Consider the following 55,146-nt stretch of genomic DNA (forward strand, 5'->3'; position numbering starts at 1 on the left):
CGTTGTCGGGTGCGGGCCGGTTCCCGCGGCCTGCGGGCCGGTGGGGGTTTTCATCGCACCTTCGGTGCGATCCGGCCGTGCGCCGCAGTCGTCGGCCCTGGGGGGCCTCCTTATTGCGGCCCTCCGGTCGCTGCGCTCCCTGCGGGCTGCGTCGCTTCGCTCCTTGCGCGAAGCCCCGGGGGGCTCCTCCGGACGCCCGCCCCCCGGGGACCGGGGGACGAGCTGAGCTGAGTGGTGGGCCGGGGCGAGGAGAGCGGTTTCGTCGTTGTCCGCCGACACCGTCGTGGCCGGGGCGAGGGGCTGAGGTCGAAGAGGGAGAGAGGGGAGCTGCGCGACGTCGAGGGGTGCGGGCCGGCCCGGGGCCGGGGGAGGGAAAAGCGGCTGGCAGCGAGGGGGGTCGGCCGGGCCCGGACGCCCTCTAAAAGATCATGGAACTTCCGGGAAAAACCCTGGTCAGACCCCCTTTTCGGCTAGGCGATCCGGCCCAATACTGGTAATATTGAGCTTGTTGGAAGGGGGTGGCACCCCGGACAACGAGAACCCCTCGAAACCCGTTGAAAGGTGCTGGACATGACCGTCAAGACCCGCAACTCTCGCCCCGCCGCCAAGAAGGCCACCGAGACCCCGCAGCCGGTCGTCACCGTCGTTGACACCCGTCACCCGAAGTCCGGCCTGTCGGTCAGCTACCGCGTCACGGTGGACACCGTGGAGCGCGCCGAGGTGATCAGTGAGGCGGGAGTCTCGGCCGGGCTGGTCGCCCGCCTCACGATCCAGGCGGGCCCGCGACAGCGCCCCGTGACCATCATGGCCAGCCGCCTTATCGGCGAGGGTGAGTGGTACGCCGACGCCATGACCGAGCGCGGCGGCCGCGTCCACCACTCCCGTGGATTCGGGAACCGGCGCGGGGTTCCCCGTCGCCTCCTGTCCGACCTGGGCGACGTGCTCACTCTCTGCGCGTACGACGTTCGCGGACTGGTCGAGGACGCCGAGCCCGGCCGCCCGCTGAAGCTGCGCAAGGTCAAGGCCAAGCGCAAGGCGAAGGCCGCCACCGAGGCGTAACCCGCAGGGCCGGGGCGCGGCGAGCGCCCCGGCCGCAAAGGGGGGCCGGATGAGAAAAACCCTGGTCAGGCCCCCCTTTTCGCTTCCAAATCCGGCCCAACACTGGTAATATTGAGCTTGTTGGAAGGGGGTGGCACCCCGACCGGCACCGCTCGAAACCCGCACCACTTCAACGAGAGGCACCACCGAGATGGCTACCAAGACGACGCGCCGCCGCTCCACCAAGCCCACCAAGACCCCCGAGGAGCGCGCGGCAGAGGTAGACGCCCTCCACGAGCAGCTCAACACCGCGATTGCTTCCCTGGTCTCCGCCGACGGATGGAAGGCGATGCTTCGCGCGACCGTCGCGAACCTCGGCCGCTACTCCGCCAACAACATGCTGCTGATCCTGGCCCAGTGCCCGCACGCCACCCAGGTGCGCAGCTTCAAGCAGTGGAAGGAAAACGGCCGCTCCGTCCGCAAGGGGGAAAAGGGACTGCGGATCTTCGCCCCCATGACGGTGAAGAAGAAGGACGAGACCGGCGCGCCGGTCCTGGACGAGAACGGCCAGGAGCAGAAGAGGACCCTCTTCAAGACCGTTGCCGTGTTCGACATCAGCCAGACCGACCCCATCGAGGGCGAGGCCGCCCCCGAAGAGCCCACGGAGCCCGCCTACGCGCTCGGCGGGAAGGTGGAAGGTGACGCCCCAGCCGAACTCTGGAACGGCCTTACGGCCCACGTCGAGGGCCACGGGTACACGGTGCGGCTGGAGTCCACCGGCCGCGCGGACGGGTACACCGACCCCGCGACCCGCGTAGTCGGCATCCAGGCCAGCGACCCCGAGGCGCACCGCGTGATCACGCTCGCCCACGAAGGCGCGCACATCGAGTGCGGTCACGTCGCGGACATGGACGAGTACCGCCGCCACCGGGGCCGCATGGAGTGCGAAGCCGAATCCGTCGCGTACATCGTCGCCGGGGTGGCCGGACTGGACGCCGCCCTTACGTCCGTCCCGTACATCGCGGATTGGGCAGGCCGGACCGCCGAAGAAGTCCGCGAGACGCTTGCAGCCGCAAGCGCGACGGTCGTCCGCGCCGCCCGCGCGATCCTGGCCACCACCACCGCCACGCCGGACGAGGCGACGGAGACGGACGAGGTGGAGCGCGCGGCGGAGGAGGCCGCCCACGCCGCCTACCAGGAGGTACACGCCGAGATGATCGAGACCGCCCAGCAGCGCGAGCAGCGCCAGCCGCTCAGCACCGCCACGGAGGTCACAGCCCCCGCCCAGGGGTGACGCAGGGCCGGGGGAGGGGGGAAGCCCCTCCCTCCGGTGCGGCGGGAGCGCGCCGAACGGCCGCCGTGGCGCGGCAGCCGACGACGGCCCCGCCCGCACCTACCGTCGGGCGACGGCCGCGCCGCCGGTCCAGCGGCCCGGTGCGCCCGCCGTGGGCGCACCAGAACTACCCCGCCGGGGCGGCGGATGGCACCGCCTCCCCGGCCCCCTCGAAACCCCCACCACCATGCCGCGCGGAGGACAGACCAATGAACGTGCTCACCATGACCACCTGGGTTGCCGTCTACGGATGGGGGCCCGAGACCGACGCACCCGCACTCGTCGTCTACTCAACGGCCACCAACGAGCAGACAGCCCGCGAGCTCGCCGACACTGCCGCCGAGAAGTTCGGCCGCGAGAACGTGTGCCACTGCACGGACCAGGAACCGCAGCTCTGGACCGTTCTGCGCGTTCCCTTCGGTCAACTCCCGCCGCAGCCCGACGAAACCAGCGCGAGCCTGTACGTCGGAGAACGCGGATAGCCGTCCGCGCCCGTACGGCGGAATCCCCGCCGTACGGGCCGCCGGACCGTGGTCGTGTGCGCGGTGGGCGGCGGCCGGCCGGGGGTGGCCGGGCCGGGCGCGGAGCGCCGTGGTGGTGGCGGCCGCGTGGGCGCCGGCCCCGCCGCCGGGGTACGGCCGGTGCGCAGCGCCGTGGTGCGGCACCCGTCCTTCGGCCGGGTACTGGTGGCTCCTCGCCCCCAGACCCCTCGCCAGCGCCCAGGGCGCGCTGGACCGCCCAGGTGGAAAGACGACAGGCCCCGGGCATCGCGGGGCTGTCCCGCGGCGTGCGGCGCCGTTGTCGGGTGCGGGCCGGTTCCCGCGGCCTGCGGGCCGGTGGGGGGTCTCATCGCACCTTCGGTGCGATCCGGCCGTGCGCCGCAGTCGTCGGGCCCGGGGGGCCCTCCTTATTGCGGCCCTCCGGTCGCTTCGCTCCCTGCGGGCTGCGGTCGCAAGCTCCCTTGCGCGAAGCCCCGGGGGGCTCCTCCGGACGCCCGCCCCCCGGGGACCGGGGGACGGGCTGGACTGAGTGGTGGGCCGGGGTGATTCCTCCGCGCCGTTGTCGTCCGCCGGCGACGTCGTGGTGACCGTTCGGGGCTGAGGTCGAGGAGGGCCAGGAGGAGCTGGAGCCGGTGGAGGAGGTGCGGGCCGGCCCGGGGCCGGGGGAGGGAAAAGCGGCTGGCAAGGAGGGGGGCGGCGGGGCCCGGACGCTCCCTAAAAGATCATGGAACTTCCGCAAAAACCCTGGTCAGACCCCCTTTTCGGCTATGCGATCCGGTCCAACACTGGTAATATTGAGTTTGTTGGAAGGGGGTGGCACCCCGGACAACGAGAACCCCTCGAAACCCGCACCACACGGAGGCAGCCGACATGACCATGACCGCGACCCGCGCCCCCCAGCTCTTCACCTGCACGTGCAGCGCGAAGCCGGAGCCCCACCTGGCCCCCGTTCAGCGAATCCTGGTCGCGGGGGCCCCGGAGGTTGACCCGCAGTTGGTGCGCCGGGCCCTGGAGGATGTCCGTTACGACCTCTCGCTGTTCTACGGCTCCGACGTGTTCATGGTCGTCACGTTCCAGGAGGGGGAGGAGACTGGCACGGTCGCCGCCGCCCGAGCCTGGGCCGTCGCGAACGGCATTGCCGAGGAGTCGCGCGGCGAGGAGACCGTCAGTGCGAACCTGATCTTCACCGACCCGGCCGACCGGCCCGCGTGGGGCGAGCGCCCCCAGGTCGACCGGCCGACTTTCTTCTACGACGCAGCCTGACGAAAAGCAGGGCGGGGGCCTGAAAAATACCTGGTCAGGCCCCTTCCCCGCTTCCGAATCAGGCTCAACACTGGTAATATTGAGCTTGTTGGAAGGGGGTGGCACCCCGGACAACGAGAACCCCTCGAAACCCGGCAACCGCAGGAGGACACCATGTCCCGCACCGATCACCACCGCCGTCCCCGCCCGGTCCGCAAGGGCAACCCCACCCGCGTACTCGGGGTTAACGACCAGGCCGCCGCCCGCGCCGGAATCCTGACGACGGCCGTACGGCTCGACGACGGGAACCCGCAGTACAGCCGGAGCGCGAGCGTGTGGGCGACCAAGCCCGGCACGCGGAAGGCGTACCAGACCGCCACCCACCGCGCGGACCGCGCCGCCGTTCGCGCGGCGCTCTCCACCACCGCGTACCGCCGCGACCCGGCCCGCCGCCAGGCCCTCCGCATGGAGCGCGCCCTTACCCCGGTCACGCGCCGCCGCGTGGACTGGGACATGAGCTGACACCCCCGGCCGGGGCGGCGGATGGCACCGCCGCCCCGGCCCCTCGAAACCCGCCCCGTTCAGCCAGAGAGAGGCCCTAATGACCACCGCGACCGTCACCCCCACCATTCACGTCCGCGCCGTCGCCACGACGCCGCTGTACGGGGCCACCTGTGACGAGTGCCCCGCATGGGCCGGGGAGGTCACGGACGACCGCGACGCCCACATGTGGGACGTACGGATGCACGCGGCAAAGCACCCGGACCCGACCGCCGGAGCCCGGTGGACGCCCGGCAGGGTCGCGCCCCGCCCCGCGACGCGCGGCCACGAGGTCGGAGAGGTGCCGATCTACCGCGTGATCTGCGACGAGTGCCCGCGATACGTGGGACGTGGAGGCACCGACCGCGACCGGGTGACCGCGTACGCCGAGCTGCACCGGAACGTGCACACGGCCTACCAGCGGATGCGCGCCGAATCCTTCAGCTCCCAGGCCATTGCCGCCCACCGGGCCGCCGTCCAGGCCGACCCCGGCCGGTGGGCCCACCGCACGTGGTGAGCGCGGCGGCCGCCGAGCGGTAACCGGCGGCGGCCGCGCCGACCACTCCCCGACCGACCCCACCGCGCGCCCGTCCGTCCGCCAGCCGTCCGCCGGGCGACGGCCGCACGTCTTCAGCGCCCCCCCCGGCGCGCATCCCGCACTCGGTACCTCCCGGGCCCCGCCCGTGGGCACCTTCTCCACGACAAGGAACCTGATGAACACCACCATGTCCGAAGCCAGTTCCACCAGCCTGCGCATGGCCGTCGAGGCCGCCCGCGCGGCCGCCAAGGCCGCCGCGCACACCGCCGCCCTGATCCTGATCGAGGCGGACGGCGGCGGGGGCAACATCCACCGCGCGTGGCGAGGCGAAGGCCCCGCCGACGCCTGGTGCGTGGTCACCTCCGCGCACTTCACCGCGCACCTCCTCTCCGAGTCGCACGGCGACCGCGCGCACGTCACGCTGACCGGCATCACCCCGGCCGCCTACGAGCAGATGCGGACATGGGCCGAGGACCGCGACGACTGCCGCCACGATCACGGCTGCGTCTGCCTTGACGACCCGTGGCCCACGCTCGCCTTCCTCTCCGAGTCCACCGAGGAATGCCGGATCGACTACCGCCGCGCCGACGAGGACGAACGCGGCAGCGCCCGCCTGGCGTTCAACCGCATCACCGTCACGCTCTTCGACGAGCCGGTGACCGTGGTGGACACCCTGCTCCGCATCGCCCGCGCGGCCGCCTGACGGGCGGCAACGACCGCAGCGCCCCGCATTCCCGGGGCGCTGCGGCCCGCTCCGAACTGACCATCGCGGAGCGCGACCGCGCCGACAGGCCCCAGGCCCCCGGCGCGGCCGCGCCCCACGGTGGTCACTGACCACCACGGGCGACGGACCGTCGCCCGTGGCCGGCACCGTGCGCCGCCACGTCCCAGCACCACCTACAGGTGGCTGCCCCACCCTGCGAGAGGAACCCCATGACCGACCTGACCAAGCTGCCCCACACCGGGCTGCACGTCCCCCACGACCGCTACACCCTCGCCGACTTCCAGCAGATGACGACGCGCTGCGGCATCGCCTACAACGCCACCGTCCACGAGGGGGAGCGCTGCGTGGGCGTCATCGAGAACCAGGGCAACGGCGGAGGCACCTGGTTCTTCCCGGCCACCGCCGCCGACCACCGGGCCGTCCACGAGTTCGCCGCCGCCTGCCGCATGGACGGGGAACCGCTGTCCGAGGAGGAGGTGCTGGACCACCTCATCACCGAGCACGAGACCGCACAGGAAGTCGCGAAGTGCGCGCGTCGGCGCGCAAGCCTGATCCGCGGATTCGAGGAGGACGGGCTGCCCGCAGTCACCATCGCCATCGGCACCCCGCCCGTCTGGCTCGACCGCGCCGACTCCCCGTTCCTGCCCCGGCTCGCCCGCGACCTGAAGGCCAGCGACCCCGACGTAGCAGTCTGGGAATTCTGGACCGGCGACCAGTGGAAGCCGCTCAACCTCCCCACCGCCACCGACTGAAAACCCCTGCTCAGGGCCCCCTTTTTGCTAGGCGATCAGGTCCAAGACTGGTAATATTGAACTTGTTGGAAGGGGGTGGCACCCCGGCCAACGCCACCACTCGAAACCCGAACCGGAAGGCACCTGATGCCTGCATACATCGACGACCTCGAAGAGCCCTGCATCGACTGCGGCGCGGACGAGGGGGAGCCCTGCGACCCCGAGTGCGAGCACTACGACGAGGAGCTCCACGGCGGGTACACCCGCGAGATCGAAGCCCCCTCGCAGTACGAGGAGCCCGTCCCGCCCGGCTGGTAGAAGACGGCCCCCACTGGGGCGGCGGATGGCACCGCCGCCCCGGCCCCTCGAAACCCACACGACGGAGGAACCGTGAAGTTCACGCTGGTCCACATCTTTCCCAACGGCACCGAGCAGCCCGTATCCGTGCCGATGCCCACGATCGGCAAGGCCGCCGCCCTGGCCGCCCAGTCGCTTCTCGACAACCGGCGCGCGACCAAGGACGAGGCGGCCGCGTTCGCGGACCACCTGGCGAAGCACATGCACGTCGGCAAGACCCTGATGCACTGGCCGTCCCGGTACGCCGCCCGCATCGAGTGCGCCGAGACGATCGCGGAGCCCGATCCGAGCTCGCTGCGCATCACCAAGCCCCAGAAGCGCACTTACCTCGGTGTCGAGGCGGAGACCTGGGAAGTCCGCACCGGCGGCCCGCTCTCCCTCCGGACGATCTACCTCCGGTGGACCACTGACGATCGGCACTGGGTCACCGAAGACCCCGTCATGCTCGAAAACGGGAGCTTCTTCACCGGTGGCGGCCCGCAGCCGCACAAGGCCGGAGACCTCTCCGCCTGGACCATGCGAGGAGACGGCCGCAGGGGTTCCTCCTGCCACATCCTCGTTCCGGATCGACAGCTTCCCCAGGACGCACCCACGGACCGGCTCCTTCTGCCCGCCAGGTAATCGGCGGGCACACCCCGGCGGCCCGCCGGAAGAGACCCCCTGACCGAAGTCCGGTCCGCCCTGCCGGGGCGGCGGTTGGCACCGCCGCCCCGGCCCCGCTCGAAACCCGCACCCAACGAGAGGAACACCCCTTGACCACGACCACCACGACCACCCCGAAGCGCTACGAACTCGGCGCACGCAACGCCAGCGGCCGCTACCCCGTCACCGTCGACGGCCGCCCCGCCGGTGACATCCACCGCTTCCACGGAGAGTGGTACGCCCGCCCCCACGGCCACGCCGAGGAGAGCCGCCACGACGACAAGGACACCGCCGCCTCCCACCTGGTCGACCTGGTCGACTCCGGCGCCACCGACCCCGCGGCCGCCCCGGCCAAGGCCCCGGCCGCCGCGGCGCAGGGCATCGTCCCGTGGCTGTCCCCGCGCCTGAAGCCGACCCGGCGCAACATCCTCAGCGCGGGCATCGCGCTCGCCCGCGTCACCGAACTCGCCTGGCTGCCGCAGGACGAGGACGGCAACGCCACCGGCTACCCGGGATCTGACAACCCGTGGGAGCTGACGTGCCGGTTGGACGGGAAGGTCGTCGTCCGCTGGTGGTCGCACCTGCGCGGCCGCAACGGCGACAACACCCCCCGGCCGGTGTACCGGCACGAGGGGTGCATCGACTTCGAGGACCAGGCCGGGAAGGTCGCCGCCCTGGTGGGCGAGCCCCCCACCAGCTGCCCCTGCCGGGAGATCACCCACCCGACCACGGCCGAGGACGTCGAGAAGCTGCTGGAGCGCGCCGAGCGCGCCCGCAAGGCCGACGACGTCGAGACCCTGCGGCCGCTGCTGACGCAGCTGCTCGGACCCTGCCCCGCCAGCAGCGCCCGCGCCGAGTCCATGAAGACCTTCCTGCCCAAGCCCAAGAACTGACCGACCCCGACCAGGTGGGGCGGCGGCGCGGCCGCCGCCCCACCGCCCAACCGAGAGGAGCGCGATGCCGCGCGTCACCCGCCAGCACACCGTCGCCCACCACCTGGTCCAGGGCGGCCTTATCGACCTGAAGCTCACCGAGGCCGCGCAGAAGAAGGACCGCCCCGGCCTCTACCGCGAGGACGGGTTTTCCGTCCGCAGCTACCACGCGCCGGACGGCACCCTGCTCACGGTGGCCGGCGCCTACGGGCCGGACTGGGTCATGACCCGGGCCGAGATCCGCAACCGGCTTCAGCAGCCCTACATCCGGTACACCGTCACCGACGACGCCCCCGGCCTGGCCGACCACGAGCAGCTCGTCCGCTGGGCCACCGGCGAGGAACTCCACGCCCGCAAGCGGACCGCGGCCGCGCGCCAGGCCCCGCTCGTCGCCCAACTGCGCCGCCAGCAGAACGAACAGGACGCCGAGGACGCCGGACAGTCGGCCCTGTTCTGACCCCCGGCCGGGTCCGCGCCACACCCGGCGCGGACCCTCCAGCTCCCAGGGCCGACGCTGGAATTCCGCGACCAAGGCGCAGTCGCATCTAAAACCGCTGCTCAAGGGCCCAATTCTGCTAGGTGATCAGGCTCAAGGCTGGTAATATTGAGCTTGTTGGAAGGGGGTGGCACCCCGACCAGCGCCACCACTCGAAACCCGTACGAACGAAAGGCAGTACCCCGTGACAGAAACCCCTGCGAAGGGCGTCATCACCATCACCCACACCCGGGCGGAGGGCACGATCCTCACCGGCTCCCGCAAGGGTGACGGCATCTTCGAGATCGTCCGCGGTCACAACTTCTGGTTCTCCAGGAACGTGGACGGCCTGTTCCTCAAGCGCTCCCGCGACAGGGAGGCCCAGACCTGGCGGATCAACGCGGCGGCCGAAGCCCTCCGGGCGGCGGGTCATGAGGTGACCGTCGAGATCGACGAGGACACCCGGCGCTCCTTCGCCGAGGCCGAGGCCGACCGCGAGGAACGCGCAGCGGAGAGGGCCGACCGGTTCAGCGACCGCGCGGGCCGGGCCGTCGCCTCGGCGGACGCCCGGCGAGCGGCCGCCGATCAGCTCTCGAAGCGGTTCGAGTTCGGACAGCCGATCCTGGTCGGCCACCACAGCGAGGGCCGCGCCCGCCGCGACGCCGCCCGGATCGACGCCAACATGAGGGCCTCGTTCGAGGACCGGGACCGTGCGGGGTACTGGTCCAACCGGGCCCAGGCATCGGAGAGCTACGCCCAGCACCGCAATGACCCGTACCGCACGCTGCGGCGCCTGGAGAAGCTGCGCGCCGACCTGCGCGCCCAGGAGCGCCACCTTGCGGCCGAGACCGCAGCGGGCCGGGACGGGGCGCGGCACGCCCGGCTCATCGAGGAGATGACCGAGGAGATCGCCCACTGGGAGGGCATCGTCGAGAAGGCCAAGGCCGAAGGCGTGAAGGTCTGGGGCCCGGAAGACTTCACCGCAGGCGACTTCGTCCGGACCGGCGGCTCCTGGCACGAGGTGATCCGCGTCAATCCCAAGACGCTGTCGATCGCGTGGAACTTGCGCCTTGCCCCGAAGCCGGTCATGACCCGGGAGGACGCCACCGTGCCCGGCTACCGCCTCGGCACCTTCACCGTGGACTACACGACCGTACGGGCCCGTTGTCCCGGCGAGGTGATGCGCGCCTTCCTCGCCGACGGGAAGGTCCCCGGCACCAAGACCGCGCACGAGGCTTCCGAGAAGCTGCCGGCGAGCGCGGTTCGGGCGGCCGAGGCCGCGAAGCCGAAGACGAAGAAGCGCAGCGACCCGAAGACCCCCAAGCGCGTCAGGGTCGAGTGCGCCCCGGACCGCACCGCGGCCACCCTGACGTTCCTGACCGGGCGCAGCCAGCCGCACAAGGACTTCGAGCCGGTGACCCTTACGCCCCCGGAGGGCGGGAAGTTCGCTGAGACCATCTGGGCGAACACGCTGCGGACCGCAGCGGTCGAGTACCTGGCCGGGCGCGGCTACCGGTTCCGAGAGGCGGGGTGGAGCGGCGAGTCGATCCAGGGCGCCAGCCGCGCCATCGAGGAGATCCCGGCGGCCGAGCCCGCGCCTGAAGCGGTCGAGGACGAGAAGCGGGGCGAGCAGGCCCCGGCCGCCGAAGAGCAGCCCGCCCCGGCGGAGACCTGCCCCATGTGCCACTCCGGCCAGTGGAACCCGCAGGCGCGGGTCTGCGGGCACTGCCACCACAACCCGACGGCGACACCGGCGCCCGCGCCGGCCCCCGCTGCGGGTGCGCAGGACTGGCAGGAGGCCATGGCCATGGTGTTCATCGTCTCGAAGAACACCCGCCGGGCCCGCAAGCGCGCCCTGTGGGCCATGACCCGCCGAGAGGCGCAAGCCGTGTGCGGCGACTCCCGCACGGCGGGCCGCTCGTACATGCTCACCTGGTCCGACCGGCCCGGCAACGAGGGGACCGACTGGGAATGGGTGCCGGACAACGGCAGCCTTGACCCGGTCCTCGCAGACCTGGGCATCACCCCGTGGCGCGAGTGGACCGCAGCCCGGGGCACCGCCACGGCGTAGTCGGCGCACACCCGGGGTTTCCGGCCGCCAGACCGGCGGCCGGAACCCCTTGGGAATCAGGTTCAAAGGTGGTAATATTGAACTTGTTGGAAGGGGGTGGCACCCCGACCAACGCCACCACTCGAAACCCATCACCGGAGGCACATCCGTGAGCACCTCAACCGAGCAGACGACCGCACGCCCTACCCGCATCACGCAGCGCTTCACCGAGGCCGTGATCAACCTGGTCCGCTTCCTCGGCCCCGACCCGGCCGCCATCGTCCGCAAGGTCCCCACGAAGAACTGACCCGTACACCCCGGGGGCGGCGGTTGGCACCGCCGCTCCCGGGCCCTGCTCGAAACCCCTCCGGTCCGCCGGAGGCGCTCCTCCACTACACCCTCCCTCTGGAAGAACTCCGCGTGTATCAGCGCAACTTCAGCGTTGCCCACCTTGCTGTGTGGGTCGCCATCGGTGCCGTTTTCGAGAGCTGCTGGCATCTCGTGACACACCAGCCGTCGCCCATGTGGGCGCGGATCGCCTTCGCGGGCGCGGCTTACCCGGCCGCGCGCCCGATCGCGGCCGCGCTGACGCGGCGATACGCCCGACGTGCGGCCAACCGCCCCTGACATCAGTTCCGGCCCGGGGGCGGCGGTTGGCACCGCCGCTCCCGGCCCCTCGAAACCCCACCCCGAACGAGGAGGACCCACCACCCATGACCCACCCCGCTCCGTACACCTTCGACCCCAGCAACCTGACCCAGGCCGTGGACGAGGCCCGCGACCGCGTCCACCGCGCCGAGGCGCGTATGGCCCGCGTCGCCTGCGCCCTCATCGCCGCGTCGGTCCGCGACATCCTCACCAAGTACGACCCCGACCCTGCCGCGCCGTTCGACGCCGTGGCCTTCCGGCTCACGGTGAACCAGCACCAGCGGGTGATCACCGATGGCACCTACTGGACCGCGTCCGGCGAGGAACGCCGCATCGCCGACCACCTCGACCTCTTCGGCCTGGCCGAGTGGACCGCCGAACTCGACCACTACAACCGCGCCGTGTGGGAGCCCCTGTGCCAGTACGAGGGCAGGGAAGGCGACTCGACGCACTACCGGCTCGACCTCGCCCAGGCTGCCGTCCTCCCCGCCGAGATCCAGAACAGCGCCCGGGTCGCCGAGATCCGTGACCGACTGGCCGTGTCGACCCGCGGGCCCTGGTCCAGCGAGGAGTTCGTCTACAACCGCGACGGCGGACTCGTCAGCGCCGGTGACCCCGACGCTGTGCACACCGACTTCGTTGTCTCGGACGCCGACGACATCAAGGTGGCCGAGATCGCCGTCAACCACGACGGGCCCGAGGACACGGAGACCCCCGAGGAGGACATCGCCGCCACCCGGGCCAACGCCGACCTGATCGCCCGCGCCCCCGAGGACCTGGCGTTCCTGGTCGCCTACCTGGCCCACGTCTGCGGAGGCGAGGACGCCGAGGCCGCCCACCTGCGCGGGTACTGCGGCCACTGCGGCACCGCCCTCTACACCTCCGCCCTGGAGCAGACCCCGGCACCGCTGGACAGCACCGAGTGCCTGAGCCGCCGCCTCCCCGGCGGCCGCACCCTCCAGCTCTCGCACGTCCTGCGCCCCTGACCCGCACCGGGGGCGGCGGTTGGCACCGCCGCCCCCGGCCCGCTCGAAGCCCCGACCGCACGAGGAGGAACCGTGCCCGGCATCCGCTACGCGTCCGACAGCGTCCTGATCCCCACCACCCCCGGGGCCCTCCTGGAGTGGGCCGCTGCGCACATCGCGCGCGTGGGGATCTACCAGAGCCGACACAGCCTGTTCTCCGGCCCCGGCCGACTCATCAACCGGCGGTGCTCCGTCGGCGGCGCCGTCGATATCGCCGCCGGCCGCGACCGCATGACCCCTGACCGCACATACGACATGGACGTCATCGCCGCCGTCCTCGAAGAGGCGTACCGCGTTCTGGCGGACCACCTGAACGGCGCCCCCGTCCAGACCCCCGAGGGCACCGACCCGAAGAAGTGGCGCCGCGTGATCGTCCACCAGTGGAGCCTGGCGCCCCGCCGCACGGCGCAGGAGGCGGCCGCCGCGCTGCGCGAGGCGGCCGAGCTCGCCGACGCCGCACACCGCCTCTTCTGAACGTCCCCTGTCCGGGGCGGCGGTTGGCACCGCCGCCCCGGCTCTCTCGAAACCCGAACCCACCCGAGGAGATACCGACCGTGCACGCCAGCACCCTTGCCGCCGCCCACCCGGCGGAGAAGGCCGACACCGTCCGCTGCACCTGCTGCGGACTCCACAAGCCCCTTGTCTCCGGTGCCGTCATCGACCACCGCCCTACCCGCGCCGCTACCACCGACTGCCCGGGTAGCGGCGCCCGCCGCCGCACCGGCGCCGAGCGTGCCAAGGACGCCCGTACCTGGGCGCAGGCCCTGGTCACCGGCGACTGGGGGCAGATCCTCGGAGCCCTCCAGACGAAGGTCGATGCCGACGCGCGACGCCCGCCGGCGCTGCCAGACCCCGCCCCGGTGAAGCCCGAACCCCTTGACATGGAGGAGTTCGCCGCCCGCAGCGTTGCCGCCGCCGTCGCGGCGCACGACCAGCAGCTCAGCCTGTTCGACCGTGCCGATGCCGTCCGGCCCGCGCGCCGAGCCCGGCGCCGTCGCCGCACCCCGGCGGAGATTCTGGGCACCGATGCGAAGTGGGCAATCCTGCACGTCCGGCACGCCTCCGGAATGTTCACGGTCCCCGACGACCTGCTACCCGGGTCGACTCCCGAGCAGACGGCCGCCGCGGAGGCCGAGGGCGCCGTCCACTTCGACCTGACCCAGCGCCGTGCCGAGGCCCGCGAGGACCTCGCGCCGCCCGCCGTCGGCCGCCCCGTGGTGGTCATCCCGTGCAGCGCCGGTAAAAGGCCCCTGCCCGACGGGGCCGACGAGCTCCCCGCCGCCCAGCTCTACACAGGCCCGTACTTCGCGAAATGCCTCGCCGCCGCCCAAGCCATTCCTGGCGGATGGGTCGTCATCGTCAGCGCCGAGTACGGGCTGATCACTCCGGGCACCCCGATCCGCCCGTACGAGAAGCGGCTGGACCCGCGGGCCGTCGACCACGGCAAGCACCGCGCCCAGGCGGCCGCCATGGGCCGGGCCCTGCTGCACGCGCCCGAGGTGATCGCGCTCGCCGGCAAGGACTACGCCGACGCCGCGGCGGCCGTCTGGCCCCACCTTCTGCGCCCCCTTGCCGGGGCCGGCATCGGCACCCAGCTCCAGCGGCTCACCCGCATCGCGGCGGCCCGCGACCCGCGGGCCGCCGCCCTGGCCTACGCCGCCCAGGCCGCCGGGCGGTAACCGGCGGCCGCGCCGACACCTGCGAGGTCGCTTCCCGCCGCGCGCCTGCCCGACGGGGAACGCGCCGCCAGCGACGGCCGCACCCGAAGTCCCTCACCCCGGCGCGCAGCAATCCCTCACCGCGCCGTCGTCCGCCAGCGAGCAAGGGGCCGCCCACGCAACCAACCGAACACCTCAACGACAAGGACCGAACGATGACCGAGACCGAGGCGGGGGAGCCGACCCCGCAGACCTGCCTTCAGGTCGCCCACGAGGCCGCCGAACTCGCCGTTGCTGCGGCCGACGAGGCGATGAACGCCGTGTGCCGCAGCCGCTCCGGCAATGCCGCCCGCCTGGAGCAGGTCATGCACGTGACGCACCGGGAGGCCACCGAGGCCGAGGGATACGCCGCGCGGGCACAGCAGTGGGCGACCGACCCGGAGATGCCGGACAGCGCGCTGAACTACTGCGCCCGCGGCGCCGTCGACCATGCCGTGCGAGCCCAGGCCGCGGCCGGGGTCGAGGTGACGGCCGTCGCGCTGCGAACCGCGCTGGAGCGCAAGCTCACGCCCCAGGAGCACGCCGAGCGGGAGAGCCAGCAGCGCCGCGAGGAGGCGGAGCAGGAGGCCACCGAGCGGGCCGCCACCGGCATGGACAGCGAGAACCGCCACCTGGCCGCGACGAACGTCTACCTCGCCAAGGGCATCGTCCCCGCGCTCGGTTGGACCGCCGGGCACGTGCGGGTGCTGGAGGCCGCAGAGACCGGCCGCCTGTACTGGCTCGACGGGAAGGCCCGGCAGGCTGCCGAGCACGGCGTGTGGAGCGGCGGGCGCCGGATTAGCCGGGAGCGGACGCAGGACCTGCGCGCCGCCGGCTTCCTCGTCGCCGTCGACGCGGCCGACGGCGTCAGCGTGCTCGCGCTCACCCCGATGGGCCAGGTCGCGCTGGAGCTCGCGCGGCTGTACCCGGCGGGCCTGCACGAGAGCGACAAGGCGGCGTACGAGGCCCGCTACGCCCGTGTCGCGAAGCGGTACAAGCGCATGGACGACAAGAAGGCCGCCGCCCGTCGCCTCCCGGCGCTGGCCGGCGGCACGGTGCGCCGATACCGGCGCCCGGTGACGCTCATCGAGCAGGAGGCCCGCGCCGCACGCGAGGCCGCCGAGCAGTGGGAAGACGAGGGCGGCTACTGCCCCGGCGTCGAGACGCCCCGCCCGGCACCCGGTACCTACACAGCGCCCGCCCGCGCAGCCGCAGTCACCGAGAACCTTCCTGCGGAGGAACCGCAGAACCAGGTGGTCCTGCGGTGGTCGTTCGCCCCGGACACCGACCGCAAGCCGTCGGCACCAGTGCGGGACGAAGCCGCTTCAGTGCAGGCGCGTTCGAGAGGCCGTCAGCGGACCAGAGCGACGGCAGGCGCCGCCCCCCGACGTACTCGCGGAACGAGTGCCGGCTGGGGGCAGGAGACCTTGTTCTGACCTGGAGCGGCCCCAGGGCCCGGGGCGCCTACTTCGGGCGCGGGGCATTCTCCTCGGCACCCGACTTCCCACGCATGGCCCAAGTACGGTATTTTTTTCAATGTTGGCTAGGGTGGCACCTGGCCGGCACCATCTGCTGCAACTCGAAGCCCATACCTACAGGAGCACCACACTCATGATTCCCCACGGCGTCACCCCTGCCGACGACCAGATTGCGGCTGACATTTTCGGCGTCAGCGTCGGCTACTGGCAGGACACCAAGCACTGGGAGGAGATCCGCGGCCTGAAGCTCCTCAACCGTGAGGGCAGCCGCCGGCGCCTCTACTCGAAGGAGCAGCTGCTGGCCGCACGCGCGGAGGAGGAGCGGGCCAAGGCCGTCAACGAGCAGCCCCGGTACGACCTCCCCCCGGTGCCGGCAGGCGAGCACCCCGACGACCTGCTCGACCTGGAGGAGTCCCTCTACGCCCTCCCCGAGGACAAGCGCGTCACGCTGCCCACGTGGAAGGGCTACCGGTACGGCACCAAGACGCGCCTCCCTGACCCCGACTTCAACCTCGGTGGCAAGGAGGTGGACGGCGAGGTCGTCGGCGGTGAGGACTTCTGGCGCCGGCAGACCATCCTCGACTGGGCTGCCGACCGCCGCGGCCGAGGCAACCCCAAGGGACGTCCGGCCGGCCGGAAGGAAACGCAGTCCCGCCCGCCGAACCCGCAGGCCGAGGAGCGCAAGGAGCGGGCCCGCCAGCTACTCGCCCAGCACCCCACCACCCTCACCGCGAAGATGCTGGGCGAGGACCTCGGAGTGCACCCGGTCCACGCCGAGCGACTCCTGCGGGCGGCTCGCCTGGACAAGGTCATCAGTCTGCTGAAGGACAACCCCGACCTGACCGCCGAGGACGTCCAGCAGGAGACCGGTCTGCACGTCACCTCGCACGCCCGCAAGCTGCTCGACGAGGCCCGCCAGGCCGTCACCGACGCGCAGTGAACCCCGCCCGTCCAGCCCTGGCAGGATGAAGATCGCCGGAGCAGGACGAGCGGGGGAGCGGCAGCGTGGGCAGGGACACCGAGCGAGCACTGGACTACGTCGCCGAGCGCAGCATCCTTGTGCCGCACGGCTGCCGACTGTGGACCAGGAGCCTCACCACGGACGGCTACGCGAAGGCCGTCATCACCGAGGCCGGACGCGAGCGGACCGTACGGGTGCACCGGTGGCTGATGGAGCAAGTGCATGGCCCGCTTCCCGCACGCGCGATCACCGCGCACAGCTGCAACGAATCGCTGTGCGTCCACATCGACCACCTGTCGAGCGCGACGCAGCGCACGAACATGAGGCAGATGTCCGACCAAGGCCGTGCAGCCGGCCGGGCTCACCTTGGCTACGCCGACACCCGCGGCTCCCTCGGGCGCGCACAGGCCCTCCAGGCCGCACTCCGCGAGGGGCTCGACCTGGACGCGCTGGCCGCCGCGATGCTGGAGGGCGAAGCACGTCCGCTCGTCCGCAAAGCACTGGCCGGAGGGTATGACGCGGAGGCATACCTCGCCGCTGTTCGTGCGTCCGACCCGAGTGCCGCGATGGTTCCGCTCTTCTCTGCGGACCACAGCGTGGCCGCTCCGGACGTCGAGGACGACGGACAGATGTCGCTGTTCTGACCGCTCCGCACGTGCAACGCGTAGGGCCCCGGCCGGGGATGGAAAACCATCCCCGGCCGGGGCCCTACGCGTTGGTGTGTCCTCAGCCTGCCGACCCTGGCGGAAGGGTCGCGTCCTGGAGGTTCTCCGGTGAGCCTTCCTGAGCCGGCACCACGGGCGATCCACCAGGAGGCGGGAAGTCGTACGACTCCGCTGCCGCGGCCGTCTCTGTCGCGGGGGCCGCAGCGTCTGGCTCGTCGGCGGACGGCGCCGACGGAGCGGCCGCATCGTTCGTCGTCGCGGGGGCGGCGGCCGTCGCGGTGACGTCGTCGGCGGGAGTCTCGGCGAGCGCCGCCACCGTCTGCTCGAACGACCTCTTCGCTGCCCGGACCTGACCGACCGACATGCCCAGCCGCTCGGAAACCTCCTGGGCGGGAATCTCGGTGTCGAGCATCTCCACCACGAGCGCGTCGAGCTTCTGCCGCTTCTCGCCCAGCTGGCTGTTCCGCTCCTCACGGAGCTTGGCGACGCGACGCTCGGTCTCCTCGTCGAAGTCGTCGATCTCTTCCTGAATCAGGATCGCTGACTCGGCGATGCGAAGACGCTCGTTCTCCAGCTCCCGGAACCGCGCCGCCTTTTCCCGCGCGGCCTCTCTCGCCAGCACTGCCTTCGACCTGCGTTGCGGCTTCTGCGTCATGTGCTGCTGCACCTCCGTGTCGTGTGACTGCTCGGCTCATTCTGCCTGCCGCGGTCCGCCTTCCCGTGGCCGCCCGCTCGGGCGCCCTCCGCGTGGCGGAGTCGAGAGCCGTTCTGGGGTGATGCGGCCGAAGGTGCACCTGCACCGCCGGTGACGGGACAGGCGAATGCCGGGGCGTGGGTGCGGAAGAGCCATCACGGCACCGCACGTGTCCGTGCGCCAATCCTGGCGGAAGGGTGCACGCCGCGCCGTAGGCGCGAGGCTTTCTGTCGCACCGGCCGCGCGGGCCGGTCCGGTGCAGCGGGGCCGTGCAGCGGCATCGCCCGTGACGAAACGGGGCGGTGATGCGGGGGAGTGCACGCGCCGCCGCACCGGCTCCGCCGGTGCGGCGGCGCCGGGGTGCGGCGGGCGGGTGCACCGGTGACGCTGGAGGTACCGCATGTGAAGGAGGGCGGGCCGATGCGGAGCAACTGCACCGCGGCCGCACCGACATCGTCGGTGCGGCCGCATCCACCTGCACGGAGCGAGCGCATGGGTCCGCACGCCGGTAGTGCACGTACGACGCACCGCCGCGAGAGCCGCGAGCGGCGAAGCGCTGCGGGAGCGATACGCCACGTCGTCTCGGCTCAGCACCTGACGCGTCCACAGGTGACGCTCCAGGTACGCCTTTCCACAGCCATGTCCGGAGGACCTGACTATGGAAAGCCGCCAGACGAAGTCTGTGACCGTCCTGCTCTTTCAGCACGTCGCCGTCCAGCCTCACCGTGATCGTCGCAAGCTCCTCCACGTCTCGTCTGGACGCGCAACGCGCTTCAAGATCATTACGGTCACACCTCTTGCATTATGAATGTCCCAGGTAAGATCCACCGCATGATGACCGTCCACAAGCTCAGCGCTGGGGACGGGTATGCCTACTACATCAGCGAGACCGTGAGCGCCGACCAGCAGCGCGAACGGGGTCAAGAGCTGGGTGATTACTACACCGCCAGCGGCAATCCGCCCGGCCTCTGGATGGGCTCCGGCATCGAGGCGCTGGGCGTCTCAGGCAACGTCAGCGAAGCGCAGATGAAGGCCCTTTACGGTGAGGGTCTCCACCCGGATGCGGACCGCATCATCGCCGAGCGCATCGCCGCCGGAGACACGAGGAAGCAGGCGATGCGGGCCGCGAAGCTCGGCCGCAAGTACATGACGTTCGTCGAGAAGGACACCCCGTTCGGGCGCAAGCTCAACGAGGAACTGGAGACCTTCGAGCGGCTGCACCGCCGCGAGCCGAACGCGAAGGAGCGGGCGGAGCTCCGGGGCAAGGCCGGGGCCGTGCACTTCCGTTCGGAGCACGGGCGCAGCCCTGCATCGAAGGAAGAACTGGGCCGGTTCATCAAGGAGCAGGAGGGCGGCAAGCAGCGCAATGCAGTCGCCGGATACGACCTGGTTTTCAGTGCACCGAAGAGCGTCAGCGTCCTCTGGGGGCTCGGGGATGACGGCGTGCGCAAGCTGGTCGAGCAGGCGCACGTGCAGGCCCTCACCGAGACCCTGGAGTGGCTGGAGCAGAAGGCCGCGATGACCCGCACGGGCACCAACGGCATCGCTCAGGAGGACATCGCCGGCGGGCTCATCGCGACGCGGTTCCGGCACTACAGCAACCGTCTCGGACAGGCCATGCTCCACGACCACCTCGTGGTCAGTAACAAGGTCCAGGGGCGTGACGGCAAGTGGCGAGCCCTGGACGGGCAACTGCTGTTCATGCAGGGCGTGGCCGCCAGCGAGCTCTACAACCAGCGCGTCGTCGAGGGCGTGTGCGAGCGTCTCGGCCTGCGCGCCGAAGCCCGCGAGGTGACCCCCGGAAAGCGTCCGGTCATGGAGATTGCAGGCATCGGCCTGGACCTGATGGAAGCTCACTCCGGCCGGGCCATCTCCATCAAGGAGCGCACCGCCGAGCTGGTCGAGGAGTACCGCGAGCGGCACGGCTACGAGCCGTCGTCCAAGGCCCTGCTCGCCATCACGCAGCAGGCAACGCTGGACACCAGGCCGGACAAGGAAGCGGCCAAGCCGCTGTCCGAGCTCCGCGACGAATGGCGCCAGCAGGCCATCGAAGCGTTCGGCTCCGCACGGATCGACGGCCTGCTCGAAACCGCCCGAGTGGCGGCCGCCCAGGCCCGGCCCAGTGCCGACGCCGTGCCGCATCTCGACATCGAAAAGGCTGCACAGGAGGTCCTGGAAACCGTCTCCGACCACCGCAGCGTGTGGGGCCGCAGGCAGGTGCTTGCCGAGGCCCGGCGGTGGGTCCTCCAGGCCACCACAGGCGCCGCACCCGGCGGCGACCTGGCCGACCGGATCACGGACCGGGTCCTGGGAACCCAGAGCATCGACATCACCCCGCCGGACCTGAACCCGACGTTCGCCCCCCTCACCCGGGACGACGGCAGCAGCATCTACCGGCGCCGCGAGAGCGAGCTCTACACGAGCGCCGCAGTCCTCGCGGCCGAGGACCGGATCGTCGCCGCCGCCCGCACGCGCGTGATCCCTGCCGTGTCCAGCGAGGTGTACGCGGCGGTCGAGGCGGCCTACCAGGAAGCCAACCCGAACCGCCGCCTGGACGCCGGACAGCGCGCCCTCGCGCGGACCTTCGCGACGTCCGAGCGTCTCGTCGCGGCGGGCATCGGGCCCGCCGGAGCGGGCAAGACGACCGCCATGAAGGTGGCCGCCGACGCGGTCCGTGCCAGCGGCGGCCGCGTCATCGGCATGGGCCCATCGGCCCGCGCCGCCGCAGAGCTTTCCGCCGGTCTTGATGCGCCCGCATTCGTGGTGCACGACTGGCTCGGTGCACGCGAGCGCGCCCAGGCAGGCAAGCGCATCGGACCCGAATACGCCCTCGGTTCCGGAGACGTCATCATCGTCGACGAGGCGGGCATGGCAGGCAGCAAGCGCCTGGCCGCCGTCATCGCGGAAGCCGAACGTGCGGGCGCGCTCGTGCGCCTGATCGGAGACCCCTTCCAGCTCTCCGCCGTGGAGAGCGGCGGCGCCCTGCGCCTCCTGGCGAACACCACCGACGTGGTCGAGCTGGAGAGCGTGCACCGCTTCCGCACGCCCGGCGAAGCCGCCGCATCTCTGACCCTGCGCAACGGGGAGCCCGACACCGCTTGGACCTGGTACCTGGACAACAGCCGTGTTGTAGCCGGCACCCGGGAACAGATGGTCCACCAAATTTTCGCGGACTGGCAGGGCGACATCGAGGCCGGTCGAACCGCCCTGATGATGGCCGACGACAACGCGAGCGTCGCCGAGCTGAACTCGCTCGCCCAGGCATACCGGATGGGTGCCGGACAGCTCGACACGAGCCGCACCGTGGCCGTCCGCGAGGGTGTCGAAGCCCACCGCGGCGACCTGATCGTCACCAGGAAGAACTCCCGCACCAACCTGCTCAGGAGCGGGAAGGACTTCGTCAAGAACGGTGATCAGTGGATGATCACCAGGGTCCTGGACAACGGGGACGTCGAGGTCCGCCACACCGACCACGGCGGCCGCACCGTGCTGCCCGCCGACTACGTCGGCAAGTACGTCGAGCTGGGCTACGCGAGCACCGGCCACCGCGGCCAGGGCGCCACCGTCGACACCGGCAGCGGCCTCCTCACCCGCCGCACCGCCCGCGAGTCGGCGTACGTCCAGACCACCCGAGGGCGCCAGGAGAACCGCCTCTACGTCGTGCTCGATGAGGGCATGACGATGCGCGACGTGCTGGACACCATCGCCCGGAACTCGCAGGCATCGGTCTCCGCCACCGAGGCGATCCGGGCCGAGCAGGACCGCGCTTGGGGCATCGGCCAGCTGTCCGCCGAGTACAACGATGCGCACGCCCGCGCCCTGTCCCTCCGCTACCAGGGCATGGCCCGCAACGTCCTCGGGTTCGGGGCCGAGTCGATCATTGCTGAAGACGCCTGGCCCGCTGTCGAGCGCGCCCTGCGCGACGCCGAGCGCGCCGGATTCGCGCCCGAGCGCATCCTGTCCACCGCCTTCTACGAGCGGGATTTCGCGGACGCCGAGGACAACGCCGCCGTACTGAGCTGGCGCATCGACAACCACGTGGCGGAGGCCCGCGACACCCTGCGCCGCCTGGAAGAGCAGGGCGTCAGCCGCCCGCTGAGGGACCTCACCGACGCACAGCTGGACAGCCTCGCGGAGCGCGCCGGTGAACGCCGTACCCAGGCCCTGGACGAGCTGCACCGCGCAGACGCCCGGGTGGGCAGCCAGCCCCGCCCGGTCGTCGTCGACGGTCTCCCGGCACCGGCCTGGCCCGGCCGGGAGCACGGCGATCTCACCCGCACCCAGCTCTCTCAGGCCATCGCCCAGGCGCGACGGGACGGCCGGATGGCGGGCCGGGAAGGCGACCGGGAGGAAGCCCGCGCGGCCGCGCTCCGGCTCGGTGCACTGAAGGAGGAGCAGCGCCTTCGCTCCTCGATGGACTGGCGCGACCGTGCCCGCGAAGAATGGCAGCGTGAGCCCGGCGTCGGCCACGCGCACACCGCCGGCCTGGACGGCGAAACCGTCGCCGCCGAGATGCGCGCCAACCTGCACGGCCAGGACGAGGCACGCCAGAAGCTGGAGCGCGCCGCAGTCGTCGACCAGCGCGTCCAGGCCGAACAGCGCCTGCGCCGACTCCTGCCCGACGGCCCCGCGCCAACGCCGGACAACACCGGTCCGCTGCCGGAGTGGCTGACCCCGCGCGAAGTCGAGCGCGACCAGCACACCCCGATGGCCTGGCTGGAGCATCTGGACGCCCGCCGCCAGGTCATCGACGCCCGCCTGGCGCAGACCGGCCAGGCCCTGGCCGCCGATCCGCCCGCCTGGGCCAAGGCCCTGGGACCGGTCCCGTCGCCCGGCACCGAACTGCGCGAGCAGTGGGAGAGGACCGCCGCTCTCGCGGACGCCTGGAGGACTCAGCGTCAGCTGCGCGACTCCGAGAACGGCATCGGTGGCCAGCCCGTCGGCGGCCGGGACGCGGACGCCTGGCAGGTCCTGCACGACCAGGTTGCCGAGATCGGACGCCGGGCCCGCGCCACCGAGGCCGCCGCCCGCCGAGGCGAAGCGCTCGCCGAGACCTCGCCCACCCCGGACGCCACGACCGCCCGAGACATGAGCACTGCGCCCGCGCCCGTCGCGGTCGCCGAGGAAAGCACCGAGCTGACGGAGACCGTCATGGAGGACGAGGAGGACCTGGCCCTCGCGCCCGAGCCGGAGCAGGCAAGCCAGCCGGAAGCCGAGCAGGCCGTTGAGGACCAGCAGCTCTCTGAGCCGTCCGCCGAGGCAGTCCGCCAGGACGTCGACGAGGCAGCGGTCGAGCCTGCCGTTCAGGACGAGCAGCTTCCCGAGCCTTCCGTCGAGGCGGTCCGCGAGGATGTCGACGAGGAGGTAGTCGAGCCTGCTGTCGAGGACGCGGCGGTCGAGACGGCCGTCGACGTCGAGCTGCCTGCGGACGACGAGCGGACCGAGGAGATCGAGGCCGCCCGGCCGGAGGACACGCACGCCGAGTCGCCCGCGCCGGAGCTCACTGTTCCCGAGGAAGAGCCGCAGTCCGTTCCCATGTCCGACGCGGAGGAGATCCGCACCGACGACGACCAGGTGACCACGGAGGACCCGCAGCACAGGGACGAGGACGAGCAGGAGGAGGCCGCGCCGGCCGTCGCCACGTGGGAGACGCGACCGTACGGCACCCTGTCCGACTCCGCCCTCTCCGACGCCCTGGCCCAGACCGTCGAGGCGGCGGAAGCCGCCCAGGAACAGGCCGCTGCCCAGGAGGCACGTGCCGCCGAGCTCCTCGCGGCCATCGCCCCCGGCGGCCCGGTGGAGCAGAACGTCAACGAGCGAGCCGAACGCGTCCAGGCCATCCAGGACCTGCGGGCGGCGGCGGGCCGTCTGGAGCAGCTCAGCCGCCAGGCAGAGCAGCAGCGCGACGAGATGCGCGGCATCGAGGCCCGGCTGGAGGAGAAGAACCGCCTGGGCAGGCCCGCGGTGCGTGGCGACGAACGACAGCAGATGGAGACGAGCCTGAGCCGTCTGCGTACTGCGGCCGAGGACACGAACACCGCGATCGACGCCACCCGGCGTCAGGAGGAGGACAGCCGCCGGGCAGCGGGCAACCCGGCTGAGCACGACCGGGTCCTGGCCGACTGGGAGAAGGCGGGCGGATCGCGGGAGGCGGTGCTGGAGCGGACCACGGCCGCGCGTCAGCGCCGCGCGGAGAACGCACTCGCGGAGGCCGGTGAGGCCCGGAACCGTGTGGGCCAGCTCGATGGCGCCGCCGCGCAGCTTCGGCAGGAGATGAACCTGCGCGACGCCCAGCCGTACGCGCAGCGCGTCGCGGAGGATGCCCAGCGCATCCAGGTGCAGCAGCAGGCCATGGCGGCCGAGCAGCAGCGTCAGCAACAGCAGCAGGGGCCGCAGATGCCGGGACCGGATCAGGGTCCGAGCCGGGGCACCCCAAAGGCGTAGCCACACGTAGAGCGGCGCCCCACCAGACTTCGGTGGGGCGCCGCTCTACGTGTGGGAGTCGATCAGCCTTGCGCCTTGGCCGCCTCCGCGGCCCGTGCAGCCGCCACCATCCGGGACACCTCCGCTTGTGCCGGGTGGTGGGCCGGGGCCGCGAGGAACTCGGGGTCGCCGTCCATCCACTGCTCCAGGAGCTCACCGTCGGGCTTGGGACGCGGCGGCGGGTCTTGGTGGGTGCTGTTGGCCTGGCATCCGGGGCTTCCCAGGTGCGGCGTGAGCGAGTGGAGCGAAGTGAGCCACTCGATCTCGGCCCGGGTGGAAATCTTGGCCGGGTCGCCCGCGTACGTGCGGACCCACCCCAGGAACAGGGCGGTCAGGTGCTCGATGATGTCCTCGTGCCGGTGCCAGCACTTCGGCATCTTGGAGTGCAGCTTGGGGTGGGCTGTCAGCAGCCAGTCGACCCAGCCGGTCAGCTCCAGCAGCCGCGCTTCACGCTCGGCTGGTTCCATGGCCCGCCACACCCAGCGGGTGATCGGCTCGGGCTTGCTCTCCTGTCCGTTCACGGCACTCGGGGCCGTGGCCGGCGTCGCCACGGCGGTGGGATCAGACATCGGACGCCTCCAGGGCAACCGGGGCGGACTTCGTCAGCGACGGGCCCGGGGCGGGCCGCGCCAGCCACTTCAGCAGGTCCTCGTCGCGCCAGGTGAGCCGCATGTTCACCTTCACCGGCGGAAGGTTGCTGTACTGCGCGATGGCCGTGAACTTCGGCAGCTGCATCAGCTCGTGGATCGGGGCCAGGTCCGTCTCGACCTGGGTGGTCGACGAGGAGCTCTGTCCGCGGCCCGTCGACTTCGTGGTGCGCTCCACGTACGTACGCCCGTAGATGCCGGAGAAATGACGCAGGGTCTCGGGGTCGCCGCAGCCCGGCAGCAGCATCCGCAGGCCCGAGGCGCTGAGCACGGTGTTGGCGGCGTCGTGCCCGAACCGGGTCCTCAGCTGCGACAGGTCGTGCCAGACGGTCAGCACGGTGATGCCCATGCCCCGGCCCGTGGTGAGGACGCCGGGCAGCTGCGGGTAGCGCAGCATGTTGCCGGCCTCGTCGACGAGCACGCCGAGACCGGGGGAGAGGGGGACGCCGGTCTTGAGGTAGCGCTGCTCGGCACCGTGAATGATCGACGCGATGATGGCGGTCAGCAGCGGCGCGTACCGCTCGGCGTCGGAAGGGGCAGCGACCAGGCAGACGGTGGCGTTCTTGTCGAGCAGCTCCTCCACCGTGAAGTCGGTGCCGGCCGCGGTGGCCCGCACCTCCTCGTCCCGGTAGACGCTCGCGATCACGTTCAGCGTGAACTGGATGCTGCCGATTCCGTCGTCATGGAGTGTGACCCAGGGCCGGGAGTAGTCCAGGGCGACCTCGGGGTATTGCGGTTCGAGGACTGCCTTGACGTGCTCGACCGCGTCCTTGCCGAGGGCCAGCCACTCCCGGAAGGAGTTGATGCCGCCGCCGGTGATGTTGGCGGCGAGCAGCAGGCCCTTGAGGATGCCGCGGGCCTGGTCGATCCAGGGGGCGGCCCGCTTGTCGTGGCCGGAGGTGGAGGCGTTGGCGAGCCACTCCGCCATCCGGTCCGCCGACTTGGGGTCCTTGGCGTAGTCGACGGGGGACCACCGGGCGGTCTTGCGGCCGGGGATTCCGGCCGGGGCGACGACGTACACCGGCCCCAGGTGCCGACGGCTGTCGTAGATCACATCGAGGTCCGCGGCCTTGACGGTGGTCACGACCAGCGGGCCCCGCCACTCGGCCGCGTTGCCGAGGACCAGGCCGGTCGTCTTCGTGGAGCCCGGGACACCGAAGACGGTCGCGCTGATGTTGGGCTCGGCAGCGAGGATCTTCTTCGTGAGCTGTCCGCGCCCGGCCGTGATCTGGTCCGGCCGGTTGGCCGGGTCGGGGTCGACGGCGAGTTCCTTCTCCGTCTTCACCCCGCCCCACTGGGCGCCGCCGAGGTTCTTCTTGCCGCCGAAGGCCCGCAGCAGGAGGGCCACGGCGACGATCAGCAGGACCAGGAAGACGGCGACCACGAGCCAGAACGCCCAGGTGGGCGGAGCCGGTTCGTAGACCGACCCGGGCCCCTGGCTGACAGTCAGCAGGATGGTCTCGGGCAGGCCCTTGTTGGACGACGCCCACCCGTTGCCGGTCACCAGCCCCGCCACCGGCGCGGCCGCGAGCACGATCGCGCTGGCCCCGATGAGGAACCCAGCGCCGATGGCGGCCAGGAGCGTGCTGTCGTCCATGCTCTTGTCGCTGGCCATCAGACCACCATCCGCTCGTCCGTCTCGAACAGGGCCTTCTCGGTGTGGGACAGCATCAGCTGGACCGCGTGACTGCCACCGCCGCGGCCGACCTTCCACAGGGCGCGGCCGCGCTGGCCGGCGCCCCAGCTTCCGATCAGCTCGCACTCTGCGTCGGTCAGGCCGATCGCCTCGCGCGTGATCTGGAGCGGCTTGGTGTCCTGGGCCAGCTGGATACGGGTCTCGCAGGACGCGATCAGGTCCTTGGCGATGGCCACCGCTTCCGAGCCGGCCGCGCCCACGGACTCGAAGTCGCTCAGGCGGTGCGTGGCCAGGAGCTGGATGGTGCCGGTCGCGCGGGACAGGCGCAGGTCCGCGTCGATCTTGCGGACCATCGCGGCACCGCCGGATCGCATCTGCCGCCACAGCTCATCGCGCACGACGATCCACGGACGCTCGCCGGGACGGTCGATCGCCGACTGTGCCCAGGAGGAGACACAGGTCAGGACCATCGCCACGGTCTCGTCGCCGTACTGCTCCAGGGCGGAGATGTCGACGCTCTGAATCGGGGCGTCCCAGTCCAGCCCGATCGAGGTCTGCTCGTCGAACAGACCGCCCAGGTGGCCGGTGATCATCCCGCCGAGCGCGGAGCGCAGGGACGCCATGTGCTCCCGGGCGAGCTGAATGTCGTCGTCCCGTACGCGCAGCTCACGCGCCATGGCCTCGCTCGGGTCGCGGAGCTTCGCGTAGACCAGGGGGAGGGTCGGCACGCTCAAGTTGCTCTGCCCGTACAGCTCGCCGGTGACCTCGCGGACCGCGACGTCCAGGCACTCCTCCTCCTGCGGGCGGAGGTTCCGCTTCAGCTGGAGCTCCAGCAGCGCCTTCAGCAGGGTCAGCCGCCGGCGGTGGATCTCCTGGAGCCGTGCCTGAAGCACAGCCCGGTCCTTAATGTTCTCCAGGTCATAGCCCAGCGGCCCCGCGTCCAAGGGGTTGAGGCGGCCCGGCAGGCCGGGGCCGAGCCGGACCGGCTCGACCCCGAGGTGCTCGCACAGCCCCTTGTACTCGCCCTTGACGTCCCCGGCGATCAGCGTCCGGTGGCCCAGCGCCATCAGGCGGAAGCACAGCGCCTTGATGTGCGCCGACTTCCCCGAGCCGGGGATGCCGGTGATCATCACGTTGGGGTTGGTGGCCAGCCCCTCCTTGACCCAGGCGGCCGGGTGCGCCGAAAACGCCTGCATCGTGAGGGTGTTCCACCCCATGTACACGCCGATGGGCGGAAGGCTCGCGGCGTGCAGGAAGGGGTAGATCCCGCTGGCCCGCTCGGTGTCGGCCCGGAAGACCTCGGCCTTCGCGAGCGAGGCGGCCCGGCCCGCGAAGGGCTGTGCCCAGCCCTTGCGGGGCGCGATCCGCATGGCCGCTTCGGGACTCTCCAGCAGGCGGGACCGGCGCAGCTCCCGCGCGGAGAGCTGCTTGGGGACCGCCACGCCTTCCATCTCGTCGAGGAAGTCGCCGAGGCGGGATGCCTTCAGCTTCGTGTCGCCGCCGTCACCGCGGCGGAAGGGGAAGCTCATCAGATGCCCACCCGTCGGTCGGGCAGGCCCTGGCCGAGCGGCAGGGCTGCGACGGTGAACGCGTCGTCCTGGGCGCCCCAGACCCGCCGGATTTCCAGGCCCGCGGACGAGGCGTCCGCCTGGAGTTCGGCACACGCCGTCTCCAGCTGCTCAAGGTCGGTGACCGTGACGGCGATCAGTGCCGTGAGGCGGACGACGCCGTGGCCGCTGGCGCGGGCGATGTCCTGGGACCGTGCGGTCATCGCCTCACGGCGCTCGTCTTCGCTCTCCGCCCTGCCGGTCTTGGCCCGCAGCTTCCTCGCGGCGTCTCGCTTGGTCTTCTCGCGGGCCAGTTCCTGCCGTGCCTTCGCCGGGCCGATCGGCTCGTAGACCAGGGTCAGCGAGCGCCTGGCGTTCGAGCGGGGGCGAAGCAGAGGCTGGAGGAAGGTGGCGTAGACCTCGGACTGCGGGAACCCGCGGACCTGGTAGCTGACGGTCCATGCGCCGTCGTGCCGGTAGAGGCCCCAGACGGTTTCCGTCGCGGCCGGGCCCGCGAGCTCCGGATCGACGCCCTTCGCGGAGCCCTCCCATTTCGGGTCGTCCGCCGCGTTGTTGCGGGCGGACAGTGCCAGCTGCGCCTCGGGGTCGAAGGCTGTGCGGATCGTCTGGGCGACGCCGCGGGGCGGGAGCCATTCGACGACCTGGAGACCGGCGCTCGACAGCGAGCCCGCCATCGCGTTGATCTCGCGGACGAGGACGGCGGCCGCGCCGATCTGACCGCCGCCGGCACCCTTGACGGCGAGCCGCGCGCGCGGTGCCGACAGGGTGATGGACAGGTAGGTCTCGCGGATCGTGGCGGCCGGGCCTGCCCCTTCCATCAGCTCGTCGAGCGCCTGGACGGCGACGGCCGGAGCATCCGGCGAGGTGTGCCGTTCGGTCCACGAGCGCAGGGCCGCCCCATCGTCGGGGAGGCTGCGCTGATGGACGGAGATGCGGGTGATTGCCCCGTCCTCCTTGCACTGGGAGCGCAGGAAGGCGGCCCAGCCCTTGACGCGGATGTTCTGGCGCTCCGTGTCGATCAGGGCGAGGCCCGGGAAGGTCACCCGGCAAACGGCCGTGTATGTGTTGTCGACCGGGTTGTGCATGATCCCGATCTGGCCGCCGAGCCCGTCGGATGCCTCCAGCAGGTGCAGCCGGGCGAGCCGTCCCGGCAGATCCATCGGCTGGCTGCCGTCCTTGGTCCGCGGGGCGAAGGCCCCGGAGAAGAAGAGGTTGCGGTTGGTTGCCACTGCGATCTGATGCCTTACTGCGAGGATGATCCATTCGTCTGCCGACAGACCGAGTACGCGGCCGTACGCGAGCAAGAGCAGTACGGCGGCCATGGGCAGGGCGAAGAACGCCGAGCCCCACGTGCGTGTGTAGATGGGGATGAGGGCGATGACGGCGGAGGACGCGACCAGGGCGAACCCCAGGCCGCTCAGGTCCCCCATGAAGCCGGAGCGCTCCGACTGCCATCCGCCGTAGAGAGCCGGTTCGGTGTTGGACACAGGGCATCAGCTCCCGTCGGTTGAGGTGGGCGGAGGCGTAGCCGAGACCCCGCGGTTCACGGAGTCCGGCGGCCGGGGTGGTGGCGGTGCGGGCGTCTCCTGGGGGACCGGCTGCATGGCTGGCTCCGCCGGAGCCGAGGGCGGAGGGCTTTCGCCCCCCCGAGGCGGGACGACCACGTGGCGGCCGCCCTGCGCGCCGGTGCCGAGGCCAGCGTTGGCGGCCGAGTTCTGGAACGAGCTCTCGGCCATGTCCTTGCCCATGGCTGCGACCTGAAGCCCCACTCCTACGACGCCGCCGGCCTTCCCCATGAAACTGCCGCCCTTGGTGCCGCTCATGGCCTTGGACCAGAAGCCTCCACCGCCACCTCCGCCGTCGGCAGAGTTGGAATTCTCGCCCTCCAGGGCCTTGGTGTAGTTGGCGCCGCCGCCGGAGGTGCCCGCACCGCTGGGCGAGGGCTGGTTCCCGCCGAACATGCTGCTGACGGAGCTGCCGACGCTGCTGATCATTCCGGAGGCCGTGCTGTTGCCGTCTCCGTTGCTGGTGATCACGATGAACTTCGCCAGCACGGGCCAGCTGGTGCCGGCCACGACGAAGATGATCAGACCGACGATCACGTTGCGCACGCCCTGGGCGGTCGACATCGCGGCGAACCCGATGCTGAAGACGATGACGATCGTCGGCTTCATCAAGATCAGCGCGATGATCGCGTTCCGCGTCTTCGGCCACCACTCCTTCGTGGAGTCGGACATGGAACCGGCGAGAGCGATCGGGGTCATGGTCAGGAGAATCATGATCCCGGCCTGGCGGACCAGCATCTCGATCCACAGCGCGCCGATGGCCAGGATGCACAGGATCGAGATCACGATCACGAAGCCGACCGCGGTCGGGGCGATGCCGCTGCCGGTGATCAGCGCGCCGCCGGCCGCTGTGGCGCCACCGCCGCCGACGAGACCGGCGAAGAGTGTGCCGAGCTGTTTCTCCATCGCCTTGGACGCGTCACCGTTGGGACTTCCGCTGTCGAAGGTGTAATTGATCAGCGCCGTCGACAGGGTGTCGGACCAGTTCAGGGCGACCTGCGTGGCGAAGATGTACACGCCGAGGATGACCGCGTACTTCGCCAGGCCGACCACGGCGGTGACCAGCGGCCCACCCGACTGGGAGACCGCCAGTTTCGAGAACTGCACCAGCAGCATGAAGGTCGCGATGATCAGCGACAGTCCGGTGGTGATGCCGAGCACCGGGCCGATGCCGGTCTTCGACAAGTCGATGGTGCTGATCTCGTTGAAGGCTTCGGCGAACTGCTTCAGCAGCCACACCACGGAGTGCCCCAGCATCGAGGCAGCCTCTTCGAGGGCGTTGGCCGCCATCTCGGAAATCTTGCCCGCCACCCAGTCCAGGGGCGTCTTCGCGGGCGGCGGGTACTTTCCGGCAGCCTCGGCATTGCACTGCTGGAAGCTCTTTTTGTCCGTCTTGACGCACTTAACGAGATACTCGTGGTATTTCTCGTAATTGGGTGCGTTCTTATCGGCCTTCGCCTCCCACCGCTTCAGCTCGTTGAGCTCGAAGGTGCGGGCATCTTCCGGGTCGGTCGACCCTTCGCCAATGCAGACCGTCGAACCGGCAGGGAAGTCCTGGCAGTCCTCGGGAGCCCGGCAGTTCAGCCGGTCCTTCTCGCTCGCTGCGTCCATGTCGCAGTATTCGCCGGTCTGCTTGTTGATACCGATCCGCTCACCGTGGCTCAGCTCCTTCGGATACGGGTCCGGGGGCTTGGCGCCAGCGAGGGCTATCGACGTCCCCGACGTCAGCACGATCAGGACGGCGGCCAGCAGCGTGACCAGCCGTGCGAGCTGCCTAGCCATCGGCCACCACCCTCCACCCGTCCGCCCATGCGTACTTGCTGGCCGGGTCGTAGGAGTGCGGGTACTTCACCTTGGCCGTGTATTGGGGGTCGGTGGTGACCTTCCAGTCGTTGTTCTCCCACTTCAGGATCAGGTTGGTGACCTCGCCCTTCAGCGGGTTGGCGTCGGCTCCCTTGTCACGGATGGTGGCGTAGCGGTCGAAGACCATCCACACGTTGACGACGTCACCGCTGCTGTCGAGCGAGCGCGCGAGGGCGGCCTTCACATTGGTGCTGAAGGTGATGCCGTCGGGGGTGCCGCCGGACGGCGGCAGACCGACACCTTCGCGGACCTTGCGGACCTCGGTGACGCCCTGGTCGATGGTGCCGGGGGAGTCCTTGGCGGCGATGGCTGTCCACTGCTTCCGCGCGATCACGTCGTCCAGGAGGTCGAGATCCTCCCAGTACGAGATCGCCGCCGAAGTCGCGCCGAGCGAGGAGTGCTCGAAGCCTGTGCCGATTCCCTCGGCGTCCGACTTCGGCTTGAGCCGCGGAATGCTGGGAGCGTTGGCCGGGGTGAACTCCTTGACGGCCGGCGGCGCCGAAGAGCTGCTGCTCGGTGACGCGCTGGACGATGCCTTGGGGTCCTGCTTGAGGTCATTGTCGTCGGCATTGAGCGTCATGACGCCGAGGACCCCGCCAGCGGCGAGAGTGGCCACGACCACGGCCCCCATGAGGATCAGGCGCAGTCGGGCTTTGCGGGCCTTGCTGTCGTACGCATCCATCTAGGACCCCTGCGTCATCGAGTAGAAGCCCCACACCAAACCGCTGGTCACGCCGATGCCGATACCGGCGATGAGCGACCACACGATGGCGGACTTGCCCCGCGAGGCCAGCTGGGCACGCTCGGAGTTGTGCCCGATGGCGACGCAGGCCCAGCCGGTGAGACCGCCCAGCACCGCCAGGGACAGGCCGACGCCCGCGGTCCAGCCAAGGATCTTGCCTGTCGGGTTCTGGAGCGTTCCGGGCAAGGAAGGCTTGAAGCCCGGGATGACCGGGTCATCCGCGAGGATCATGACGTCGTTCATGGTCTGGAGCATCTGGCTCATGGCGTGAGGACCCCTTCAGAAGCAGGTTGGGCAGGTCGAACAGAAACGGAATGGGTGGAGAGAGCGGCCGGGACGGCGGCCGGGGGCAGCGGATCACCCCATGTGCGGTGCGCCGAGGCGAGAACCGCCGCCACCAGGGCGGCCCCCGCTTCCGCCGTACGGCGTCCCAGACGATTCGCCTGAGCCATCCCGTGGTTGCGGATGTGCGGATCGAACGGCACGGTGACCACGGCCGACACCTGGGACTGGAGCATCGTCGCGGCCGCCTTCACCGCCGCCGGCAGACGCCCCTCGCCCGGTGCGGTCAAGGCCACGACCATGCGCTGGAGCGGCAGCCCTTCGGCTGACGCCGCTTTGACGGCGGTCTGGAGCGCGGCCACTCCGGGCCCGGTCGTCGGCGCGCACAGGACAGGGACCGCGAAGGGCAGCGAGCACCAGGCGGCCGTCAGGCCGGGCACGTTCTGGGTGCGCGCGGTGACGATGTCGTGAGCTACCGGGTGGGCCGTGTCGGCCACAGCGACCCGCCAGCCTCCTCCGGCCGCCAGCTGAGACCAGGCAGCCGGCTCAGCAGGCAGGGCAAGAGGACCGTGGTTCCACTCCCGGTGATCGGTGAGTACGGCCCACTCGCCGCCCGGCCCGATCGACCGCGAGGCGGCCGCGCGTACCTGAGCACGGGTGAACGGCTGGTCCGGAGGCACCGACGCCAGCCCCAAGCCAGGCGTGTCGGGCCAGGACGGCCACGGCGACGTAAGGCGTGGAGCTGTGTCCAGCACGACGCTGGGTCCCAGAGAGGTCAGTGAACAGGCCAGCAGGCCCGAGATAGTTGAGCGGCCGCTTCCGCCACCCGCACCCAACACCGGTACAAACAAACGGCTTTGGTCGGGCAACGTCACGGCCGTCTGCGATTTCTTAGCCAACGCTCCCCCGCATTGCGACTGTAACCATCACGGCGGTCACTGGATGTGAACACGTGTCCGGAAGTCTATGCCGGGCAGCCGCACGACTAGTGGTGCCCTTGAGGCGGACTGCGTGTCAAATCCTTTATGTGGCACGCTACTTGTCATCGTTCGTGATCTTTAACCGTCCTTTGCCCCGATCTGTTGCGCCTCGTGAGGGTGATCCCTCGGCCACCCGTCTTACTTGCTTTGGGGGCGGAAATGCGATGTGGCAGGGTGACGTTGACGCTGCCGGGGGGTTTGCCGGACAGGGCGACGCGTACACGGACTGCCCATGGCTCCCCTCGCGACGGCACTGGGCGGTGTAGGGCGCAGGCAAGGGGGAGTGTGGCTTGAAAGCCAAACGGGGGATCGCGCTGCTGGTAGTGGGCTTCGTCGTCAGTCCGCTGGCGCTGGGGCTCGGCATCATCCTTCTCATCGCGGCATCCGACGACGACAAAGGCGGTGGCAGCGGAGGCGACTTTCAGCTGAGCGGGGGATTGCTGCGTGTAGGAAAAGGCTATGTGCCGGAAAAGTACGCGGCAATTATTGAGAAGGCCGCAGCGAGCTGCGACCAGGGACTTCCGGCGGCCGTACTGGCCGCGCAGCTTGAGGCTGAGTCAAACTTCAACCCCGAAGCGCAGTCCAAGGACCCAGTAACCCACAAGCCCATCGCGGACGGCATTGCGCAGTTCATACCGGATACCTGGGCGACCGAAGGAATCGACGGAAACGGCGACGGAAAGATCAACGTCTGGGACCCCGAGGACGCCATTCCGTCGCAGGGCAGCATGATGTGCAAACTCTTGAAGACTGCCAAAGCCCACCCGCAGTACAGCGGTTCACCGATTGAGCTCGCTCTGGCAGGCTATAACGCTGGCTGGGGCCAAGTGGACAGGTACAAGGGTGTTCCGCCCGCCTCTTTTGCGGGCGGACAGACCTACGACTACGTCAAAAGCATCATGGCCAATGTGGCGAGGCTGACCGCTCCCGACACGTCCGGAGACCCCGGAATGTCAGGGGATTGGACGCGGCCGGTCGACGCACCGCTCGGAACGCCCTACCACCAGTCAGGCGGCATGTGGTCCAGCGGGTACCACACCGGAATCGACTTCGTCGCGGGCATCGGAACACCGGTAAGGGCGGCCGGGCCCGGAAAAGTCGTCTCGGCCTCTCGGGTCAATGCCTACGGGCGGCAGGTCATAATCCGTCACGCCGACGGCATGTATACCCAGTACGCCCACATGTCGGAGCTGAAGGTCTCGACCGGAGACACCGTCAAGGGAGGCCAGGTCATCGGCCTCTCCGGTGCAGACGGCAACGTGAGCGGGCCGCACCTGCACTTCGAGGTGCGCACCGGCCCCGACTACGGAACGGACGTCGCCCCGCTGCCCTACCTGCGCAAGAAGGGCGTGAACATCTAGCCCGCCCGCCAGCCCCGAGCGCACAGCACCCAAGCACCTACCCCGAGGAACCACCGTGCACGACGAACACCAGCAGCTCCGGCCGTGGGGCACCGTCACGCCCGACTTCTGGGAGGGCGGGAAGGCTCCGGCTTCGGGCCCCGTCACGGACCAACCCGTACGGCCGGTGGAGCCCGCCGTCCCCCAGCAGGCTCCGCCAGCCGAAGAGACGCGGCGCCCTCCCGCTGTCCTGGCCAAGGTCGAAGCCGCGCAGGAGACCGAGCCCGAGGCCGCGCCGGCGGCCGCAGCTGCCGTTCCCGCTTCCGCCCAGCAGGCGGCCGCCGCCGTGACGTCGTCCCCTTCCCCGGAGGACGGGCCGCCAGCGGCCTACCAGGATCGGATCAACGCCGTCGTCGCCGCCTTCGGCCGACCCGAGGACCGCGAGGGTCTGGCGGCCGCGGCCATCGAGGCCGAGAAGCTCGACCAGGAGTTCACCGCGCAGTACGGCCAGCAGCACCCCCACACCGTCCGCCTCCGCGAGATCCGCGGCTGGCTCGCACTCCTCGCGGGCCAGCCGGCCGTGGCTGCCCGCTGGTACCTGCACACCACCGGCCTCCAGATCGCACTGCACGGTGCGGCCCACGCAGAGACCGAAGGTTCCGTACGGCGAGCCGTCCACACCTGGCAGCAGGTCAAGGACCCCGCAGAGGTCGTACAGATCGGGGGCGATCTGGCCAAGGTTGTGACCGCCGCGTTCGGTGAGGACAGCGACGCCGCGCGCTTCATCCGGGCCCGCATCGCCCGCTACCAGCAGGCCCCGCAGTAGATCAGTGCCGTCCACCGCGAGCCCCCGGCCATGCCGGGGGCTCACGTGCTTCCTGGCCGAATCAGGTCCTCTCCCGCTGCCGTCGGCCCTGCCCGCTTGACGGTTGTCGGGGTTCCCCGCCAAACTCTTCCTTGTCGGGGAACCCCGACAAGGATTGCGGAGGGTATCTGTGACGACCACCTACAGCCCCAACTACAAGGGCACGCAGTGGAAGATCGCGCAGGTCGAGCTGGACCCGGAAACCGGGACTCCCGCGACGACCGTGCAGGAGCCGAACGAGCTCGCCGGCCCCACCGTCTACTGGCCTGACGGCACCACGTCCTACGTCCTCCACTTCAAGGGGGGCCACATCAGCTGGACCGTCGCCGACGAGGCCGACACCGCACTGCGGGCCCTTGAGGCCCTCCGCAGCGGAGAGGAGATCACCCCGGACGCGCTCCGGGCGTACCTCCGCGACGTGCGGCGGCTGGAGACGCGCATGACCGCCCTGAAGGAGGAGTTGCTGCTGTTCGCCCGCGAGTCCGGCTCGAACGGCCGGGCCCGGCTCCCCTTCCGGGACATCGGCGAGGAGTTGGGGCAGCACCACAGCACCGTGGGCGAACGGCACCAGCGCATCCTCGACGGCGACACCGCCCAGTGGCGCGGATGGCTGACCCAGCACACGGAGCGCGCTGCCATGTACGCCAACGGCGGCGAGCTTCCCCGCACCCCTCAGCCCGAGCGCGAGCACGAGACCGGTGTCTACGACAGCCAGGAAGAGCCGGGGAAGGTGCTGGCCCGCTGCCGCTGCGGATGGTCCGGTCCCGCCGGCACCAACACCGTGATCGCCTCACGGCAGGGCAAGGCCCATGAGGCCGAGCCGGACGCGTGAACCCCGAGGCTGCCGACTGCTTGGAGGCGTCGCGGCAGCCCCGGGGGCCCTCAGTCCCGTAACGACGAAACGAGGAACACCCATGATGACCGACCGGCCCACCCCCGCGCAGGCCCTGGCCTTAACCGGCGCTCTCCTGGCGACCTGGGACGCACTGCACCCTCTGTTCGACCAGTGGTTCCAGGACAGCAGGGACGCGGCCAACAAGGGTGCCTGCGGGCATCACCTGGTCTACCGGGACGGCACGCCCGTCGGCGAGCAAGCCGAGGGGGACGACCGCGCGGGGCAGCCCACCATGACCGCCACCCGCTTGGGCTGGATCAGCGCAGCACGGCACGTGGCCAGCTACTCCGCGGGGCAGCTGACGGGGACGGTCCTCCTCACCCGCGTGCTCGGCTACCGCGTACCCGCCTCGGCACTGGTCGCCGGTGCGGGGATCAACGCCCTCACCCACCTGGTGATCGACAAGCGCCAGCCGCTGCTCTGGCTGGCCACCAGGGCGGGGAAGGGCGGATACGTCGACCACTGCACCGTCGTGCGCCGCCTCGATGAGGACGGCGCGGCCCGAGCGGAGGAGTCAGGACCCGGGACCGCGCTTTTCGAGCTCGATCAGGCTCTCCACCGCGCCATCGGCGCCTTCGCCGCTGTCACCACGACTTGGCTGACCATCCGCTCGATGAAGAAGGGACGTACGCGATGACCGAGGACCTGTGGAGCCTTCTGCGCTCGACGTGCGAGGTGCAGCGTATGGGCGACGAGCTCCGCGTGAGCGACGCCGCCGGCACCACCACGCCCGAGCAGGAACGGGAGTACCGGCTGTGCCGCGCCGCGCTTGCCCAGCGCCACCTCGCGGCCGCCGGCACCACCGGCAGCGACCTCCAGGAGGCGCGCGAGGATGCCGAGTTGACCGCGAGCCTGCTGTGGAAGCACGACGCCCTGCACGGCAGTCACCGCGGCCCGCTCCCGGCGAAGCTTCCGGGCTGGAAGGCGTCGAACCTCGGCGACTACGTCCGCCAGGAGGCCGACGCGGCGGGCCTGAACCCCTGCTGACCGGGCTCCCATACGCAGAACGCCCCCGCCGACCGGCGGGGGCGTTCTCGTTGTGCTGGCTACGCCCGGGGGGACACCAGTCCCCGGCCCGGATAGGGGTCATGGACCTCGTGGAGGGGCCGCACATTCCCGTTGGGAGTTACCGGGATGCTCGCTCCGTGCATCCACCGGTAGAGCTCCTCCCCGCGGTGCAGCCCGTAGACGTACCGGACCTTGCTGCCGTCGGGGAGCGGGCTGTTCAGCAGGCTCAGCAGGTAGGTGATGAGTTCTCCCCCGCGTTCGGCGTTGACCGTGGCGGCCTCGTGCCACGGCTCCTCGTCGCCGTCGATCTGGAGCATGATCCGCGCAGGCTCGCCGTGCTCGACGTCGGTGCGCTTCTCGCCGTTCGGTGGTCCCCACAGGTCGACCGCAACGATGCGATCCGCTCGTACAAGGCGATCCGTGGACGTGCGGACCCAGGTGTTCACCATTGCCGACATGCTGCCTCACTCCCCGCGTGCGCCGAACAACCGGGCAATCGCCCCCACTTGGGAACGACAGCCCAGAGTGGCGCGATCTATCCCACACCACTGTCTGTTTTCTATCACTGGGTAAAGACACCGGTCCTGCGGGTTTCTTCCTGGGGCCGGGCCGCTGACCTCGTCCATCACGGGGAGACGCGCGGAAACGGCGACGGCCCGGCAGGAGATGCTCCTGCCGGGCCGCTGCGTGCGGGTGGTGGGTCTTAGCGGGACGGCTCGTCCCCTGTTGCGAAGGCGATGAAGTTCATCCACGCGACGCGGTCGAACTCGAAAGTGCCGCCGTCGGGGTCCTTGGAATCCCGTACCGCCATCTTGCCGGCGGGGCCGGTGGCCAGGCGTCGGGCCTGGACGCACTGGCCACCCTGGTTGTCGCTGTAGCTGGAGGTGAACCAGTCTCCGGTCTGCGGGCCGTCGTCCCGGTGGGCCATGTCAGAACTCCTTGATTGCCTTGTGGATCATGCTCACGGACTCCGTGTGTCCTGGAGCGGCCGCTTGCAGGTCGGTGAAACTCTCGTCGTAACGGTCGGTGTCGGAGGGCTTGCGCAGGACCCAGGCATCGGCGCGGTTCTCCAGGTAGACGATCGGCGGGAACGGCGAGCGGTCACCGAAGCGCAGGATGGTGAAGGCGCCGTTCATGCCGGGGTGCGCGCCGAGGTCGAAGGGGACGACCTGGATGCGGACGTTGGGAAGGGAGGTCGCGAGTTCAGCGATGTGGCCCAGCTGCTCGCGCATCACCTCGGCGTTGCCGACGCGCCGCTTGAGAACGGACTCGTTGATGATGGCGGTCAGCCTGAGCGGGGAGTTGTCGCGGTGCAGGGCTTCCTGACGCGTCATCCGTACGGCTACGAGCTTGTCGATCTCGGCAGGGCTGAGCTCCTGTGTTGGGAGCGGCAGGGCCCTTACGTACGCCTCCGTCTGGAGCAGGCCGGGGATGAACTCGTTCTCGTAGTTGTGCACCGCGGCGGCAACGGCCTCCTGGCCCAGGTACGCCTTGAAGCCGGGGCTGATGACCGGGGCCAGCTCGCGCTTCTGCCACCAGTCCTTTTTCGTCTTGGTGACGGTGGCGTAGCCGACCAGGGTGTCGCGGTGCTCGGTCTCCGCCCCGTAGATGTCGCACAGCGCCATGACGTCCGCCGGCTCCACGATGCCGTTCTCGGCAGCTTCGAGCCGATTGATCTTTGACGGGCTGACCACCAGGCGCTTTGCCACCGCCGTGGCGGTCAGTCCCTTCGCCTCCCGCAGGCCCCGCAGCTCGATCGCCAGCTGGAGACGGCACAACGCAGGTGCTGCTGACCCTGCTTCTTCACTCATCTCGCGTCCCTTCGTCGAGCAAGGGCCAGTGTGTCGGTCGCCCTTCTGCCACGGCAAGAAATCTTCTGCACTGGCGCGATGAATTCTGCCAGCCCGTGAACATCTGTCAGGACCGCCTTCGTGTACGGGTGTTCGAGCGTCAATGCTCCGCGCAGAATTCTGCGGGAAGGGTATTCACGGTATCGAATCTGGTGGCATCCTGGGTCGGGTCACCACAGAACGCGCTCACCCCGCGACTCCAAGTGATCTTGGCTCTGGGGCTGCCGCGTACGTACCGACCGGGAGGGAACCCGGATGTCGAAGCCCAGCCAGGTCGCCGAGGGGCGACGGTTCGAGATTCCCGTCAGCCACGAGCTCTTACGTCAGCTCCAGGGCGCGCTGTGCATCAGGTGCGGAATCCAGGGCGGTCAACTCTTCCCTGACGGACGTGCGTTCACCGTCTCCCCGGGCGACTGCGACCCCATCGCGTGGGACGTGCGTGCCCACGCGAAGTGCGTCGGGGGCGCCCGGTGACCGCATTGGACATCGACCGGGCGTGCTGCCTCGGCGCCCTCAGCGCGCGACTCCCCGCCGGCCTGACGGGCGACGCCGTGGCCATACCGGCCCGCCTCGGCGACAGCGTGCTCCACACGCTCGATGCCCTCTACCCCCAGCTGCGACCCGCCGTCCTGCACGAGCTGACCCGGGCGCGTACCTACCTGTTCACCGAGCCCGGACAGGGGGGTGTCTGGGGTGAGGACGTCTGGACGCTCGACGCCGGAACCTGGCTCGCCACCCCCCACCAGCTGAACGGCTCCTGCGGAGACCTGAAGGTCTGGCGCCACCGGCCGGAGTCCGGGGGCCGCGTGCTCCCCGTCACCGACCTGCGCCGAGCGATGCGCCTGGCCCACCCCGCCCTTCGGTGGCGCGCTACCGGGACGCCCGTCCAGCACAGCAATGCCGGAGGCATCCTGTGACGCCAGTATCTGCATCCGTCCCGAACGGCCCCGACAGCCGGGTGTACGTGTTCGACCGCGCCCCCACCGTGCCCGCCCTCGCCCGGCGCCGGGTCCGAGCCGCCCTCACCGACTGGCAGGTCTCCCCGGATGACATCGACACAGCGGAACAGGTGATTGCCGAGATCGCGACGAACGCGATCGAGCACACCGAGTCCCGCCGTATCCGTCTGGAGGTCGAGCGCCACCCCGACGAGATCCAGGTCGCCGTACGCGACAGCGGCCCCCGGCCGCACACCTCCCTCGCCGCGCGGACCGACTCCAACGCCGCCCTCGAAGAGGGCGGCCGCGGCTTGCTCCTGGTCCACGCGCTCGCGGCGCGGTGGGGCGCTGACCCCACTCCGGGAAACGGGCTGCGGGTCTGGGCCGCCATCCGTCCGGGAGCCTCCTCCACGCACGGGAGTCGTTGATGTCCCGCCCGCTCATGCCCGCGCCCCCCGCCCACGTTCGGCGAACGCCAGGCCCGCCGGTCGACCTGCTCGCCCGCGTGGCCCAGCGCCTCCGGGAGGTGAAGCCGCTGGACGAGATCCTGGACGACATTGGCGACGTGCTCGGGAACCAGGCGCCACCGGCCGCCGAATGTGAGGACCTTGACCAGCGGCTGCGAGCCGACCTCATCAGGCTCACCCGGATCGCCCTGGCCGCGGGGGACGAGGACCCCGAGGTGTCCGCCCTGCTCCAGCGCGCTGACCGGCTGCTGGCCGAGGACGTGCTGGCCGACTATCAGCTGACGCTCGGGTCTCTGCGCCGGATGGCCAGCACGGCCAACGACCTCCTGGAGCGGCTCACGGAGACCGGCAGCATAAAGGAGGTCGCGTGAACACCCCGCGCCAACTCACCTGGAACGGATGGCACGTCCCCTTCATCGCTCCCTGGAGCCGTGAGACCCCCCGGGCTGGCACGGTCGTCCGGGCCCCCCGGGGGGCCGGGATCGCCTACGCCGACGAATTCGCTGCCGCCGACCGCAGGAACGGCACCCTGTGGGTCCGCTTCCCGGCTTGTCGCGGAGCCGGGAAGCCCAACCTGGCCGGGGTCCACCCGCTGCGCCAACGGCAGGCGATGAGCCACCTGCTGTGCCAGGTCTGCGCGAAGTCGACGTACGACGACGCGTTCAGCCGCCGGGGTGGCCGACACCTCTTCCTCGTACGAGCCGATGAGGGGCAGGAGATCCGCGAGGGCGAGACGACCGCGACACCGCCCATCTGCGCCCCCTGCGCCACCGAGTCCGTCCGCGCCTGCCCCGAACTACGCAAGGGGTATACGGCCGCCCTCGTCGAGCGCCCCCAGCCCTGGGGCGTGGCCGGCACCCTCTACAACCCGCGCACGCTCAGGCCGATGCCCGCGCCGAAGACCCGCGACGGCCTGACCTTCGTGAGCTACGAAGACCCCCAACTCCCCTGGACCCTTGCGGCCCGCGACGTCGTGACGCTCCTCGGCTGCACCACCGTCGACCTTGACCGTCTGCTGGCCCACGGCGTCACCGCCTAGGACTTCCCGCACCCGAACCCCTCAAGGAGAGGCACCCTCATGTCGGAGACCACCGCGCATCCCGCTGTTGCTCAGTTCGGCATCCCGCGCCAGTCGACCGCGCCGGTCGAAGGTCGAGCCGAGGCCGAGCAGGTCGCGGGCACCCCCGCCGGATGGGAACTGAAGAAGGACCGCGGCAGCACGACCGTGTGGATGGTGACCGGCCCGACGGGGCAGTGGGCCCTGAAGATCGGCCGCGGCGAGGACGCGGCCGTCGTCGCCCGGGAAGCCGAGGTTCTCCGGCACATCGCCACCGTGCCCCCGACGTCGTACGGCGCGCGCTCCAAGGGCGGCAGGACATCCGACAGTGCTTGGCAGCTCACGCCCTGGCTGGAAGGCCCCTCGACCTGGGAAGCCTTTCGTACGGTCCGGGACGGGGGTACGGACCGGTCGCAGGCCCTCGCGGCCGCCGTGGACCTGGCGGCCGCGGTCGGTGCACTGCACCAGAGCGGATGGGTGCACGGTGACGTCCAGCCCCACCACGCCATCCACGCCCGGGGCGGCGTACGGCTGATCGGCTGCTCCTGGGCCTGGCACCTGAAGCTCCCGCCCTCCTACGCCTCCCACAGCGGGCTGCTGCACCTCATGTCTCCCGAGCTGATCCGCCGCGTGGAGTCCGAGCAGAGGCCGATCGCACCCAGCCAGCCGGACGAGACCTATGCCCTGGCCGCCGGCCTGTGGTGGGCGGCCACCAACTCGTGGCCGCTGGACTACACCCATCTGGGGATCGACCCGGCGACGTTCACGGCAAGGGGACTCCGGCAGGTCCTCGTACGCCGGTGGCCTCCGCTCGGACGGATCTCCGGGTGGCCGCAGCTGGAGGAAGTCCTGCGGCCCGTACTCACTGCACGGCCGAACGAGCGGCCCTCGGCGCTGCACCTGGCCCAGTGGCTTCGGTCCTTGCCGTCGTAGCCGGACCCGTCACCGCGCACGACTGAGGGGCCCGACGATCCGTCGGGCCCCTCAGTCGTGCCGAACCACACCCTTACGCCAGTGCGGCCTCCTTCGCTGCCTCGCTCGCGTCAGCCGATCGCTGCTGCCCGATGGCGGCCCCTTCGTCCTCCTGGCGCTCCCGGGGAGCGTCCGCGTCAGGAGCCTGGGCTTCCGCGGCGTGGTGTTGCGGCGCGGGCTCCGGAGCCGTGGCGACCGCCTTGCGGCGAGCTCGTTCGGCCTCCGCCTCCATCGCCGCATGCCGCAACTCCGGCAGGAGCTGCTTGACGGCCGTACGCACCGCCCCCTCCTTCATGAGGCCCTCCTGCTTTCCGCCGTTGTCGAGACCCAGCCCCGCGGCCTGGCCCAGGGCCATGTTGGCCCGGTAGGCCGCCGAGTTGGCCACTTGGGCGTTGGTGTCCAGCACTCTTAGGTCACCGGCGAGGATCTGCGCCACCAGGGCGTCCCGGAGCTGATCCTTCTTCGACTTGCTGCTGGAGGCACCCAACGGCTGAACCGGCTCCGGCCGGACGGGAGGCAGGGCGGCGGCTGGGGAAGGCGCGGGAGCCGGTGCCGGTACCGGGGGGCCTATCGGTCCGGCAGCTGCACCGCTGGGTTCCGCGACGGGCGGGGCGGCTGGCACGTGCTGGACCGGAGCGGGACGGGGCTCTCGCGGTGCTTGAGGGACGGGCGCCGGGCGGGGCACCTCCTGCGGAGCGGGCCGGGGCTCTGCTCGCGGTGTCGTCTCTTCCTCGTCCGGCTCCGCGCCTGTGGCCGGCGCAGGGAGCGGGGTGCGCGAGCCGGGGGCGCGGACGTACTGCAAGGTGTCGTGCAGGTCCTTGCGCCACTGCTTCCACATCTCCCGGGGGTAGCCGATGAAGGGAACCCACAACAGCAGGCTGTAGCCCCGCTCCGCGTTCTTCTTTTTCTTCTTCGGGTACTTCCCCAGGACCAGCTGCTCGACCTTCTTGAGCAAGGACTCCAGGAAGATGGCGTACACCAGGGGCGGGATGACCGCGACGAGCCGCCCGCCGAGGGTGGGCGATTCCCCGGGGGCGTGCGGGGTGTGCAGCAGGTTCATCACGGCCGAGGCCACGATGAACCCGACCAGGTAGAGGCGGGTCAGCTGGCTGGACCGAGCGGTCAGCGCCTCGAACAGCCGCAGCAGCGACAGGCCGAGCGCACCGGCGTCCAGCAGCAGCGCGAAGCCCGTTGCTGAGGTCCACGAGCCTCCGTTGCGGTCGAAGGCGTACGCCTTCTGTGCGCCGAAGGACAGCCAGGCCGCGATGCCCGCGATGCAGAAGATGATGATGAAGGAGACCGAGAGGCTGATGACGGCGAGGCGCCGGCGCCAGGTCTTGCGCCGCTCCTCCGCCAGCTTCTCGCGGTCCTCCGCGGACAGCTTGTCCTGCTCGCGCGTACGGCGGGAGCGGAGTACCAGGGCCACGATGCCGAAGACACAGAGCGCCGCGAAGCCGATGCCGGCAGGCAGCAGGAACTTCTCGTCCATCATCCTCGGGAACCCTTCTCCCTGTTCGCGGCCGGGGCCTCGGGCGGGATGGGCCTGCGGCTGATGTCCGCCGCCTGGTGACGCATGGACACTCCGATCATCGGTTTCTGGGGCTCGGGCTCCATAACCCTAGGGCGCGACACCCGCAGCCCCTGATACCGCAGCATCCTCCTCCAGCTCCGCAGTCCCGGCGGCTTCTTTTCGGTCCGTCCGTCACACGGATGCGGGACCAACGAAGTCGGTTTGGGTGCTGGTCGTACAAAAACCGGCGTCTAGCCCTTCCCGGGCAGTCCTGCCTCGGTACCCTCCGGGCCATGGACTGGACGATGAAGAACCCCCTCCCAGCCGAGGGACGAACAGTTGGGTTCGTGGGCAAGGGCGGGGGCTCCAAGTCGACGTCCCTGATCCACTGCCTGCGCTACTGGGGCGTGATGGGCATCCCTGCCGTGGGACATGATGCCGACGACTCCGACAAGAAGGCCGACGGCTCCTTGAAGGCGTGGGCCAACATGCTGCCGGTCACGGGCCCAGGACTCGGCTCTCCCGTCTACGGAGTGCCTGACGCGCCCTCGCTGGCAGCCGAGGTGAACCGCCTGCGGTCGCCCCACGGCATCTCGGCGATTGACACCAAGGCGTGGGAGAACGACCCGGCCAATCTCCACTATGCGACGATCCGGACCTCCGATTTGCTGGTCCTGGCGCTCTACCCCAGCGGGATGGAGACCTATCGCGGCGGTTCGATCCTCGGGGCCATGGACACGGTCGAAGGGATGACGGGGCACCGGCCGCGGCTGGTGTGTCTCCTGACCCGGTTCAACCCTCGTTCCAGCTCCGTCGACGAAGTCCGTAACGAGCTCGAAGCGGACGGACTGCCTGTGCTCAAGGCCCAGATCCCCGCCTCCGAGGACAAGCGCACCGGCCTTGCTCACAGCTTCGGGAAGATGCCCCGCCTCAAGGCCGACTCCCCTCTTCATCAACTCGCCAAGGAACTCGTCTTGGAGCTCGCCAAATGACAGCTCGTCCCAGCATGACCCGCAGCCCTCTGCGGGACGCCGCCGCCAAGGAGCCGGTGAAGGTCCCTGGCTTGGATGCCAACCGCTTCACCGGAACCAACGTCATCAACCCCGCTGTGGCCATCAAGGGGTCTCCGCAGGAGCGGCTCGCGCAGGTCACCGCTTTGCTGAAGGAGGCCAAGGAGAACGGCGAGGAGGCCGTCGCCGACATCAAGGCAGTCGGCGCGGTCAACAAGGGGCTCCTCCTGGCCTACGCCAAGGAAGAGGACCTATGGCAGCACTCGGGGCACGCGAAGTTCGAGGAGTGGGGCGCCGAGGTCCTGGAGATCAGCACGAAGTACGTGCACCGTCTGGTCCGAGAGGCTGCCGCCCTGGCCAAGGTGGTGGCCCTGAACGATCAGTGTAAAAAAGTGCACCGCATCAGCCGCCCCTCCCATGCGGTCGTCATCGCGGCGGTCATCGACCAGTACGGCGACGAGGCGGCCTTGAAGGTGATTCCCAAGGCTCACGAACTCGCGGCGCAGCAGAACCGGACCCGCCCCACGGCCGCCCTCTTCGAGCAGGCGGCCAAGGAGCTCGGCTACCCCGTCAAGCTCATCAGCGACGACACTGACGACAGCCCCGCCGCTCTCGTCGCGCCTACGGCCGTCGTGCGGACCCAGCACACCCTGGGGCGCTTCACCACCGCGCTTGGCGGCGTCAGGGAGAAGCACATCGCGGCCATGTCTCGAAGTGACGTCGACGCCATCCGCGTCCAGGCGGAGGCCGCTCGCGCGCAGCTCGACCAGTACCTCGGCATCATCGACAAGGTGTATCCGAAGAAGGCCATCCCCAGCTCTCGCGCGGAGACGGGCGGTGCGGAGCAGCCCGAGGAGGTCCAGGACCAGGCCGTGGCCTGACCGGCCCCCAGCATGACGAAGGCCCCCGCCGCTGGCGGGGGCCTTCGTCATGCTGGGCTAAGCGGAAAGGCGTGGGGACCCGCACGCCACGGGACCAGTGGTCAGTGCGCAAACAGCCGCAGGGGAGACCGAGGTGACCGTCGGAGTGATGAGGGCGGTCAACTTCGCGGTGTACCCGTCGGGGGTGATCCTGGTCAACTTCGCAGTGCGCGGTTCCGTTGGGTTCGATTCACGGTCGATCGTCACGGCAGATCCTCCAGCTCGATCTCCGGGTACAGCGCACGGAGCCGGTCCGGCTCCCCCGTGATCACCGGCCACTGCCTGGCGGCCGCCAGATACGCGACGTGCCCGGCCGCGGTGCCGGCCTCGCTGTCGATGTTCGAGCGCAGGAGGCCCGCCCCACGGGCGTCCGCCTCATCCAGCGCCGCGACGGTCACGAGGGGGAACTGGATGACGGCCGACAGGGCGTGCGCTGCATCCGGCTTCAGGTCGGCGTACGCGTCCGACAGGGCGGTGGAAGGGACGAGGAGGGGGATCACGCGCTGGTGGGCGACCGACAGCAGGGCCTGCATGTAGAAACTCCCCCGAGCGGCGGCCGTCAGCGCCGTGGTGTCGAGGATGCGGCCGCCGATCACGCGGCGCTGCTCTGCCCGGCGCTGGTGCTGACGCCGAGAGCCTTCGCCGCCCAGTCCAGGTGTTCAACGGTGGGACGCTCGCCGGGGAAGAGTCGCGCGAGTACGGCGTCCACCTCGGCGGCCTCCTGCTCGCGCTGGAGCAGAGACGTGATGTGCCCCGATACGCTGCTGATCTGGCCCGCGGCCTCCCGCTCCTTGAGCTGGTCGAGGACCTCCTGCGGGATCGTGATCGCCGTCTTCGCCTTGGGCGGGTTCTTCGAATCGGTCATACCTGAGTCATACCACTCCGCGACGCGCAAGGGGAGACGTTCGCGGAACTCGTTGGCTGGAGCCAACAAGGCTCGATACCGTCGGCTGTGCCGTTGGCTACAACCAACAAGAGGGGTTCCGTTGACGACGTACGACGTCGACATGTTCGCCGCCGAAGTCGAGCACCTCGCGCAGCAGGCCGACCAGGTCCAGGGCGCCGATCGCGTCGAGCTCCTGGCCCGCGCGGCCAGCCGCGCCATAGACCCCCTGCGTCGCATCGAGCTGCTGATGCTCGTCGTGGATGCCGCCGGCCGCGCCGCCCACGAAGCCGCCGGAGCTGCCCGGCAGGGTGTGGGTGGACCGGGAAATGCTCCGGTCACCTACGAGCAGATCGGTGCGGCGGCGGGCCTGTCCCGTGACGTCGTCCACCGGCAGCACACGCATGGAGCCGCTCTCTCCTGGCCGGCCGCGCGGCGCGGAGTGCACAACGGGCGGACCGGCTCCAGCCGGAAGACGTCACCAGTCAGGACAGAGGATGGAGGAGAGGCGACCGCATGAACGAGGACGAGATCGCGCGAGGGGTGGCGCGTGGGCTTCAAGCGCACGAACACCGCCGTGCGGAAGGGCAGGCCCGTTCCCTGCTCGCCGGCCTGGCCATCCTGGCGGCGGTGTTCGTCACCTTCATCGTGGTGGTGACGTACGGATGACCGCAGGCTTCGAGGTGCACCTCTTCCTCTCGGAGCAGCCCGTCACGGCGTAAGGGCACACGGCGCGAAGGCCCGGACCGATCACTCGGTCCGGGCCTTCGCGTTTCTGGCAGGCGGGGAGATCAGCCGTCCGCGTCGAGGTCCACCATCCCGGCCGCCGCGTCCAGGACGCCGGTCGCCTGCTCTGTGGTCGCTGGGGGTTGTCCTGTTCTCTTCCCGTACGCCCGTGCCTCGCGCGCGACGCCGCGCACGTACACCAAGAGGTTGGCGCGCTCGGAGGCGCTGCGGCGGTCGTCAACGGCTTCGGCGAGCTGCTCCCACCAGAACCCGTCATCGTCGGGGTCCTCGGGAATCTCTCCGGACTCGTGGTGCTTCAGCAGGGCCCGCGCGACTGCGTCCAGCTCTGCGTAGCGCGCTTCCCCGGCGGCGATGAACTGGGCCTCGGCGATGCGGGCCTCCATGGCCCGCCGGTCGATGAGGTGCGCGACCTGTGGCTGGCGCCGGTCGCCGGGGCGACCGTGGACGGCGACATACAGCCGCTTGCGGAGGTTCATTGCGCTGCCGGGGTTCGGCTCCCCGAGGCGGTCGAGGAACCGGAGCGCGAGAGCCATCTCTTTCCAGGAGGTGCCGCCGGCGCGCGCGTCGTCGATCGCAGAGAGCTGGAATGGGTCGGCGGCGAGACGCAGCCACTCGGCCAGCTGCATCCGCAGCACCGCCGCCTCCCGGTACGCCTGCCCCTTGAGTCGGTTGGCGTGCTCCTGGGCGAACTGGAGCACGCCGAACAGCTCGTGATCGCCGGGCCAGCGCTCCAGATACAGCTCGTCCTTGCCGATCTCGCGGTGCAGCTCGTACAGCTGCGCGGCCAGTACGCGGGGCTGCTGCTCGGGGGCCTGCCGTGCGGGGCGGGTTTCGCGGGCGGTCGGTGGCGGAGTCCTGCGCGAGCGTCGCATCGTTGTCTCGTCCTGGATCGGAGGCGCTGGGGAAGGGGCGGGCGGTGCCGTCCTCCCGCGAAGGCTGCTCTGACCTGCATGTTTCTAGTCTGGAATGCCCACCTGGGCGTGGTCGCGTTCTGTAGCGTACCGCCTTCAGCGCGTTTTTTTCCTACTAGGAAATGGCGTGTACATGATCGAAAGGGGATCGCGCATAACCGGAATTATGCGTGGCCTTAGCGATCTTGAAAATGGGCGTTAGTACGTCACCGCCGCCGAGGGGGCAGTCCGATTTCGCCCCCTCGATGTCGACAGCCCTGCCATGCTTGATGCTTCGCCTCGAAGGGAGTCGGTCGTGGCCGGCGAGTCCGAAAGCCCCGTCCTCACGATCCGGATGCGCTGGATGTTCGGCTGGGAGCAGCACCGGCCTGGGGGCTGCCGCTGCCTGTGCCGCATGTTCCACAACACCTCCGGGACCGGCGTCTGCCTCGCCGCCGCCGAGCCGGGACTGCTCATCCGAGTGGTGACCGCCACTCAGTCCGATGGGCCGCTGACCGTCTGCCGCCACTGCTACACGGCGCTGGCGCCGCTCGCGGACTGATGCCCACCCTCTGGCGGACCGTGCTGGCCGCACTCACCGATCCCGCCGCTGCCGACCGCGACCAGGTCCTCGCGCTCGGCGCCGCCGACCTCGCGCTCAACCAGGACCCCGCCGCGACATCCGGCGACGTGCAGGACATCGCCCTCGTGGAGTTCGGCATCGCCGTTGACCCGCGCACTGCGACGGCCGCGCTCACTGCCCGCCGGGCACGCCGCTCCGGCTGACCTCCCCGGTGTAAAAATTCACACCGGTCCGCTCCCGTCCCCGGGCTTACCGGATGGCTCCCACGCCTCCGGGGCGCCACCCCGCCACTCGACGAACCCCGGGTCGGTCAGGTCCACGTCCTCCGCATCCTCCATCCCCGCCGCGGCGAGGAAGACCCGGATGTCGGAGGGGCGGTGCGCTACCCCGATGGCGACGCCGTCGTAGCGCACCCGACGCCAGCCGTTCTCATCGGGCGGATATACGACCAGCTTCGCGGCGGGGGTCATCCTCCAAGCCTCAGCCCTGGCCCTGCCCCGCGCACCTCGCGCCGCCTGACCAGGTGGCTCCCCGCTCACGCGAAGGACCCCGTACCGGAAGCCGGCACGGGGTCCTTCGCTGTGACCGTCAGCGGCGGGTCAGTCGACGCCGGGCACGACTACGGGGTTGTCGCCCAGGTAACCGAGACGGGCATCGACGTTGGCCTCCGCCGTCCGCAGCCGCTTCGTGTGGGGCCGCTCGGAGATCCGGCCGTTCTTGGTGACGCAGTGCTCGCCCGAGCCGACATGGCAGGTCTCGCACTCCAGCACAAGGACCTCGACGTCGACCGCCGCGTCACGCTCGCGGCGCCGCCGGGCCTGTGCGGCCCTGGACTCCCAGATCACCCGCACCCCCGCCATGGCCTCCGGATACGTGGTCGTCTCCGCCCCCGGCATCCGGGCGCCGTGGGCGAGGTGGATCAGCTGTCGCGCCGTGGGTACAACGGCGGGCCCGCCGAAGTCCTCGCGGTCCGTGCCGCGCGCCGCAGCTCCCCACGGATCGCCGACGCCGGAGAACTTCGTGGCGAGCGGAACGTCGCCCTCGACGATCCGGGCGAGCTTGCCGGCCTCGTCGCTGATCTCCCGCAGCTGCCCGGCCTTCGAGCGCAGTGTGTCGATCATCGGCTCCAGCTCGACCGGGGTGGCGGGCGTCTCGGCCGCGAAAGCGACCTGCCGCAGCCGCAGCTCGATCGCGGCGAGCTCCACCGCGATCTCGTCGAGCGTGATGTTGCGGCCCTCCATGAGGTGGGCGACGTCGGACTCGGCGGCCGTCTCGTATGCGGTGTCGTTGTGGTTCAGCAAGTCTTCTCCAATTCGGGGGCTGGGCCCCCAGGTACGAGATTTCGAGTGGTGGAGCCGGTCGGAGTGCCATCCCCTTCCAGCAATGAAAACAATACCATCTTTGGGGCTCCTTGTTCGTGCTTCCGGGTGGCCTACGGGGAGTTGGCGTGCGGCACCGGTCGGCGGACAGCGAGAACGCAACGACGGGCGGGTCCGATGAGGACCCGCCCGCATGTGTGGTGTTGAAGCGTGCCCCTCGTGCGGTTCAGGCCCCTTCGAAGGTCTCGCCGTCCAGCTCCGAGCCGTCCGGCTCGTACTGGAGCGTGCTCACACCGTCTGCGGAAATGTCGATGTAGTCAGGGCGTTCGCGGCGGCGGGGGAGGAACTTGTCCAGCCAGCCCCGCGGCTCAACATCGGCCGGGTACATGTCCACGGCCGCCAAGACGTCGAGCTGCTCCTTCGACAGCAGTTCCGCCCAGTCCGACGGGTAGATGGCGCTGCACCACAGCTGAAGCTCCCCCTGCTCGATCACGACGCTGAAGGGGCTGTTGCGTACGCCGGGCCGGTAGCGGATGCGGTCCTGCAACCCCGTGGCGGTGTCCCGGTTGAGGTAGACCCGGGCGACGCGAGGACCCGCTGCCCAGGCATACGTCTCCGGCTTCGTCAGGATCTCGTCGACCCACGTGCGGAGCCCGAGAGGGTCGCCGGCGGGGATGGTCCGGCCAACGGGGGCCCAGGGGCGGCCGCGACGCAGACGCGCGACGAGATGCCCGCCGGTGTACTCCAGGTTCCCCCCGCAGTGGTGCAGGCTCTCCTCGCTCGTCCGGACGACACCCTGCTCGATGTCGAATTCGATGAACCGGTAGTGCAGGACCTCGCGAGCGACTTCCTCGCGCCAGCCGAGTTCTTGCAGCAGCCGGAAGCTGTTGCTCGGCCCCGTGCCGCCGTACCCGGCCAGGCACTCCTCCACCCCCAGCAGCTCGCCCTCCGCGTTGCGCAGCAGCATGTTCGGTGCCGAGATCCGCGTGCCGTCGGCGAACGCCTTCGGGTGCCGTCCGGACTCCAGCAGGATGTCAGTCTCGGTGAAGGCCGCGGTCGCGCCCGTGACGTGACCGAAGGCGCCGCTCTTGACGTACCGCGCCGCCTCGGAGGCGGAGAGGACCGGGACCAGGCGCGTCGGGTCCACCGGGTAGGCATCCCTCCCGGCCCGCTCGATCATGCTCTTGATCACCGGGTGGGTGACCCCCAGCTCCCGGGCCAGCGTGCGCCGGCTGGCCTCTACCCTCGCCTCCTTGTGGGACTGGGCGAACTCGTCGAGCTCGGCGACATCGCGGTCCCGCTGTCGCTCTGCCGCGTGCAGCTCCCGCTTGAGGGTCTGTACCTGGCGGTGGCTGGTTCGAACATTGGTCACCCTGCGGCTCAGCTCTCCTTTATCCATGATCGGAAACGTATGCTCTCGATGAGTGGAAAGCAAGGTATCCACAAATGGAAAGTGCGTTGACTGCGGCGCGACGACTGGAGCCTCGGGACTGCCTGGTTGACGCCTTCCGGAGCGGGCTCGCGTCAGCGAAGAACGGCAGGCTCTCGCGGGACGCCCTTAACGAGGACGTCGGCCACCACATCGGCGAGGCCGAGCGGGTAGACCGTCTCCGTGGTGGAGCGGAGTTCATCCAGCGACCACCAGCGGCTGGCCCGAATGTTGTCCGTCTGTGTGGCTCGTGCGGCATCAAGGGCGCCGGACGATGCGCGGACGAGGAAATACTTCTCGACCTGCTGTACGCGGCGCCCGCCGGCTGGATGATCTTGGCGACGCTCGGCGATCTCGCCGGACAGGATCACGTCCCTCGCGCCGAGTTCCTCGCCCAGTTCGCGCAAGGCCGCGGTCGGGTAGTCCTCACCCGGCTCAAGGCTGCCGCCTGGGGTCGCCCAGAAGCCGCCGTTCTCGTCGTAGCGGAGCAGCAGGATGCGCTGGTCAGCGTCGAGAACGACGGCTCGGGCCGCCTCCCGCAGGGGCAATGTGCTCATGGTTCGAGTCTGGCACCGTGCGGTCAGGCGAGCGCCTGACCGAGAAGCTCTCGCGGACGACCGCCGAGGGCCTGGTGAAGGACTTCGGCCCTGGATCGGATCAGGCCGTCACGGTAGGGGGCGGGGAGGCGATCGAAGATGCCTGCCGCCATCTCGGCAGACGATGAGGGGTCGCCGTCGAGGCGCAGGCAGGCGGCGGTGTCCATCGCGATCAGGGCCCGGGTCATCACCGAGGGGGAATCGGTCAGGTCGAGGGCGTCGTCCTGGGCCGCGTAGGCCGCCTCGGTGTCCCCGAGGAGGGTGTACGCCTGGGAGAGGTGAACGAAATGCTTCTGCGCCGGATAGCCGAACCACGTGTCGGCCGCTTCGTGCCCGTCGAGGCGCTCCACCAAGCCCTGCGCGTCCGTGACCGCCATCCGGGCCCCCCGGTGGTCGCCGATGGCGGCGAGGGAGCGCGCGGTGACGGCCGCCGCCAACGCCCCGGCCGCGGTGGGCGTCCGGCCGGCCGCTCTGCGGGCTCGGGCCGCGAGACGCACGGCCACTTCGGGGGCGCCGTAGTTCAGCGGCACCATCGCGTGCCGGGCCAGCACCCAGGCCGTCATCCTGCGGTCACCAGACTCCCGGGCCGCTTTCTCCGCCGTCGCGAACCAGCGGAATGCATCTCCCTTGTCGCCCCGGTCGTGCTGCACGATGGCGACCAGGCCAGCGATTCCCGCAGCGGTCCGGGCGAGATCGGCGCGTGCACTGGCCGGGTGAGGCTGATTGAGGACCTGGCCGAGGAGGACGAGATCCGCCTGCATCTCGCTCAGTACGTCGTCGGGTGCCCGGCCGTGGTAGCCGCCCCGGTGCCGCTCGAATGCCGACTCCAGGTAGGCCAGGTCACCGGCCCCGGAACCCGCGAGCGCCCCGTCGATGCCCTCACGGGCCTGTGCGATGCCGGGCAATGCGGTCGCGCTCACAGCGGCGGCCGCCACCCCGAAGAACCTGCGTCGTTTCACGTCCTCTTTCTCCCTGCGCTGGCTGCGTCGGTGCTGTCGCGATGCGGCGACTGCCCGCTGCACGTCCGCGACGTTCAGCCCATACGCGAGGGCGATCGTCTCGTGCCAGTCCGGGACCGGTAACCGCTTCTCCAGTTCCCACCGCTTGATGTTCTCCCAGTCGAACCACCGGCCGCCCTGGGTGAGTTGAACGACCCGGGCCTGTTCGTCACGGGTGCGGCCAGCGCCTTCACGGATTGCTCGCAGTAAGACGCCGATGCCGTCTGGGGCCACCATGACACTTTCCCTCCGTCGCCGTCGGGTGAGGCCCTCATCCTGGCCCCCTGGAGCGGCCCCCCGCCGGGAAATGCACCCCTTCCTGGCCCCTCATTCCTTGTGTTCCCCGGCAGTTCAATGGGCGAACGCCGCTGACCCCTCGGCTCGCCCCCGGCACGACAGCGGAGGCGGGTCGAGGTACCACCGGCCGCGCGGCGCCACCCGGACAGACGGAGCACCTGGAGGGGATCATGGACACCGAAGCACCCGTGGAACGGCTGCCGGCTCGCGCGGCGTGGGAGGAGACGGGAACGGCGGTTGTTCCCGGTGTCCTTGAGCCGGATCGCTTCAAGGCCCTGGTCGAGGAGGCGCACGGCAGGCTCGACCTGGTCACGCCTCACGTCCACGAGCACACGGCCGCGCACCGTGACGGCAGCTTCGCCTCCCCGGTCCACTGCGGCTTCATCCCCCCGGGTCCGGTGCTGGAGGCCCTGGCCTACGACAAGGCCCTCCTGATGGCCCTGCGAGAGGCCACCGGCATCCCGCGGCTGATCCCGCGTGGGGGCGCCGTCGTCCTCTACAAGGAAGGCGACTTCCAGGGCCTGCACACGGACTCG

The 55,146-nt window shown here is 70.5% G+C and carries 60 protein-coding genes (1 of these 60 only partly in view); 39 read left to right on the forward strand and 21 right to left on the reverse strand.

All coding sequences use genetic code 11. From position 1 onward, the window contains the following. Positions 1-570 precede the first annotated feature (570 nt). The 20 genes from AB0G56_RS30670 (at position 571) to AB0G56_RS30765 (ending at position 17,555) form a co-directional block, all read left to right on the forward strand. On the forward strand, positions 571-1,059 hold the full coding sequence (locus tag AB0G56_RS30670; RefSeq protein ID WP_360975560.1) for a hypothetical protein: 489 nt from the start codon (positions 571-573) through the stop codon (positions 1,057-1,059). A gap of 190 nt (positions 1,060-1,249) precedes the next feature. Beyond that, a complete protein-coding gene (locus AB0G56_RS30675; RefSeq protein WP_360975563.1) occupies positions 1,250-2,332 on the forward strand; it encodes an ArdC-like ssDNA-binding domain-containing protein in 1,083 nt (360 codons plus the stop codon). 248 nt (positions 2,333-2,580) lie between these two features. Continuing rightward, the gene (locus AB0G56_RS30680; protein ID WP_360975566.1) at positions 2,581-2,853 is read left to right on the forward strand and encodes a hypothetical protein; all 273 of its coding nucleotides are present in this window, start codon (positions 2,581-2,583) and stop codon (positions 2,851-2,853) included. 888 nt (positions 2,854-3,741) lie between these two features. Continuing rightward, positions 3,742-4,134 (forward strand): hypothetical protein, encoded by a 393-nt coding sequence (locus tag AB0G56_RS30685; protein ID WP_360975569.1) that lies wholly within the window; start codon positions 3,742-3,744, stop codon positions 4,132-4,134. Between the two features lie 153 nt (positions 4,135-4,287). Further along, complete coding sequence (locus AB0G56_RS30690) at positions 4,288-4,635, forward strand: hypothetical protein (protein WP_360975572.1); 348 nt, start codon at positions 4,288-4,290, stop codon at positions 4,633-4,635. A 79-nt stretch (positions 4,636-4,714) separates the two neighbouring features. Continuing rightward, a complete protein-coding gene (locus tag AB0G56_RS30695; protein WP_360975575.1) occupies positions 4,715-5,170 on the forward strand; it encodes a hypothetical protein in 456 nt (151 codons plus the stop codon). Positions 5,171-5,366: 196 nt separating this feature from the next. Continuing rightward, on the forward strand, positions 5,367-5,894 hold the full coding sequence (locus AB0G56_RS30700; RefSeq protein ID WP_360975578.1) for a hypothetical protein: 528 nt from the start codon (positions 5,367-5,369) through the stop codon (positions 5,892-5,894). A gap of 230 nt (positions 5,895-6,124) precedes the next feature. After that, complete coding sequence (locus tag AB0G56_RS30705; protein WP_360975581.1) at positions 6,125-6,667, forward strand: hypothetical protein; 543 nt, start codon at positions 6,125-6,127, stop codon at positions 6,665-6,667. Between the two features lie 126 nt (positions 6,668-6,793). Next, positions 6,794-6,964, forward strand: a complete 171-nt coding sequence (locus AB0G56_RS30710) for a hypothetical protein (protein ID WP_360975584.1) — start codon at positions 6,794-6,796, stop codon at positions 6,962-6,964. Positions 6,965-7,036: 72 nt separating this feature from the next. Beyond that, a complete protein-coding gene (locus tag AB0G56_RS30715) occupies positions 7,037-7,624 on the forward strand; it encodes a hypothetical protein (RefSeq protein WP_360975587.1) in 588 nt (195 codons plus the stop codon). A 131-nt stretch (positions 7,625-7,755) separates the two neighbouring features. After that, entirely contained in the window at positions 7,756-8,538 is a 783-nt protein-coding gene (locus tag AB0G56_RS30720) for a hypothetical protein (RefSeq protein ID WP_360975590.1), read from the forward strand. 64 nt (positions 8,539-8,602) lie between these two features. Then, positions 8,603-9,034 (forward strand): hypothetical protein, encoded by a 432-nt coding sequence (locus tag AB0G56_RS30725; protein WP_360975593.1) that lies wholly within the window; start codon positions 8,603-8,605, stop codon positions 9,032-9,034. Positions 9,035-9,257: 223 nt separating this feature from the next. Continuing rightward, positions 9,258-11,123 (forward strand): DUF3560 domain-containing protein, encoded by a 1,866-nt coding sequence (locus AB0G56_RS30730; RefSeq protein ID WP_360975596.1) that lies wholly within the window; start codon positions 9,258-9,260, stop codon positions 11,121-11,123. A 148-nt stretch (positions 11,124-11,271) separates the two neighbouring features. Next, on the forward strand, positions 11,272-11,409 hold the full coding sequence (locus tag AB0G56_RS30735; protein WP_360975599.1) for a hypothetical protein: 138 nt from the start codon (positions 11,272-11,274) through the stop codon (positions 11,407-11,409). Between the two features lie 406 nt (positions 11,410-11,815). Then, complete coding sequence (locus tag AB0G56_RS30740) at positions 11,816-12,736, forward strand: hypothetical protein (RefSeq protein WP_360975602.1); 921 nt, start codon at positions 11,816-11,818, stop codon at positions 12,734-12,736. A gap of 72 nt (positions 12,737-12,808) precedes the next feature. Next, positions 12,809-13,249, forward strand: coding sequence for a DUF6197 family protein (locus AB0G56_RS30745; protein ID WP_360975605.1), 441 nt, complete (start codon positions 12,809-12,811; stop codon positions 13,247-13,249). 80 nt (positions 13,250-13,329) lie between these two features. Beyond that, on the forward strand, positions 13,330-14,454 hold the full coding sequence (locus AB0G56_RS30750) for a DUF6884 domain-containing protein (RefSeq protein ID WP_360975608.1): 1,125 nt from the start codon (positions 13,330-13,332) through the stop codon (positions 14,452-14,454). A 194-nt stretch (positions 14,455-14,648) separates the two neighbouring features. After that, complete coding sequence (locus AB0G56_RS30755) at positions 14,649-15,908, forward strand: hypothetical protein (RefSeq protein WP_360975611.1); 1,260 nt, start codon at positions 14,649-14,651, stop codon at positions 15,906-15,908. A 175-nt stretch (positions 15,909-16,083) separates the two neighbouring features. Further along, positions 16,084-16,890 (forward strand): hypothetical protein, encoded by an 807-nt coding sequence (locus AB0G56_RS30760; RefSeq protein WP_360975614.1) that lies wholly within the window; start codon positions 16,084-16,086, stop codon positions 16,888-16,890. Positions 16,891-16,955: 65 nt separating this feature from the next. Continuing rightward, positions 16,956-17,555, forward strand: coding sequence for an HNH endonuclease (locus tag AB0G56_RS30765; RefSeq protein WP_360975617.1), 600 nt, complete (start codon positions 16,956-16,958; stop codon positions 17,553-17,555). Between the two features lie 82 nt (positions 17,556-17,637). Here the strand turns inward: AB0G56_RS30765 and AB0G56_RS30770 are convergent, their stop codons facing one another. After that, positions 17,638-18,231: a hypothetical protein gene (locus tag AB0G56_RS30770; protein WP_360975620.1), complete on the reverse strand. Its 594-nt coding sequence runs from the start codon at positions 18,229-18,231 to the stop codon at positions 17,638-17,640. 870 nt (positions 18,232-19,101) lie between these two features. Between AB0G56_RS30770 and mobF the strand changes: the two genes are divergently transcribed. Further along, a complete protein-coding gene (gene mobF, locus AB0G56_RS30775; RefSeq protein WP_360975623.1) occupies positions 19,102-24,714 on the forward strand; it encodes a MobF family relaxase in 5,613 nt (1,870 codons plus the stop codon). Between the two features lie 62 nt (positions 24,715-24,776). Here the strand turns inward: mobF and AB0G56_RS30780 are convergent, their stop codons facing one another. Genes AB0G56_RS30780 through AB0G56_RS30810 form a run of 7 tightly spaced genes read right to left on the reverse strand, consistent with a single transcriptional unit; the run spans position 24,777 to position 33,038 of the window. Next, complete coding sequence (locus AB0G56_RS30780) at positions 24,777-25,322, reverse strand: hypothetical protein (RefSeq protein ID WP_360975626.1); 546 nt, start codon at positions 25,320-25,322, stop codon at positions 24,777-24,779. Further along, complete coding sequence (locus AB0G56_RS30785; protein WP_360975913.1) at positions 25,315-26,997, reverse strand: type IV secretory system conjugative DNA transfer family protein; 1,683 nt, start codon at positions 26,995-26,997, stop codon at positions 25,315-25,317. The genes AB0G56_RS30780 and AB0G56_RS30785 overlap by 8 nt, the downstream gene beginning before the upstream one ends. A gap of 17 nt (positions 26,998-27,014) precedes the next feature. Continuing rightward, on the reverse strand, positions 27,015-28,565 hold the full coding sequence (locus AB0G56_RS30790; RefSeq protein ID WP_360975629.1) for a type VI secretion protein: 1,551 nt from the start codon (positions 28,563-28,565) through the stop codon (positions 27,015-27,017). Beyond that, entirely contained in the window at positions 28,565-30,091 is a 1,527-nt protein-coding gene (locus AB0G56_RS30795) for an SCO6880 family protein (protein ID WP_360975632.1), read from the reverse strand. The genes AB0G56_RS30790 and AB0G56_RS30795 overlap by 1 nt, the downstream gene beginning before the upstream one ends. A gap of 6 nt (positions 30,092-30,097) precedes the next feature. Further along, on the reverse strand, positions 30,098-31,951 hold the full coding sequence (locus AB0G56_RS30800) for a hypothetical protein (RefSeq protein WP_360975635.1): 1,854 nt from the start codon (positions 31,949-31,951) through the stop codon (positions 30,098-30,100). After that, positions 31,944-32,714 (reverse strand): hypothetical protein, encoded by a 771-nt coding sequence (locus AB0G56_RS30805; protein WP_360975638.1) that lies wholly within the window; start codon positions 32,712-32,714, stop codon positions 31,944-31,946. The genes AB0G56_RS30800 and AB0G56_RS30805 overlap by 8 nt, the downstream gene beginning before the upstream one ends. Next, complete coding sequence (locus AB0G56_RS30810; RefSeq protein WP_360975641.1) at positions 32,715-33,038, reverse strand: hypothetical protein; 324 nt, start codon at positions 33,036-33,038, stop codon at positions 32,715-32,717. 201 nt (positions 33,039-33,239) lie between these two features. Between AB0G56_RS30810 and AB0G56_RS30815 the strand changes: the two genes are divergently transcribed. From AB0G56_RS30815 to AB0G56_RS30840, 6 genes are all read left to right on the forward strand, one after another. Then, positions 33,240-33,527 (forward strand): hypothetical protein, encoded by a 288-nt coding sequence (locus tag AB0G56_RS30815; protein ID WP_360975644.1) that lies wholly within the window; start codon positions 33,240-33,242, stop codon positions 33,525-33,527. A gap of 799 nt (positions 33,528-34,326) precedes the next feature. Next, on the forward strand, positions 34,327-35,397 hold the full coding sequence (locus tag AB0G56_RS30820) for a peptidoglycan DD-metalloendopeptidase family protein (protein ID WP_360975647.1): 1,071 nt from the start codon (positions 34,327-34,329) through the stop codon (positions 35,395-35,397). 55 nt (positions 35,398-35,452) lie between these two features. After that, positions 35,453-36,202: a hypothetical protein gene (locus tag AB0G56_RS30825; protein WP_360975650.1), complete on the forward strand. Its 750-nt coding sequence runs from the start codon at positions 35,453-35,455 to the stop codon at positions 36,200-36,202. Between the two features lie 169 nt (positions 36,203-36,371). Further along, on the forward strand, positions 36,372-37,073 hold the full coding sequence (locus tag AB0G56_RS30830) for a hypothetical protein (protein ID WP_360975653.1): 702 nt from the start codon (positions 36,372-36,374) through the stop codon (positions 37,071-37,073). 82 nt (positions 37,074-37,155) lie between these two features. Next, the gene (locus AB0G56_RS30835) at positions 37,156-37,773 is read left to right on the forward strand and encodes a hypothetical protein (protein WP_360975656.1); all 618 of its coding nucleotides are present in this window, start codon (positions 37,156-37,158) and stop codon (positions 37,771-37,773) included. Continuing rightward, entirely contained in the window at positions 37,770-38,123 is a 354-nt protein-coding gene (locus AB0G56_RS30840; RefSeq protein WP_360975659.1) for a hypothetical protein, read from the forward strand. The genes AB0G56_RS30835 and AB0G56_RS30840 overlap by 4 nt, the downstream gene beginning before the upstream one ends. 59 nt (positions 38,124-38,182) lie before the next feature. Here AB0G56_RS30840 and AB0G56_RS30845 read toward each other — a convergent pair whose 3' ends face one another. From AB0G56_RS30845 to AB0G56_RS30855, 3 genes are all read right to left on the reverse strand, one after another. Then, positions 38,183-38,602 carry a hypothetical protein gene (locus AB0G56_RS30845; protein ID WP_360975662.1) on the reverse strand — a complete coding sequence of 140 codons (420 nt, stop codon included), beginning with the start codon at positions 38,600-38,602 and terminating at the stop codon, positions 38,183-38,185. Positions 38,603-38,847: 245 nt separating this feature from the next. Continuing rightward, entirely contained in the window at positions 38,848-39,072 is a 225-nt protein-coding gene (locus tag AB0G56_RS30850) for a DUF397 domain-containing protein (RefSeq protein ID WP_360975665.1), read from the reverse strand. Position 39,073: 1 nt separating this feature from the next. Then, on the reverse strand, positions 39,074-39,955 hold the full coding sequence (locus tag AB0G56_RS30855) for a helix-turn-helix transcriptional regulator (protein WP_360975668.1): 882 nt from the start codon (positions 39,953-39,955) through the stop codon (positions 39,074-39,076). Positions 39,956-40,249: 294 nt separating this feature from the next. Between AB0G56_RS30855 and AB0G56_RS30860 the strand changes: the two genes are divergently transcribed. The 6 genes from AB0G56_RS30860 to AB0G56_RS30885 all read left to right on the forward strand — a co-directional run bounded on the left by AB0G56_RS30860 (position 40,250) and on the right by AB0G56_RS30885 (position 43,389). Then, a complete protein-coding gene (locus AB0G56_RS30860; protein WP_360975671.1) occupies positions 40,250-40,468 on the forward strand; it encodes a hypothetical protein in 219 nt (72 codons plus the stop codon). Further along, positions 40,465-40,911: a hypothetical protein gene (locus tag AB0G56_RS30865; RefSeq protein ID WP_360975674.1), complete on the forward strand. Its 447-nt coding sequence runs from the start codon at positions 40,465-40,467 to the stop codon at positions 40,909-40,911. The genes AB0G56_RS30860 and AB0G56_RS30865 overlap by 4 nt, the downstream gene beginning before the upstream one ends. Then, positions 40,908-41,360: an ATP-binding protein gene (locus AB0G56_RS30870; protein ID WP_360975677.1), complete on the forward strand. Its 453-nt coding sequence runs from the start codon at positions 40,908-40,910 to the stop codon at positions 41,358-41,360. The genes AB0G56_RS30865 and AB0G56_RS30870 overlap by 4 nt, the downstream gene beginning before the upstream one ends. Positions 41,361-41,437: 77 nt before the next feature. Further along, a complete protein-coding gene (locus AB0G56_RS30875) occupies positions 41,438-41,770 on the forward strand; it encodes a DUF6415 family natural product biosynthesis protein (protein ID WP_360975680.1) in 333 nt (110 codons plus the stop codon). Beyond that, entirely contained in the window at positions 41,767-42,438 is a 672-nt protein-coding gene (locus AB0G56_RS30880; RefSeq protein ID WP_360975683.1) for a hypothetical protein, read from the forward strand. The genes AB0G56_RS30875 and AB0G56_RS30880 overlap by 4 nt, the downstream gene beginning before the upstream one ends. A gap of 39 nt (positions 42,439-42,477) precedes the next feature. Further along, positions 42,478-43,389 (forward strand): phosphotransferase, encoded by a 912-nt coding sequence (locus AB0G56_RS30885; RefSeq protein ID WP_360975686.1) that lies wholly within the window; start codon positions 42,478-42,480, stop codon positions 43,387-43,389. 73 nt (positions 43,390-43,462) lie between these two features. Here the strand turns inward: AB0G56_RS30885 and AB0G56_RS30890 are convergent, their stop codons facing one another. After that, positions 43,463-44,920: a DUF2637 domain-containing protein gene (locus AB0G56_RS30890; protein WP_360975689.1), complete on the reverse strand. Its 1,458-nt coding sequence runs from the start codon at positions 44,918-44,920 to the stop codon at positions 43,463-43,465. A gap of 311 nt (positions 44,921-45,231) precedes the next feature. Here AB0G56_RS30890 and AB0G56_RS30895 point away from each other — a divergent pair, with 311 nt between their 5' ends. Next, positions 45,232-45,930: a hypothetical protein gene (locus tag AB0G56_RS30895; protein WP_331720842.1), complete on the forward strand. Its 699-nt coding sequence runs from the start codon at positions 45,232-45,234 to the stop codon at positions 45,928-45,930. 14 nt (positions 45,931-45,944) lie between these two features. Next, positions 45,945-46,829, forward strand: coding sequence for a hypothetical protein (locus tag AB0G56_RS30900; RefSeq protein WP_331720843.1), 885 nt, complete (start codon positions 45,945-45,947; stop codon positions 46,827-46,829). A 242-nt stretch (positions 46,830-47,071) separates the two neighbouring features. Here AB0G56_RS30900 and AB0G56_RS30905 read toward each other — a convergent pair whose 3' ends face one another. The 3 genes from AB0G56_RS30905 to AB0G56_RS30915 form a co-directional block, all read right to left on the reverse strand. Further along, positions 47,072-47,464, reverse strand: coding sequence for a hypothetical protein (locus AB0G56_RS30905; RefSeq protein WP_360975693.1), 393 nt, complete (start codon positions 47,462-47,464; stop codon positions 47,072-47,074). Continuing rightward, on the reverse strand, positions 47,461-47,733 hold the full coding sequence (locus AB0G56_RS30910) for a hypothetical protein (RefSeq protein WP_360975696.1): 273 nt from the start codon (positions 47,731-47,733) through the stop codon (positions 47,461-47,463). The genes AB0G56_RS30905 and AB0G56_RS30910 overlap by 4 nt, the downstream gene beginning before the upstream one ends. A 97-nt stretch (positions 47,734-47,830) precedes the next feature. Then, positions 47,831-48,157, reverse strand: coding sequence for a hypothetical protein (locus tag AB0G56_RS30915; protein WP_360975699.1), 327 nt, complete (start codon positions 48,155-48,157; stop codon positions 47,831-47,833). A 110-nt stretch (positions 48,158-48,267) separates the two neighbouring features. Between AB0G56_RS30915 and AB0G56_RS30920 the strand changes: the two genes are divergently transcribed. Further along, positions 48,268-48,420, forward strand: coding sequence for a hypothetical protein (locus AB0G56_RS30920; RefSeq protein WP_360975702.1), 153 nt, complete (start codon positions 48,268-48,270; stop codon positions 48,418-48,420). Positions 48,421-48,542: 122 nt separating this feature from the next. Here AB0G56_RS30920 and AB0G56_RS30925 read toward each other — a convergent pair whose 3' ends face one another. Next, on the reverse strand, positions 48,543-49,370 hold the full coding sequence (locus AB0G56_RS30925) for a hypothetical protein (protein ID WP_360975705.1): 828 nt from the start codon (positions 49,368-49,370) through the stop codon (positions 48,543-48,545). A gap of 334 nt (positions 49,371-49,704) precedes the next feature. On the opposite strand from AB0G56_RS30925, the gene AB0G56_RS30930 reads away from it, so the two are divergent. Next, complete coding sequence (locus tag AB0G56_RS30930; protein WP_360975708.1) at positions 49,705-49,950, forward strand: DUF6372 family protein; 246 nt, start codon at positions 49,705-49,707, stop codon at positions 49,948-49,950. Beyond that, complete coding sequence (locus tag AB0G56_RS30935; RefSeq protein WP_360975711.1) at positions 49,950-50,174, forward strand: hypothetical protein; 225 nt, start codon at positions 49,950-49,952, stop codon at positions 50,172-50,174. Before AB0G56_RS30930 ends, AB0G56_RS30935 begins: the two co-directional genes overlap by 1 nt. A gap of 18 nt (positions 50,175-50,192) precedes the next feature. On the opposite strand, the gene AB0G56_RS30940 is transcribed toward AB0G56_RS30935, so the two are convergent. The 5 genes from AB0G56_RS30940 to AB0G56_RS30960 form a co-directional block, all read right to left on the reverse strand. Then, positions 50,193-50,441 (reverse strand): hypothetical protein, encoded by a 249-nt coding sequence (locus tag AB0G56_RS30940; protein ID WP_360975714.1) that lies wholly within the window; start codon positions 50,439-50,441, stop codon positions 50,193-50,195. A gap of 129 nt (positions 50,442-50,570) precedes the next feature. After that, positions 50,571-51,272 (reverse strand): hypothetical protein, encoded by a 702-nt coding sequence (locus AB0G56_RS30945; protein WP_360975717.1) that lies wholly within the window; start codon positions 51,270-51,272, stop codon positions 50,571-50,573. Positions 51,273-51,516: 244 nt separating this feature from the next. Then, positions 51,517-52,662 carry a hypothetical protein gene (locus AB0G56_RS30950; protein WP_360975720.1) on the reverse strand — a complete coding sequence of 382 codons (1,146 nt, stop codon included), beginning with the start codon at positions 52,660-52,662 and terminating at the stop codon, positions 51,517-51,519. 152 nt (positions 52,663-52,814) lie between these two features. Continuing rightward, the gene (locus tag AB0G56_RS30955; RefSeq protein WP_360975723.1) at positions 52,815-53,276 is read right to left on the reverse strand and encodes an NUDIX domain-containing protein; all 462 of its coding nucleotides are present in this window, start codon (positions 53,274-53,276) and stop codon (positions 52,815-52,817) included. Between the two features lie 23 nt (positions 53,277-53,299). Next, the gene (locus AB0G56_RS30960; protein ID WP_360975727.1) at positions 53,300-54,550 is read right to left on the reverse strand and encodes a transcriptional regulator; all 1,251 of its coding nucleotides are present in this window, start codon (positions 54,548-54,550) and stop codon (positions 53,300-53,302) included. Positions 54,551-54,780: 230 nt separating this feature from the next. On the opposite strand from AB0G56_RS30960, the gene AB0G56_RS30965 reads away from it, so the two are divergent. Next, a protein-coding gene (locus AB0G56_RS30965; RefSeq protein WP_360975730.1) for a hypothetical protein crosses the window boundary here: on the forward strand, positions 54,781-55,146 show its 5' portion. 270 nt of this gene lie beyond the right edge of the window; 366 of the gene's 636 nt are visible here — the first part of the coding sequence; it begins with the start codon at positions 54,781-54,783; the stop codon falls past the right edge of the window.

The sequence above is a fragment of the Streptomyces sp. NPDC021356 genome (assembly GCF_040641015.1).
Classification (GTDB): Bacteria; Actinomycetota; Actinomycetes; order Streptomycetales; family Streptomycetaceae; genus Streptomyces.

Excerpts from the sequence above, each read along its gene's own strand:
- AB0G56_RS30935 (WP_360975711.1), top strand. The coding sequence starts at position 49,950 with ATGCCCACCCTCTGGCGGACCGTGCTGGCCGCACTCACCGATCCCGCC.
- AB0G56_RS30815 (WP_360975644.1), top strand. The coding sequence starts at position 33,240 with ATGTGCGGATCGAACGGCACGGTGACCACGGCCGACACCTGGGACTGG.
- AB0G56_RS30890 (WP_360975689.1), bottom strand. The coding sequence starts at position 44,920 with ATGATGGACGAGAAGTTCCTGCTGCCTGCCGGCATCGGCTTCGCGGCG.
- AB0G56_RS30920 (WP_360975702.1), top strand. The coding sequence starts at position 48,268 with ATGAACGAGGACGAGATCGCGCGAGGGGTGGCGCGTGGGCTTCAAGCG.
- AB0G56_RS30845 (WP_360975662.1), bottom strand. The coding sequence starts at position 38,602 with ATGTCGGCAATGGTGAACACCTGGGTCCGCACGTCCACGGATCGCCTT.
- AB0G56_RS30740 (WP_360975602.1), top strand. The coding sequence starts at position 11,816 with ATGACCCACCCCGCTCCGTACACCTTCGACCCCAGCAACCTGACCCAG.
- AB0G56_RS30835 (WP_360975656.1), top strand. The coding sequence starts at position 37,156 with ATGATGACCGACCGGCCCACCCCCGCGCAGGCCCTGGCCTTAACCGGC.
- AB0G56_RS30670 (WP_360975560.1), top strand. The coding sequence starts at position 571 with ATGACCGTCAAGACCCGCAACTCTCGCCCCGCCGCCAAGAAGGCCACC.
- AB0G56_RS30760 (WP_360975614.1), top strand. The coding sequence starts at position 16,084 with ATGATTCCCCACGGCGTCACCCCTGCCGACGACCAGATTGCGGCTGAC.
- AB0G56_RS30770 (WP_360975620.1), bottom strand. The coding sequence starts at position 18,231 with ATGACGCAGAAGCCGCAACGCAGGTCGAAGGCAGTGCTGGCGAGAGAG.
- AB0G56_RS30675 (WP_360975563.1), top strand. The coding sequence starts at position 1,250 with ATGGCTACCAAGACGACGCGCCGCCGCTCCACCAAGCCCACCAAGACC.
- AB0G56_RS30955 (WP_360975723.1), bottom strand. The coding sequence starts at position 53,276 with ATGAGCACATTGCCCCTGCGGGAGGCGGCCCGAGCCGTCGTTCTCGAC.
- AB0G56_RS30690 (WP_360975572.1), top strand. The coding sequence starts at position 4,288 with ATGTCCCGCACCGATCACCACCGCCGTCCCCGCCCGGTCCGCAAGGGC.
- AB0G56_RS30860 (WP_360975671.1), top strand. The coding sequence starts at position 40,250 with ATGTCGAAGCCCAGCCAGGTCGCCGAGGGGCGACGGTTCGAGATTCCC.
- AB0G56_RS30940 (WP_360975714.1), bottom strand. The coding sequence starts at position 50,441 with ATGACCCCCGCCGCGAAGCTGGTCGTATATCCGCCCGATGAGAACGGC.
- AB0G56_RS30840 (WP_360975659.1), top strand. The coding sequence starts at position 37,770 with ATGACCGAGGACCTGTGGAGCCTTCTGCGCTCGACGTGCGAGGTGCAG.
- AB0G56_RS30910 (WP_360975696.1), bottom strand. The coding sequence starts at position 47,733 with ATGACCGATTCGAAGAACCCGCCCAAGGCGAAGACGGCGATCACGATC.
- AB0G56_RS30960 (WP_360975727.1), bottom strand. The coding sequence starts at position 54,550 with ATGGTGGCCCCAGACGGCATCGGCGTCTTACTGCGAGCAATCCGTGAA.
- AB0G56_RS30725 (WP_360975593.1), top strand. The coding sequence starts at position 8,603 with ATGCCGCGCGTCACCCGCCAGCACACCGTCGCCCACCACCTGGTCCAG.
- AB0G56_RS30855 (WP_360975668.1), bottom strand. The coding sequence starts at position 39,955 with ATGAGTGAAGAAGCAGGGTCAGCAGCACCTGCGTTGTGCCGTCTCCAG.
- AB0G56_RS30925 (WP_360975705.1), bottom strand. The coding sequence starts at position 49,370 with ATGCGACGCTCGCGCAGGACTCCGCCACCGACCGCCCGCGAAACCCGC.
- AB0G56_RS30915 (WP_360975699.1), bottom strand. The coding sequence starts at position 48,157 with ATGCGTGTGCTGCCGGTGGACGACGTCACGGGACAGGCCCGCCGCCGC.
- AB0G56_RS30800 (WP_360975635.1), bottom strand. The coding sequence starts at position 31,951 with ATGGCTAGGCAGCTCGCACGGCTGGTCACGCTGCTGGCCGCCGTCCTG.
- AB0G56_RS30695 (WP_360975575.1), top strand. The coding sequence starts at position 4,715 with ATGACCACCGCGACCGTCACCCCCACCATTCACGTCCGCGCCGTCGCC.
- AB0G56_RS30710 (WP_360975584.1), top strand. The coding sequence starts at position 6,794 with ATGCCTGCATACATCGACGACCTCGAAGAGCCCTGCATCGACTGCGGC.
- AB0G56_RS30810 (WP_360975641.1), bottom strand. The coding sequence starts at position 33,038 with ATGAGCCAGATGCTCCAGACCATGAACGACGTCATGATCCTCGCGGAT.
- AB0G56_RS30685 (WP_360975569.1), top strand. The coding sequence starts at position 3,742 with ATGACCATGACCGCGACCCGCGCCCCCCAGCTCTTCACCTGCACGTGC.
- AB0G56_RS30680 (WP_360975566.1), top strand. The coding sequence starts at position 2,581 with ATGAACGTGCTCACCATGACCACCTGGGTTGCCGTCTACGGATGGGGG.
- AB0G56_RS30895 (WP_331720842.1), top strand. The coding sequence starts at position 45,232 with ATGGACTGGACGATGAAGAACCCCCTCCCAGCCGAGGGACGAACAGTT.
- AB0G56_RS30805 (WP_360975638.1), bottom strand. The coding sequence starts at position 32,714 with ATGGATGCGTACGACAGCAAGGCCCGCAAAGCCCGACTGCGCCTGATC.
- AB0G56_RS30780 (WP_360975626.1), bottom strand. The coding sequence starts at position 25,322 with ATGTCTGATCCCACCGCCGTGGCGACGCCGGCCACGGCCCCGAGTGCC.
- AB0G56_RS30885 (WP_360975686.1), top strand. The coding sequence starts at position 42,478 with ATGTCGGAGACCACCGCGCATCCCGCTGTTGCTCAGTTCGGCATCCCG.
- AB0G56_RS30755 (WP_360975611.1), top strand. The coding sequence starts at position 14,649 with ATGACCGAGACCGAGGCGGGGGAGCCGACCCCGCAGACCTGCCTTCAG.
- AB0G56_RS30850 (WP_360975665.1), bottom strand. The coding sequence starts at position 39,072 with ATGGCCCACCGGGACGACGGCCCGCAGACCGGAGACTGGTTCACCTCC.
- mobF (WP_360975623.1), top strand. The coding sequence starts at position 19,102 with ATGATGACCGTCCACAAGCTCAGCGCTGGGGACGGGTATGCCTACTAC.
- AB0G56_RS30705 (WP_360975581.1), top strand. The coding sequence starts at position 6,125 with ATGACCGACCTGACCAAGCTGCCCCACACCGGGCTGCACGTCCCCCAC.
- AB0G56_RS30790 (WP_360975629.1), bottom strand. The coding sequence starts at position 28,565 with ATGAGCTTCCCCTTCCGCCGCGGTGACGGCGGCGACACGAAGCTGAAG.
- AB0G56_RS30900 (WP_331720843.1), top strand. The coding sequence starts at position 45,945 with ATGACCCGCAGCCCTCTGCGGGACGCCGCCGCCAAGGAGCCGGTGAAG.
- AB0G56_RS30785 (WP_360975913.1), bottom strand. The coding sequence starts at position 26,997 with ATGGACGACAGCACGCTCCTGGCCGCCATCGGCGCTGGGTTCCTCATC.
- AB0G56_RS30700 (WP_360975578.1), top strand. The coding sequence starts at position 5,367 with ATGAACACCACCATGTCCGAAGCCAGTTCCACCAGCCTGCGCATGGCC.